Here is a 57,671-nt window from a genome sequence, read left to right on the forward strand (position 1 = left end):
ATTTGCATATGATCCTGCGATCAATTTTCCTTCGGGGTTTTGAGCTGTAGCACGCACAGTCATCGTCCGTGTATTAAGTGCTATTTCCGGTTCTATAGCATAGATATTTCCCTGAAATGTCCTTGCGTTATTTGCTACGGTAAAATCTATTTTTGAATTGGTCTTCAGCTGGCTGGCATATTTTTCAGGCACTGAAAACGTGATCTTTATCTTATTATCCTTAACCAGATTTGTAATCAGTGTAGTCGGAGAAATAATAGCACCCGGAGAGATATTGCGTAACCCGATCGTACCGCTGAAGGGTGCCCGTATTGTTGTTTTAAAAATCTGCGCTTCTATCAACTGTGTTTGCGAAAGAGAAGTTTTGTATGCAGCACTGGCTATATCATATTCCTCCTGACTGATTGCTCCTTTAGCCAGAAGCAATTTTGCTCTTCTTTCATTTTCGGACGTCAACTGATTATTCGTCTGCATCTGCTTGAGTTGTGCCTGCAGTTCAATATCATTAATTTTGACTAAAACCTGTCCCTGAGCGATGCGTTGTCCTTCATTGAAAAAGATTTTATCTACTCTGCCACTTACTTCACTTCTTACTTCCAGTTTTTCGTCGGCGTCGATTGTTCCAGATAAGGATAATACATTGTCAAATTCGGTTGGACTGACGATCAAACCTTCTGCAGTGAGGAGTGTGGATTTGGGTTTATTTCCGTTTTCAGAAGCATTGGTCTTATCTTTTCTGAAAAACAATGCATATGCGATTGCGCAGATACCTACAATTAGGATAAGGTAGATGAGCGTCTTTTTTTTCATATCGGCTTTAGATCAGTGTTATGTGAGCGAATTGATTAGTGGAGATTGAGCTGGTACTTTACTTAAAAAATGTTAAATCATTGTACATTCCGGTGGTCTCCAATATTCTGATTCCAAGTCAAATATATTGATAAGAATTTGTAATTTTTTATTGTCAAAAGCATGTTACAACGTTTTTTTTGGACATCTGAATGATTCTTGGATGTTTTTAAACACTGCTTTCATAGCTTGGGAATTGTCATAGAATTTCTAAACTGCATAAAACTTAGGCATTTCTTTTGTTATAATCCCTATATTAGATATTTATTGAAATACCTTAAATCTATCGATAATGATGAAACAATCGGTTTTACCCATATCAATACTGCTGTCAGGCTTGTTCTTAACAAGCTGTGTGAGCAGTGGAAAGTTCAAAAGTTTACAGACAGACTACGATAAACTGCAAACAGAGCATCGCGATCTGGCGCAGAAGTATCAGCAAGGCCAGCTTGACCTGACAGAAGGTCGTACACGTATCAAGAGTCTCGAGGAGCAGTTAGCGTATGAAAAGGCTAATAATGCTCAACTGAAAGAAGCGTATGCTAATCTGCAAAAGACATTGGATAACAGTATCAATCAGAATTCTCAGGGAAATGTTAATATTTCCAAACTGGTGGATGAGATCAATGCTTCCAATAAGTATATACAGCACCTGGTGAATACGAAAAACAAGAGTGATTCACTTAACATGGTATTGACTAACAATCTGACCCGCTCATTGAGCAGAGAAGAAATGAAAGATGTAGATGTTCAGGTTCTTAAAGGGGTAGTTTATATATCCTTATCAGATAATATGCTTTACAAATCAGGAAGTTATGAAATTTCTGACAAAGCAGGGGAGACATTGAGTAAGATTGCGAAAATTATTCAGGATTACAAAGACTATGAAGTGTTGATCGAAGGTAATACAGATACGGATCCTATCTCTAAAACGAATATCCGTAACAACTGGGATCTGAGTACACTACGTGCCTCTTCAGTCGTACAGGCGCTTCAAAACACCTATGGAGTAGACCCTAAACGTCTGACTGCAGGCGGACGCGGACAATACAACCCTATCGCAGATAACAGTACGGCGGCAGGTAAAATGAAAAACAGAAGAACACAGATTATTATTACACCTAAGCTGGATCAGTTTATGGAGCTGATCGACAAAGCTCCGGAAACGGAAAACAGCAGTGTGACCGAAGGTCTGTAAAATTATAAAGTATGAGGAAGGCTCTGATTTATCAGGGCCTTTTTTATGTTATAAAAGTTGGTTGCAGTGCTAATTTCTTCAATAACGCATATATTGCACAAAGGAATGCTAAAAAAAATAAATTTTTTCACGCTGATTATGAGATTGTTAGATATGTGTTAAAAGTACAATCGTTTGCATTTTAGCGTAATAAAGTTCTAATTTTACGCTCAAATTTAAAACTTTTATGGCTACAGAAAAATTAGTCAAACTTGATTTAGCTTACCTTAATATTAACAATAATAATGAGGTAAATTATCAACTGGATGTCTCTACTTTAGTGGAACAAGCAATTAAAAATTCGGAAGGCACCTTGTCTGATACAGGTGCGCTGAATGCAAGGACAGGAAAATTCACAGGCCGATCGCCCAAAGACCGGTATATCGTGAAAGATCAGAAAACAGCAAATCATGTTTGGTGGGGTGATATTAATCAGCCTATTTCGGAAGAAGCCTTTGAAAAGTTACGTGTCAAAGTTGCTGAGCATTTGAGTGCTGCTCCACGGATCTATGTCCGGGATGCTGTTGCCGGTGCAGATCCTGCCTATGCTATTTCGCTCCGTGTGATTACAGAGACAGCTTATCAAAGTATTTTTGCTAACAATCTGTTTATCCGTCCTGATGTGTCAGATGCTTCAGTAGCTCCCCAATGGACTATTCTGGCAGCACCTTCTCTGGATATGGAGTCCATTGAAGGATATGAGATCCGCAACAAGAACTTTGTAATTATTGATTTCACCCGTAAGATGGTACTGATCGCCGGTACAGGATATACAGGAGAGATCAAGAAGAGCATTTTCTCCATATTAAATTTTATCCTTCCATTAGAACATGATGTATTATCTATGCATTGTTCGGCCAACAAAAGCAAAGAAGGGGAGACCTCTCTGTTCTTTGGTTTGTCCGGCACAGGAAAAACTACTTTATCTGCAGATAGAAATCGTCTGCTGATAGGAGATGATGAGCATGGCTGGTCGGCAGATGGCGTCTTTAATTTTGAAGGCGGCTGTTATGCCAAATGTATAGGTCTTACAGCTGATAAGGAGCCGGAGATTTTCAATGCTATCCAATTCGGAGCTTTACTGGAGAATGTGGTCTATGAGCCAGGCAGTCGCACGCCTGATTATGAAAATATTTCAATTACGGAAAATATCCGCGTTTCTTACCCTATTTCGTATATGGAAGGAGCTGATCTGTCTGGAAAAGGTAATACACCAAAGCATATTTTCTTCCTCACAGCAGATGCATTCGGCGTACTTCCTCCGATCTCTTTGCTCAATAACGAGCAGGCGATGTATCATTTTATTTCAGGATATACAGCAAAAGTTGCCGGTACAGAAGTCGGAGTTGTAGAACCTACAGCTACGTTCTCTGCTTGTTTCGGGCAGGCATTTCTTCCCTTACACCCGGAGCAATATGCAGCGCTTCTGAAAGCTAAGCTCCTATCCGATCCGTCTATCCGGGTGTGGCTGGTCAATACAGGCTGGATAAAAGGACCATACGGAGTAGGACACCGGATCAAACTCAGTTATACCCGAAATCTGATCCGGGCAGCTATGAGCGGCGAATTACAGGATTCAGATTTCAATAAGCATGAGCTATTTGGCTTACGCTACCCGGTAAGCTGTTATGGTATACCGGATGATATCCTTAATGCTAAAAAACTGTGGAAAAATGATGAAGCTTATGACCTTCAGGCAGCTAAACTGGCCACTTTGTTCATGAGCAATATGAATAAATATGGGGTATCAGAGGATATTTTAAAAGGAGGTCCTCAGGTTGCTGTTCAGAAAGAAGAAGTATAAACAAAATGTAACCTCAAATTATGAAGCAGCCTGTTTAGGAATCTAAGCAGGCTGTATTTGTTTACTCCACCTTATACGCCATCCCTCTGGATGCAGGCAATGTGTCTTTAAAACCAAATTTTTCGTACAGAAATGATGCATCTCCGTCAGCGATCAGACTGACGTAACAGGAGGAAGGAAGATTAGTATGGATAAAATCCATCAGATTCCGGATAATCATTTTTCCGACACCCTGTCCCTGATATTCCGGAAGCACTGCAATATCTACTACCTGACAAAAACAACCTGCATCGCCTATGATTCTGCCCATCCCGATAATCTGATTCTCATGCTGAATCATGACCGAATGTATAGAATTTCTAAGTCCTTTTTTGGCGGCTTCCTGGGTTTTAGGTGATAATCCTGTAGCCACTCTGAGATTTCTGTATATGTCAACCGGGATTGTGCTTTCTACGACTTTCATGTATGCTGTTTGATTGTAAGTTGTTTTCTTCTTCTGTTAGACTGCAGTTGTGACTGATTTTTGTTTTTTTATCTTTCTTATTTTCAGATATAATAGCAATACAGATAATAAGAAACAGATAAGCATAATGATGGTTAGTGCGATCATAGGTTTGTGAATAAGATAAGCCGGAGCTTGTTCTATAAACAATAACCTGAAAATCTGAAGGTAATGGGTAAGGGGAATGACATCCGATAATACCTGCACCCAATGTGGCATCTGACTTAGCGGCCATGTAAAACCACTGAGGATAAAGCTGGGGGTTGCAATTACCATTAAGATCTCTGTCGCTTTTAGCTGATTGGGAATAGCGATGCTGACCAGAATACCAATAAAGCTGGCCGCTAATATAAATAAAGTAGTGGACAAGAGAAATGGCCAGATCTCCACCTGTATTGGCATCTTATAGAAAACAGAGAATCCATAGTAGAGGGCCATGACTCCGATAGACATCAGAAAGTAAGGGAATACCTTTACAAATATCAATGTAAACGGATTAGAAGTTTTAGAAAGCAATTGGGAAAAAGTATTATTTTCAAATTCTGAAGCAAAAGACAGAGCAAGGCCTAACAACAGAATCTGCTGGAATACCGTCATCAGTACACCAGGAAGCATAAAATACAAATAGTTGCCACTTCTGATATTCTGTTTGATAATAGTCGTTTTAAACGGTTCATATTGCTGACTGGCAATATAGCCCGGTACTCCTTTTTTCTTTTGAGTTTCGATCTGTATCCCTGCTTTCATTGTAGCAGCACATACATTGACAGCGAGCATCGCATAGTTAGACGTCAGCGTATTGGAAGCATCGACAAATACAGCGACTTCCGTCTGTCTGTTCTGACTGACAGAAGCCATGAATCCTTTTGGAATCTGTACGACAACAGTTGCTTCACGCTCCAGTGCCAACTGGCGGGAGTTGAAATTGTCGTTCAGTATATCGGATACATAGATAACCTCACTCTCATTGAACATATCAATCAGTTTGCTGCTCATTGGTGAACGATCTTCATCTACGACTATGATCGGGAGATTGGTTACTTTCCCTTTTTTATATACATTCCCGATAAGCACTCCGTAAAGAATCGGAGCTCCTATAAACAGAATGCGTAAGACTTTGTTGTTATTAAATAACCTGAATTCACGCTTGATTAATTCCCATATCATTTTCATGCCCGTCTCCTTTACTTAGTCGCCATACTGCTGATATCTAATGTCGCATTGCTTTTGGTAAGCAGTTCACGCGCTGCATTTTTATCTGTTGGCACTACCTTAATTTCAAACAGGGATTCCTGTTGGTCAAAATCCGGGTAGGCCGTAGCAATATTAGCATACGAATTCAATGCTTTAATATAGGAAACAGATCCTTTGACTACCTGATTGTCTTTATATGGAATGTGGACGTTTACTTCTGCACCCTGGCGTAATGCCGCCATCTTTTTTTCTGTCAGTGTAAAACGGAAATAAGTAGTCTCATCAAGATATCCGTTTACAATAGCGTAGCCGGCGAGCGCAAGTTCTCCTACCTTCAGGTTTATACTTTCTACCGTCATATCCTGTGGAGCAATCAGAAAGCGTTCTTTAGCGGCAATACTTACTTCATTGACAGCGCCCAAAGCCCGCTCTTTCTGTCCCAAAGCCATGCGCTGCTGTTCTACACGCGCTCCATTACGTACATCACTGAGTTCTGCCTGAGCAGCAATATATTGATTTTTTGCACCCTGATATTTAGCGTAGACCTCATCATATTTTTGCTGAGGTACCAGGCTGTCCCGTAGCAGGTTGGAAAGTCTGTTCAATGATTTTTCGGCAAAGTCCAGCTGTTCCTTAAGTCCGGCCACCTTGGCATTCAATTGTTTAAGCTGTCCGTCAGTAGCACCTTTTCTGGCCATCTCATATTGCGCTTCAGCTGCATCCAGAGCGCCTTTAGCCTGTTCCTCTTTGGCTGTGACTTCGGGTATTTCCAGCATAATCAGCGTGTCACCTTTCCGGACGTGCTGTCCCTCACTTACCAATATCTTTTCAATCTTGCCGGGCACTTTCGTTACTATACTCAGTTGATCCCGCTCTATTTTGCCTTCAATGATATGATCCGAATTCTTGTTTTCATTTTTACAAGCTCCAAAAGCAAGTACCAATACTAAAGAAGGTAAAAAACCAATATATCTTTTCATGTTATTTTAATATGCTGTTAAGTAAATCACCAGTGGTATGTAAAACTTCAAGAGCAGACTTACGTTGTTGCAAAATCTGCGAATAATAGCCCAGGCTAGATTTATAATAATCATTTTCGGAAGCCAGTAGCTCGGTAACATCTATCAATCCTTCCTGATATTGTTTGGAAGAAAGATTAAGGTTGTTTTTTGCCACCTGTACCTGCTGATCGTTGACTTTTAGTTTTTGATTAGCCGTATTATATTCGACTTTGTTTTTCTTGAGTAAAAGTTCCAGTTTTTCCGAAACATCATCCTTTTTATTTTGGTTGATATCCAGATCCAGCTTTGCCTGTTTTAATTTATTTTTATGCTCTCCACCTTTAAAAATTTCCCATTTGGCACCTACCCCTACAATAAAAGTAGGGAAGAGCTGTAACTGATCTGAACGCAGGTGCATATCTCCCAACAGGCCGACATCCTGCAGCGTCAGCTTAGACTTGAATACATTGCTGTAAGATGCAGATCCGAACGCAAATACCTGCGGAAGACCGGATCCTTTTTCTTTTTTATACACATATTCATATGCACGTTGTGAAGCATCCAGAGCTTTAAGCTCATAGCGGTTCTCTATGCTGTTTTCCTCCTTATTAATCACGATTCCTTTTAGTTCGTAATTAATATGCTGTAGCTGATCTGCAGGTAGATGAGTATCCTGTTCAAGTTTCTGCAGAAGCAATTCTTTCGATCCTTCCAGTTCTACCTTTTTAGCCTCGAGCTCGAGCATTGCCAGTTTTATTTTATCCCGGTCATAAGGAATCGCCATACCGTTCTCTATAGCTTTTACAACCTTCAGATGTTCCTTATTTAAGCGCTTCTCCGAATCCACAATCAGTTTTTCTACTTCTTTCAGTAGCATCAACTGATCAAATGTGCTTATGATATCTTTTGCAATAGTTTCCTTATCAGCTTCCAGCAGATAATTCTGAGCCTGAAGTTTTTCCCTTAACGCTTTTTGCCCGTTACTGATCTGCAGTCCACTAAAGATCACCTGAGTAGCTGTGACACCTACTAATCCTAGCTGACCCTGCAAACGGAAGTCCTGTGCACCCTCAAAGAGACTTATAGGCGTATTGCCAATCGGAACAGTAGGCAGATCAAGCTTACCTCCTGAATTGAAATAGGAGTAAAAACCTGCAGCGGAAACACTGGGCAGCCGTTTGTTGCCAACCATATCACCTTCAATTTTGGTCTTCTGATTTTCCATGTCTTTTCCGGCCAGCTCTCTGTTTGTACGGATAGCACTGCGGATAGGATCTTTTAATTGCTCATCCACGATATGTTGTGCATGTGCAGCTGAAAGGGCAAAGATTAGGAATAATGTGGTTGTAGTTATTTTTATCATCGTCAAAATACTCTAATTAAAGTACAATCAAGCGAATAAAAGGTTTGCGCAAATTAAATTTCAGTAGATTGCTGTTAAGTTAATAATTCACTCAAAATAACAAAATTTAAACTATTTAATGTTGTTTATGCAACTAAAATTTTGAATAAAAGTCAAGCCTGCTTTTTGAAGAGGGCAGGCTTGACGGGTATACTGCTTGAATAGCAGGAGGATGATTTCCTGCTGAGCAGTCAAAAATTATGCGCCTAACTGAACACGTTTGAAAGCGGAAACAGTCAATCCTTTAGCTACTGAGTCTAAGAATTGAGCGATATTTTTTGAAGAATCTTTTACGAACTCCTGGTTCAATAAAGTAGACTCTTTGTAGAATTTATTCAATTTACCTTGTGCAATTTTTTCTACCATTTCTTCTGGTTTTCCTTCTGCACGGATTTGCTCTTTAGCGATTTCTAATTCGCGTTCGATAGTTTTAGTATCAACACCATCTTTATCGATAGCAACCGGGTTCATCGCAGCGATTTGCATTGCTACGTCTTTACCAGCTTCTTCTACACCTTCACCAGCAGCAGAAAGACCTACCAATACACCTAGACGGTAGTTACCGTGGATGTAAGCGATCACTTCTTCAGCCTGAACAGCTTCGTATTTAGAAACTTCGATTTTCTCACCGATTTTACCAGTTTGCTCGATCAAAAGTTCAGCGATAGGGCGACCGTCAATTTCTAAAGCTTTAAGTGCGTCAAGAGAAGCAGGTTGGTTAGCGATAGCAACGTCAGCGATTGACTCAGCAAATGCTATGAAATCAGCATTTTTAGCTACGAAGTCAGTTTCACAGTTTACTTCAACTACAATACCGCTTTTCTTATCGGCAGAAGCTTTTGCAATGATTACTCCTTCGTTAGACTCGCGATCCTGACGGCTGGCAGCTACTTTAGCTCCTTTTTTACGCAGGTAATCGATAGCAGCTTCGAAATCACCATTTGCTTCTACTAATGCTTTTTTACAGTCCATCATACCAGCGCCTGTTTGTTGACGCAGTTTGTTTACATCTGATGCAGAAATTTGTACTGACATGTTATTTTTTATTTTTTATAAAATTACATTTTGAAAAGATCACAACTTCTTTTTTTGTGTTAAGCAATTGTGAATTGTTAAACCTTATTTCCGGGTTTTAACAAGAAAACCGGACAGATATGCGCCGTCTAAGGAAATCATGATCTCCACAAACTAACACAGGTCTATCCGGTTTAATATAGAAAATATTATTCTCCGTCTTTCGCTTTGCGAGGGCGTTTAGCACCAGCGTTAGCTTCTTGAGCTTCACCACCGTTGTCCACTTGCGCTTTAGCAGCTGCAGCTTCTTTTTCAGCTTCGTCCTCTTTGTCGCGTTTACGCTCATCTAATCCTTCTTGGATCGCCTTGCTGATAATACCTGCGATAAGGCTGATGGATTTAGTCGCATCATCATTTGCAGGGATAGGGAAGTCGATATTAGTAGGGTCAGAGTTTGTATCTACCATTGCAAAAGTAGGGATGTTCAATTTGATTGCTTCAGAAACAGCGATGTGTTCTTTTTTTACATCGATGATGAATAAAGCAGCCGGTAAACGGTTCAAGTCAGCGATACCGCCCAAAAGGCTTTCTAACTTAATACGTTCACGTTGAATCATCAATTTCTCTTTCTTAGACAATACGTCATAAGTACCATCTTTTTGCATTTTGTCGATGTTCGACATTTTTTTGATAGACTTACGTACTGTTGCGAAGTTTGTAAGCATACCACCTAACCATCTTTCAGTTACGAAAGGCATGTTTACTTCTTTCGCTTGTTGTGCGATGATTTCTTTTGCTTGTTTTTTCGTAGCTACGAATAAAACTTTACGACCTGATTTTACGATTTGTTTGATAGCTGAAGCAGCTTCTTCTAATTTCGTAAGAGTTTTGTTCAAGTCAATGATGTGGATACCGTTGCGTTCCATGAAAATGTACTTAGCCATTTTCGGATCCCATTTACGTGTAAGGTGACCAAAGTGCACACCTGCATCCAATAAGTCTTGATAAGTTGTTCTTGCCATTTTTTGATCCTCCTTTGATTAACGTTTACTGAATTGGAATCTTCTACGTGCTTTACGGCGTCCTGGTTTTTTACGCTCAACCATACGGTCATCACGCGTTACTAAACCTTTTGCACGTAATGCAGGTTTTACTGTAGCATCAAGCTCAATAAGTGCTTTTGCAATCGCAAGACGCACAGCCTCAGCCTGACCTTTTACACCTCCACCATTCACGTTAACATTGACATCATAATTTCCGGCAGCACCCGCTACTTCAGTAGACTGAGTAACGATGTATTGCAATGGCAATGTTGGGAAATATGTTTTGTAATCTTTACCATTTACGGTAATGTTTCCGCTACCAGCAGTTAAGTAAATGCGGGCAACAGCAGTTTTTCTTCTTCCTGAAGTGTTAGTTGTTGACATGTCGATTCTCCTTAAAATTTAACTGGTTTTGGATTTTGCGCATCATGTTTGTGCTCAGTACCAGCATAAACATAAAGGTTTTTAAACAATTGACGTCCTAAACGGTTTTTAGGAAGCATACCACGAACAGCTTTCTCAATGATGCGCTCAGGGTGTTTAGCCAATAATTCCTTAGGAGTGATGAAACGCTGACCACCTGGGTATCCAGTGTAGCGAACGTAAACTTTGTCACCTAATTTATCACCTGTCAATCTAATTTTGTCTGCATTGATAACAATAACGTTATCTCCGCAGTCTACGTGAGGGGTAAATGTTGGCTTGTGTTTTCCACGGATCACTTTCGCAATCTCGCTTGCCAAGCGCCCCAAAATCTCGCCTTCAGCATCAACAACAATCCACTCTTTGTTGACAGTGTTCTTGTTGGCAGAGACAGTTTTGTAACTTAACGTATTCACTTGCTTTTGATTAATTAATTAATAAAATGTTATTATCTTCTTTTCCTTTATCACAAAGGTCTGCAAAGGTACGTCAAATCTTTTTAATATAAAAGGTATTTCTTGTTTATTTTGCTGTAACTCAAACTTTCACATTTATTAACGCTTGCCCTATTAAACTTTTGCGTTCATTTGTCATCTTTTTACTAGCTATTGAGTACTTTAGTATATTATTCATACGAATGCGGTAATTCTTTAAAATAACATTATAATACATGGTGATAAAAACAAATCGTGCTTGCCGATACTTATTTGTTGTGCTGATGCTGGTTCTTCAGACAGGAGTTTATTCCAGTGCGGAAGCACAACAGAATGAAAAAAAACCTTATCAGGATCAACTGGTACTTATTGAAGCCAAACTCAGAAACGGCGAGTTTCAGGATGCATTCCGGATCATGGATGAAATCACCGCTAAATACCCCAACGCTGATGAAGTGTACTACGGAAAAGCATTGTTGTACGGACAATTTCGTAATTATGATGCCGCAGTATCCAATATTCAACAGGCTATAACACTTAATAAAGATCTTCGCTATTATAATTTTCTGATCGACGTATACAAGTCCAGACAGGATTATGATAATGCCCTTAGCGTACTGGATCAGGTGATCGCTGAAAAGCCCGATGTTCCGCAGGCGTACAGAGAGAAGATTATGCTGCTTCATATGCGGAAAAGATCGGATGAAGCCCTGACTTTCTATGAAAGTACAAAGAAAAAATTCGGCGTATCGGATACATTAGACCTGTTGAAAGCAGAGATTTTAATGAGTCAGAATAAAAATGAGGAAGCAAAGCAGATTCTCAAATCCTGGGAACAGAAAAGCAGCCCGCTTCGTCAGGTATACAGCACATTGTCCTATTTATATATACGGGATAAAGATGCCAAACAGGCAATAGCTACAGTTGAAAAAGGTATCGGTATTACGCATGATGATCTGCTGTATCTGGATATGGCTGATGCCTATTCTGCTGCGAAAAACCAAAAGCAGGCGTATGCTTACCTGAAAAAAGCGTTCGAATCGGACAAAATTGATTTTCAGGAAAAAAATCGCGTTGTACACGCTTTGCTGATCAGAGAGAATGGATTCACACTGGATCAGTTACAGGATCTGACAAATGTGCTGGTCTTGAAACATCCCCGTATGGCGGAAAGTCATATGGCCAAAGGGGATGTTATGTGGAGACGTAAAGATCCACAGGGTGCCCGTTCTTTATTTCTGGTAGCGGTAGGGATCAATCCGGCAAATATTGACGGATGGCGTATGCTTATTAATACAGATATGGCACTTCGGGAAGTAGATGTAGCTATTGTACACGGTATGGAGGGATTGCGGGCTAATCCGAATAATCCTACGCTGTTATATTTTACTGGACTTGCCTATCTCATGAAAGATGATAAGGATAATGCTCGTGAGCTATTGGAACAGGCATTGAATAACAGTGAGAATGAGAATAAATTTGTACAATCCAATATTTATGCAGCATTAGGAGATGTGTATCATCAGTTGAAAATGGAGTCAGCTTCTGATGTGGCTTACGAAGAAGCGATCAAGCTGGACAGTACCAATGTTACTGCAATGAATAATCTGGCCTATTATTTATCACTTCGTAAAAAGGACCTGGAGAAAGCAGCTACGTACTCCAAGTTGTCAAATGAACTGGAGCCTACCTCTGCGACATTTCAGGATACATATGCATGGGTCTTATTTCAACAGGAAAAATACAGTGAAGCATTAGTATGGATTGAACGCTCCATTAAGAATTCGGCTCAGGCTTCTGCAACCTTACTCGATCATTACGGAGATATTCTGTTTCACGTCGGAAGAGAAAAAGATGCAGTAAAGCAATGGGAGAAAGCATTGGTTCTGGCAGATTCTGAAGATATAGATAAAGAAAAACTTTCAATTAAAATAAAAAACAGAAAATATGTGGAGTAAATGGAGCATAGGATTGATGGTGATGGTACTGACATTATATTCCTGTAAGAGTAAAAAGAATATCCCGGGTAAGGAACAGCCGAAAGTCGTGTCACCTATAAATTCAACTGCCGATGCGATCAAAACATTTGAGTTGAGTAATCTGGACTTTCACACATTCTCCGGAAAAGCAAAAAGTACAATTGCGCTGGGAGATAAGTCGTATGATGCCACGGCGAATGTGCGAATAGAGCGGAATAAGGCGATATGGATATCGGTTACCTCTTTTCTTTCGATTGAAGTCGCACGTATCCTGATCACACCGGATAGTATCAAGATATTGAATAAACTGCAGGGAGAGTATATCTCCAAACCTTTCAGCTATGTATATCAGTATACAAACCGGGCTGTTACATTTTCTAATCTTCAGGATATTCTGATAGGCAATGTATCTTCCTCATTACTTAATACGGACAACCTGCAGATGGCCAGCAGTTCACAGGATACACAAATGGTCGGTATTAAAGATGGTATGAGATTTCATTATATTATCAATACGGATAATCGTCCTGTTACCTTTCGCTTGTCAGAAGACGGACGTAATCAAAAGCTTGAAGCTATATATGGTCAACATTCTGTGGTGTCGGGATACAATTTTCCACAAAAATTACGTTTGAATCTGATAGGAGAGAACGCCAAGGTGACTGCAGATATGGTCTTTAATAAGGTTACTTTTAATGAAATTCTGGAATTACCATTTAATGTGCCTTCAAAATATAAGGTAATAAATTAGTGAATATTAGTGTATAATGCGTTAGTTTTATTACTTTCGCAAACTGTAGTTCTTTATCTTTATGTGTTTCATATGGAGGTAAAGGGAGTAATGAAAATCAGTTCATGGGTTTTAAAAAAGTATTATTAAGCATATTAGCACTGTTTTTTGTAGTGACTGCGAGTAAGGCACAGAGTAGTGCTTTATTACAGAAGCAAAGAGAGCAATTGACCAAAGAGATTGCCGAATTACAAAAAGTATTGCAAAATACCACTAAAGAGAGAAAACTTTCCCAGCAGGAGGTCAATGCACTGAGTAAGCAATTGAATCTTCGTGAGGAGAAAATTTCTACTATCAATGCTGAAGTACGGTTGATCGATAATCAAATCTCCAGTAATAATAAAGCTGTAGATGCGCTGAAAGCTGAGCTCGAAAAGCTGCGAAAGGATTATGAGAAAATGATCATGTTCGCATTCCGGAATAAAAATGCCTATAGTAAGATGATGTTTATCTTTGCATCTAAAGATTTTAATCAGGCTTACCGTCGTGTAAAATATCTTCAGCAATTTAACGATTCCAGAAAAATAAAGGCAGACGAAATAGAGGCAACTCAAAACAAGATCAAACAAAAAATTGCACAGCTTCAGGCCGACAAAAATAAAAAGAATGTCCTGCTGAAAGATCAGCAAAATGAACGCTCTGTAATCGCTAAAGATAAGGCTGAGCATTCGAAAGTGCTGAATGAGCTCGCATCTCAGGAGCGTAATGTGAAATCGCAACTGAGTAAAAAGCAACAGCAGGAACGTAAGCTGGCCGCACAAATTAAGGCTGCCATCGCACGTGAGATCGCGGAAGAAAGAAGAAGAGCAGAAGCTGAGCGCAAGCGTCTTGCCGAAGCTGAAGCCCGTAAAACGGGTAAAACAGTAGCCGAAGTAGAGAAAAACACCAAACGCAAATCAGACGGAGAAGTGTTAAAATCTACACCGGAGGCAGCTCGTTTATCTGCTGATTTCAAATCAAACAGAGGAAGGCTCCCTTGGCCGGTAGGACAGGGTAATATCATCCGCAAGTTTGGTATGGGGTCTTACGGAAGAAATGTAACGGTGTACAATCCGGATATCGTTATCCGTACAGGTGAAAATGCGACGATTAAAGCAGTATTCCCGGGTACGGTGGTGCAGGCCTTTACATCGGCAGGTTCCGGTAACGTTATTATAAACCATGGAGAGTATTTTACCGTATATAGTGATATGAAAGGATTATCTGTTTCCAAGGGACAAAAAGTTTCTGCAGGACAGGCTATAGGTACAGCAGGAGAGGATACAGAGGAAGGTATTTCACTTGTCAAATTCTCTATCTTCCAAGGAATGACGGAGTTAAATCCGGAATCTTGGCTGGCAAGATAACAGAAATAAAAAATTAAATGTTTACCTTTGGAAGATTTACCGGGGGTGATTAAAGCAATAGGGCATAAAAAATAAACACAAAAATAGATTATGTTAACATCAGGGCTATTATTTATAGGAACGCAAGAGATTATTATCATTGTAATCTTGGTTCTGTTATTATTTGGGGGTAAAAAGATTCCTGAATTAATGCGTGGATTGGGACGTGGAGTGAAAGAGTTTAAGGATGGTCAGCGGGAAGAGCCTACTGAGTCCGGTAACAATACGAATAACAAAGAAAATTCAAATAACGCCCACTAATGGACGTCCAGAACAAAAGATTCCAATGTGATCAGATCTCAAAGGAATCTTTTGTTTTTTCAACCGTTTTCAAAAGCTGAAAAGGGATATCCAGCCTTTGAAAAGACCGAAATTATAAACATGCATGGAAGTACAGCTTATGTTTCAAAAAACACAGGCTATTATAGAATAAGGGTTCAATCTTATTTTATGCATTAAATTGATCTTATGGTTAAAATGAAAGTGACGACCCTGTCTTTATTTGGCTTTTTGTGCATCGCACAGGCTAATGTTCAAGGTCAATCCTCTTCATCTTTTAAAGATGATCTACAAACTACACTTCTGCAAAATCTGGCAGATGAAAACACACAGATCTTAAAGGAACTTGACAGTATTAAATTTGTCAACGCCGGAGAAAAAAACGTCGATAATGTCGTTTTTGATATTCAGGATGTGGGAATGGTCCGTAAATTACTCTCTCTCCAGCGGGAAGTACCGTTAAATTACAATGCTCAGGTACGTAATTATATAGAACTGTACAGTTCTAAAAATTATAAACCGCATATGAGTAAGATGCTGGGACTGGGGCAGTATTATTTCCCGATCTATGAAAAGATATTCAAAGAGATGAATGTTCCGGATGAGATCAAATACCTGTCTATTGTTGAATCAGCACTCAATCCTCACAGTGTATCACGCGTAGGAGCGACCGGACCGTGGCAGTTTATGTACGGGACAGCCAAATCTTATAATCTGATCATGGATAATTATCTGGATGAGCGGAAAGATCCTTATGCTTCATGCTATGCTGCCGCCAAATACATGCAGGATTCTTATCAGGAATTCGGAGACTGGCTCGTGGCTATCGCATCGTATAATTGTGGAAAAGGAAATATCAAACGTGCAATAGCTAAATCAGGAAAGACGAATCCCAACTTCTGGGAATTATCCGCCTATCTTCCAAGAGAAACCCGTAATTATGTGCCTGCATTTATTGCTATGACATATATGATGGGATATGCAGCTGAAAATAATATTGAAGCTGCTACAACAGATTATCATTTGGCAACAGATATGATGATGGTTGACAAATCTCTTAATCTGAACAGCATTGCTCAGGCGCTTAACCTGTCAGAAGAGGCTTTAAAAAGGCTCAATCCCGGGTATAAGAAAGGAATTGTGAATGGTACCGCAGAGATGCCACGCAGGCTTGTTATACCTAAATTGGCAGGTATGGATGAAGAGAAGCTTTATACGGCTCTTAATTCGCCTGTAGAGTCTATGGCTGCAGTTGTAGAAGCCGCTAATGATGATCTGCGTGTATCTCCTAATGCGATGACCAGACACCGTGTGAGAAAGGGTGAGACGCTGCAGAGTATTTCCAGAAAGTTTGGGGTCAGTGTACAAAACCTGAAAGCATGGAATGATATTTCCTCCAGTCGTGCTCCGGTAGGACGTACACTTATCGTGTCCAGTCCGGGAGTTAACGAACGCTTAGCGAGCCGTGTCAGTAAGAATAAGGCCAGTGCCAGTAAAAAATCTACCAGCAGCTATCTGAGCTATACAGTAAAGAGAGGGGATACGTTGTCGGATATCGCCAACAAGTATAAAGGTGCTACCGTAAGCAATATTAAGGCAGACAATGGACTGAGTAGCAGTAAACTCAAACCCGGAATGAAATTGAAAATCAAGAAATAGAAAAACGAACGTTTTTCATATAAGAATACAAGGATGCGGTCCGGTTATACTAACCAGGCCGCATCTTCTGTTTTATCATATTCTTCCAAAGTCACTTCGACGTGTTCCTTTAGGATAGTCGAAAGCTTCAGACCGTAATAATCACTGAAAATAGGGAACTTGTGATGACTTCTGTCAATCAGTACGGCAGTTCTCATCTTCTTCAACGGAACGTCCAGAAAGATGCCTAAGCCATACGCTAAAGCTCTTCCGCTGTTCAGTACATCATCGACAAGGATTACCACTTTATCTTTCGCTGTAGAGGCTGCTACGTCTGTAGAACCAACTAGGCTTCGGCTGGTCTTGTTGATCGTTACTTTGATCAGCTCGATTGACTTTTCAGGCGCTAACGTAACCAGAATTTTCTGAAGACGCTGAGCGAAGATATAACCTCTGTCCGCAATGCCCACAATGACGATTGCCTTTTCCTCAAAATTATCTTCAAGTATCTGATAGGCAATACGGATTGACTTTTGTTTGATTTGCTCTTTATTTAGAATAAGGGTTTTTTTTGAAGACATACGGCTCAAATTTTACTGAGGTAAAAATAAGAAATCTTTTAAACAAAAAAGTCCGATTGCAAGAACAATCGGACTTTTGAATACTGTTTTATTGATTAATTGACAGTTGCTTTTCTTTCTTTAAGAAGATCTGCAGTCAATACTCTTCCAATTTCTTCTGAATTTTCAATCGGCATACGTCCGCCGTTGTAGTAGTAACGCTTCCAGTAAGCTTCATTCAGATTACTGATCATAACACCTTTACTGGATGAAGCGTGTGCAAATTTGTCATCTCCAAGGTATACACCTATGTGTGTGATGCTTTTGCTTCTGATTTTAAAGAAAACCAAATCTCCCGCTTTTAGTTCACTTTTACCGATAGGATCTACCTGTGTGTAGATATTGCGGCTATTGTAACCGATAGAAGTGTTAAAAACCTTATCGTATAGTTCGTATGCAAACTTCGAGCAGTCAATACCTCTTTTGGAATCGCCTCCTAGACGGTAAGGAGTACCGATCCAGTCGTATACAAATTGATAAAGTTTGGTATTTGTAGTTGCTGAAACAGCTACACCCATGATTTGCGAGAAATAATCTTTTGCTAAGTTATCAGGATCGGCTGATTCTGATTTGGATTGGGTTTTGGTTGATTGTGCCTGCGACACTAGACATAAGCCTATAAATAGCACTAAAGCTACTATTTTCTTTGTTTTCATTCAATCGCTTTATTAATACAACTTTAAACTTTTACATGTGCACTGTATATTTTATTCTACAGCACTGTCGCAAAACTAAGTCATTCTACTTAGCAATCCAAACTTTTTGACGCAGATTTAACAATTCTTTAACCTTTTTTAACAATTCAGAACCTGAGCTTTCTGAGCTGTATAAAACTATATTTCATTAAAAAATCAACGAAACATAGCTTTAAAGGCGAATTTGATAAAAAAGATAAAATATTTTTGAATATTTCGAAATTAATATCCTACCTTTAGCACAAGCAAAAAACAGAAATGAATTTTAACACTATTACTACATCGATTATTATTACCACCGGGGGCATATACGCGGAGGAAGTAGTTTCTATGTATTAAAAAGTGTACATAATATTGATGAAAACGCCTTCCTCCGCAAAGAGGAAGGCGTTTTTTGTTTTAATCAGTCAACTAAACAGTATAATTAAATATGAAAGTTCTAAAATTCGGTGGTACATCAGTAGGCTCAGCAGACAGCATCCGGTCTGTGCTCGCCATTGTAACAGCAGCTTATCAGGCGGGGGAGAAACCATTAGTCGTATTATCTGCTATGTCAGGTATTACCAATCTGCTAACGCAAATGGCAGAAGAGGCAGCTGAGGGCAAACCATTTGAGTCCGGTATAAAAGTTCTCGAAGAGAAACACTTTGAAGTGGTTCGAAAACTGATCGCTGTAAAATTCCAGAATCCTGTTTTTACTAAATTGAAACTGTTCTTCAATGAAATAGAAGACCTGCTTCAGGGAATCTATGCTCTCCGTGAGCTAAGTAATCAAAGTCGCGATCTGGTGGTGAGTTATGGTGAGCGCTGTTCGACTTTTCTGGTGTCAAAAATAGCGGAGCAACATCTGGAGGAAGCCTTGTTTGTAGATGCGTCACATTATATCAAGACAAATTCAAATTTTGGACATGCCAGTGTCAATGACGAAATCACCGACCAGCTGATCAAGGCACTTGCCAATACCAATGCTGATAAGCTTATGTTTGTAACCGGATTTATCGGTTCTAACGAAAACGGGCGTATTACCACTTTAGGTCGCGGAGGGTCGGATTATACAGCTGCTATATTCGGATCCGTACTCAATGCTTCAGCTATAGAGATATGGACGGATGTAAACGGAATGCTGACTGCAGATCCGCGTATTGTGAAGAAAGCATTTTCTTTACCGGTTCTCTCTTATACAGAAGCAATGGAACTTTCTTACTTTGGTGCCAAGGTGATTTATCCGCCGACCATGATTCCTGCATTCCTGAAGAAAATACCGATTATTATCCGCAATACATTCCAGCCGGAATTTGAAGGAACAGTTATTCAGTTTGACAGTGGAAAGACCAGCTATCCGATAAAAGGTATTTCTTCTATCAGCGATATTTCTGTGATTAATCTGAGCGGTTCAGGTATGATCGGCAAATCCGGTTTTAGTGGTCGTCTGTTCACCTTACTTGCCAGAGAGCAGATCAATGTCGTATTGATTACGCAGTCTTCTTCCGAGCACAGTATTACCTTTGCCGTACATCCGGATGATGCACGTAAAGCTTTACACCTTATCGAAGCAGAGTTTGAGCTGGAACTGGAAGCCAATAAACTGGTGCGACCGGAAATTGAAAATGATCTTTCTGTCTTAGCTATTGTGGGTGAGAATATGAAGAAAACTCCTGGAATGTCAGGTAAACTGTTTGCCGCACTGGGAAGAAACGGTATTAATGTACGTGCAATCGCTCAGGGATCTTCTGAATTTAATATTTCGGTAATTATCTCCAAGATAGATCTGGCAAAAGCATTGAATGCTGTTCATGATGCTTTCTTTGCAGAGTTAAAGAAGACATTACATGTCTTTAATCTGGGAACAGGAAATATCGGATCTACATTATTCAAACAACTGGAGAATCAACATGATTTCCTTTCTGATAAAAACGATATTGATATCAAGGTAGTGGGAATATCAAATAGCCGGAAGATGATTTTCAGTGAATCAGGAATTAATCTGGGTAACTGGGAAGCGGATCTGAACGAAAATGGTATAGATGCTGATTTGCCGCTGTTTGTAGAAAAGATGAAAGCAATGAATCTGCCCAACTGTGTTTTTATAGATAATACAGCTAGCAAAGTCCCTTCTTCCTATTATGAAGATATCTTCAGATCCAATATCTCTATTGTCACCTGCAATAAAATTGCGAATTCAGGTAAATATGAGCAGTATAAGTCTCTGCACGATACAGCACGTAAATATGGCGTAGATTTCTTCTATGAAACAAATGTAGGTGCGGGATTACCGATTGTACGCGTCCTTAAAGATTTAATGATGAGCGGCGACCGTATTATCAAAATAGAAGCGATTCTCTCGGGTACCATATCCTATATTTTCAATAACTTTAAAGATAATGCTTCATTCTATGATGTGGTAATGAAAGCTCAGGAACTGGGATATACAGAGCCGGATCCGCGTGATGACCTTGGTGGAGTGGATTTTATGCGTAAGATGCTGATTCTGGCTCGTGATGCAAGTCATGTTATTGAATCTGAAGATGTAGATCTGGGTGCCATTTTGCCGGAAGCCTGTCTGCAGGCAGATAGTGTTGCTTCTTTTTATGAAGAACTGAAAAAAGAAGATGCGTATTTCGAAGCATTAAAAGCAAAAGCTAAGGCTGAAAATAAAGTAATCCGTTATATTGGTAAACTGGAAAATGGAAAAGTTGCCATTTCCGTACAGTTGGTAGATGAGACACACCCGTTCTATTCACTTTCGGGAAGTGACAATATTATCTCCTTTACAACCGAACGGTATAAGGAACGTCCCCTTGTTGTCAAGGGGCCGGGAGCGGGTGCTGAGGTGACAGCTGCAGGTGTATTTGCGGACCTGGTAAACGTCGGCGCTTAATCCTGATAACTGAAATACAATTACTGAATATTAATTACTAAACATAGACAATGGAACTATCGCAGCTGAAAAAGGATATCGATCTGGAAAAGATGTTGGAGGAAATACGAGTATTTGCCCCGGCAACTGTTGCCAATATGATCTGCGGATTTGATATTCTGGGTTTTGCACTGGACGAGCCTGGTGATGAGGTCATCATGAAAAAGTCTTCGAAACCCGGAGTAGTGATTACCGAGATAACAGGAGATGACGGTCGTTTGCCCTTAGATCCTGAAAAAAATACAGTATCGGCATGTGTACAATTTCTGCTGCAGAATCTGGGCTTGCAGCATGAGGTCGGTGTCGAAATCAAATTACACAAACATATGCCTATAGGTTCCGGATTGGGTTCCAGTGCAGCCAGTACTGTTGCGGGGCTGTTTGCCATCAATGCTTTGTTGGGAAGTCCGCTTTCCAGGAAGGAGCTTCTTCCGTACTGTGTAGAAGGCGAACGACTGGCCTGTGGTACAGGTCATGCCGACAATGTGGCACCAGCTCTATTTGGGGGTATTACTCTGATTCGCAGCACCGAACCTCTGGATGTTATATCCTTGCCTACTCCAAAAGAGTTATTTGCAGCAGTTGTATTTCCACAGGTGGATGTACCGACAAGAGACGCACGTCAACTGATTAAAGAAAAAGTATTACTGAAAGATGCTGTGACACAATGGGGAAATATTGCAGGTCTGGTAGCTGGCTTGTTTAAGGAAGATTATGCCCTGATCGCAAGGAGTATGCACGATGTACTGATCGAACCTACACGTGCTATTCTGATACCGCAATTTTATGAAATGAAGCAAATTGCGCTGGAAGAAGGTGCATTGAGCTTTGGGATATCGGGCTCAGGTCCTTCTGTAGTAGCAGTGACAAGAGACAGAACCATAGCTGAAAATATCAAAGCACGTATACAGCATCACCTGAATGAATCCGAAATAGAAAGTTTCGGATATGTATCATCCGTCAATGTAGAAGGACCTAAAGTTTTAAACTAACAGAAAATGAAATTATACAGTACTCAAAATAAAGACCTGCGTGTATCCTTCAAAGATGCCGTATTCAATTCACTGCCCGCAGACAAGGGCCTTTATATGCCAGAAGTTATTCCCCAGCTGGACCCTATGTTTATCCGTAACATTCAGCAATACTCTTTAGAAGAGATTGCGTTTACGGTTGCCCATGCTTTGATCGGGCAGGATATCCCGGCTGATGATCTTAAAAAGATCATTAAAGATGCCATTAATTTTGATGCGCCTGTCCGGTTTTTGAGTAAGGACACAGCAGTGTTGGAATTGTTTCACGGTCCGTCTTATGCTTTTAAAGATTTCGGAGCTCGCTTTATGAGTCGTGTTATGGGATATTTCTCTCAATCTGATGATAAGTTGTTAGATGTACTGGTCGCTACATCCGGTGATACCGGAGGTGCTGTAGCATTAGGCTTTTTAGGCGTAGAAGGGACAAGGGTAACGATTCTGTATCCAAAAGGAAAAGTTTCCGAAGTACAGGAGCAGCAACTTACCACAAATGGTCAGAATATACGGGCACTGGAAGTGGACGGTACATTTGATGATTGTCAGGCACTGGTGAAGAGGGCATTTAATGATGCCGGACTGAATGCAGAATTGCGACTGACATCAGCCAATTCTATTAATATAGCTCGTCTGATTCCTCAGACCTTTTATTATTTCTATGCCTATGCGCAATTAAAGGCACAGGGAATCAATCAGGTTGTGTTCAGTGTACCGAGCGGTAATTTTGGAAATATAGGTGCTGGATTGCTGGCTTATAAGATGGGACTTCCTGTTGAAAAGTTTGTGGCCGCAACCAATGTCAATGATACAGTTCCGAGGTTCCTGTCTTCCGGACAGTATCAGCCTAAACCTTCAGTACAGACACTGGCCAATGCTATGGATGTAGGTGATCCGAGCAACTGGGTACGTATACTGGATCTGTTTGATCAGGATCTGGAGGCTTTAAAGGAAGTTGTTACATCTTATACTTACGATGATGAGGCAACTAAAGCTGCGATGAAACAACTTTATCTGGCTTATGAATATGTCGCTTGTCCGCATACCGCTATTGCCTGGTTAGCTTCACAAGCTTATCTGGGTGAGCATCCGGGACAGTATGCTTCAGTGTTTCTTTCTACAGCACATCCCTGCAAATTTCCGGATGCAATCGACGCCGATGTATATGAAAAAGTTGAACTTCCGGAAGGAGCCGAAACGCTTGCAGGAAAGGAAAAACTGGCAAAAGAATTACCGGTTGATTATGACTTGTTCAAAGCATATTTGTTAGAAAATAACTAAACAATAAATGGCTTCTCAAAGAAGTCATTTATTGTTTTACCAAAATCATATACTTGTTACGAAGTGCTGTCTCCTTTTTTTAATATTTGCTTACCTTTGCGACGATGAAATCAGTCATACTCAATAAAGGCAAGGATAAAGCTGCCTGGCAATTGCACCCGTGGGTGTTTTCCGGAGCAGTAAACAATGTCTCCGGCAATGTAGAAAACGGAGAAGTCGTTTCTGTATTCAACAGCGATCGTGAATTTATTGCTTATGGAATCTACCATAACCAGTCGCGTGTGGCTGTTCGTTTGCTGGAATGGCATCCGGATGTAACTATTGATGAAAATTGGTGGCGCAATCGCATCCGTAAGGCTGTGGAAGCCCGTCAACACCTGTTGACTGCTGATACCAATACAATCCGTCTGATTTTTGCAGAAGCTGATTTTATACCGGGACTTATTGCAGATAAGTATGCCGATTACATTTCGATTCAGGTGCATGCTGCAGGTACGGAGAATGTAAAAGCGGTGATCATAGATGAACTTACCCGGTTACTTCAACCCAAAGGAATATACGAACGTAGTGATCTGAAGTCACGTGAGCACGAAGGTCTTCCCAATACGAACGGTCTCCTGTCCGGCGAATTACCTCCGGAGTTTGTGGATGTTGTGGAAAATGGCATCCGCTATAAGGTGAATATTATAGATGGACAAAAATCCGGTTTCTATTGCGATCAGCGTGAAAACAGATTTCTGACTGCACAATATGTGAAAAACAAAAGAGTACTGGACTGTTTTTGTTATTCAGGAGGCTTTACCTTGAATAGCATACAGCAAGGAGCAGCTAGTGTTACTGCTGTGGACAGCTCGGCTCTGGCGATCGAGACATTAGAACGCAATATGGTTGTCAACGGATTTGATACTTCCGGTCATCAGTTTATCTTATCGGATGTGAATAAGCAGTTGCGTACTTTTATTGAAGAGGAGGCTAAATTTGATGTGGTAATCCTGGATCCACCCAAATATGCGCCCTCAAGATCTTCATTGGAAAAAGCATCCAGAGCATATAAAGATCTTAACAGAAGAGGGATGATGCTGTTGGAAAGCGGAGGATTGCTGGCTACTTTCTCCTGTTCAGGTGCCATGGATATCAGCACATTCAAACAGGTCATTGCCTGGGCCGCACTCGATGCAGGGAAGGAAATTCAGTTTATAAGACAATTTCATCAACCTGAAGATCATCCCGTCCGGGCTTCCTTCCCCGAAGGTGAATACCTCAAGGGTTTATTGGTACGAATACTTTAACAATATTTAGGAAGGCTGTAGAGGAACAGCCTTTTTGTTTTTAATTTATATTTTATTATGGTTGCTAATTTTAAAGATAACAAACCTGTTTTTTCAATTCTTTTTGCCGTAAGTTTTATTCACCTGCTCAATGACTTTGTTCAGGGCATTATTCCTTCCGTGTATCCTTTGCTGAAGGACGAACATCATCTGACTTTCTCCCAGATCGGGATGATTACCTTTGTTTATCAGATGGCAGCATCTATCTTTCAACCTGTAGTAGGATCTTTTACAGATAAGCGACCTCAGCCGTATTCTCAGATTATTGGAATGGCATTTTCATTAGTAGGACTTATCCTGTTTTCGTATGCACATAGTTATGAGATTATTCTGATTTCTGTGTTTCTGGTAGGTGTCGGATCTTCTATTTTTCACCCCGAGTCGTCCAGGGTAGCATACATGGCTTCCGGAGGCAAGAGAAGTCTTGCTCAATCTATCTTCCAGATCGGAGGTAATGCCGGAACAGCGCTTGCACCTATTCTGGTTGCATTTTTTATTCTTCCCAAAGGACAGCAAGCTATTGTCTGGTTTGCCATTGTTCCTATTTTAGGTAAGGTAGTTGCACTGTATATCGGTAAATGGTACAGCCGTAAATTAGAGCATCGTACCACCGTCAAGAATAAGACAATCAGCGTACCGGATCTTTCTAACAAGAAGATCACTTTGTCTGTCGTAGTCCTGCTTCTGTTGATCATCTCTAAATATTTTTATATTGCCAGTATTACCAACTACTTTCAGTTCTTCACAATGGAAAAGTTTGGTATCTCTGAAGTACAGGCACAGGTATTCTTATTTTACTTTCTGATAGCAGTGGCTGTAGGAACTTTGTTGGGGGGTATATTTGGAGACCGTTTTGGCCGTAAATATGTGATCTGGTTTTCTGTACTTGGAGTAGCACCCTTTTCGTTAGCTCTTCCGTACGTTGACTTTACAACGACCGGTATTCTTATCGTGATTATAGGATTGATCCTGTCGTCTGCATTTCCGTCAATTATTGTATATGCACAGGAGCTGCTTCCACGCAAGTTAGGAATGGTGTCAGGATTGTTTTATGGATTTGCTTTTGGTATGGGCGGGTTAGGATCTGCATTGTTAGGCTGGTACGCTGACCATACATCTATTACCTTTATCTACCATATCTGTTCGTATTTACCATTGATTGGTATTGTAGCCTATTATCTTCCGGATCTGCAAAAAACTACATACAGAGACGTAGAACTTTAATAATCTGTAGTTCATAACTCTGTTTAAAAATGAAATGACCTCGTTAGCTGCTCTTGTTAACGAGGTCATTTTAGTATAAGTAAGGCGAATACACGCCGGCATTTCCGGTATACAGGATTATTTAATGGTATTTAACCAGGATTCTGCCATTAATGTTGCTCCTGCAAGACTGGTGTGTACGCCATCCGTAGTCCAGTAATTGCCCGGAGCCTCAGCGAGTGCCTTGTCAAAAATAGTCTGATAAGGGATCAGGATAGCTTTAAATTCTTTTGCAACATCACGTGCCGCCTGTTGATAGCCTTCAAAAGCAGGATACCATGCATCAGTTACATGTTTTACCCCTTTCAGACCGAAAGGTTCCCCGATAATAAGCTGTACGTTGGGTAATTGTTTCAATGTGTCATCCAGAAGTTTCTGATATTGCTCTTTATACTGTTGTGCCGTATTGCTGGCACCGCTATCCATTGTCCTCCAGAAATCATTAACGCCGATCAGGATGCTCAGGATAGTAGGTTTGATATCAAAAGTATCTCTTTGCCAGCGTTTCTGCAGATCCGGCACCCGGTTACCGCTGATCCCCTTATTAAAAATCTTGATATTTTTGGAAGCATGTTCAGACAAGAGACTGCCCGCCGCTAATAATGCATAGCCACTGCCGAATGCGGAAGTTTCATTCGGATTGGGATTATCTTTCTGACGCCCCGCATCTGTAATGGAGTCTCCCTGAAAAAGGATAATATCGTTTTTCTTAATGCTGATCTGATTACCTTTTGCCGGTAAGGACAAATTGTTTTCACGACCTTGTAGTAATGAGGTGCCGGCTACAGCTGCACCTACGGTGAGCAGACTTTTGCTGATAAAAGATCTTCTGTTTGTGTTCATGATAGAGGTTTATGCTTATCTAAGATAAGCATTGATTGTTGTAATCATAGTTTTAAAATGGGATTTATTTGGTAATAAGATTGTTATAGAATACTGAAGGGTAGTATTGTTGTAGATTCTTAAACTCATGTTTCTTACCTTGCAGGCTTAAAACAATTTTTTAGACCGAATATATCATCCAACGATTCAAAATCATGAAAAAACCAATTTGGGTATTGCTTCTGTGCAGTCTGGTCAGCACTGCTGCTCATGCGCAGGGGAGAGGAAATGCCTTACCTGTCAGGAATACGTATGCTATCGAAAAAACAGACAGAGATGCAGACAAAATATTAAAAGCAGCACATGTCGTCCCGACGGCCAATCAATATCAGGCACTCGGACATGAATTTATTGCTTTTATTCATTTTGGTCCAAATACATTTACCCGAATGGAGTGGGGAAACGGGATGGAAGATCCGTCGATATTTGATCTCAAAAATCTGGATACAGATCAATGGTGTGCATCCATGAAAGCGGCAGGTATGAAAATGGTTATTCTGACGGTCAAACACCATGATGGCTTTGTCCTGTGGCAAAGCCGGTATACTGCGCACGGAATCATGTCTACTTCTTTCAGAGATGGAAAAGGCGATATATTAAAGGATCTGTCCGCTTCATGCCGCAAATACGGACTAAAGCTGGGTGTATATCTTTCGCCGGCAGATCTTTTTCAGATAGAAAATCCGGAGGGTTTATACGGCAATCAGAGTACCTACAGCAAACGTACTATTCCGCATGATGTTCCGGGACGTCCGTTCAGGAATAAAACAAAATTTCAGTTTGAGGTTGATGATTATAATGAGTATTTCCTCAATCAGTTATTTGAATTGTTAACAGAATACGGCCCCATTCATGAAGTCTGGTTTGACGGAGCACATCCCAAGACCAAAGGGGGACAAAAATATAACTATGCTGCCTGGCGTGAGCTGATAAAAAAGCTGGCTCCTGAGGCTGTGATTTTTGGTAAAGAAGATATCCGCTGGTGTGGCAATGAGTCCGGAAATACCCGGAGTACAGAATGGAATGTTATTCCCTATGAAAGTGATCCTGCCGGATTGAGTAATTTTCCGGATCTGACAAAGGAAGATCTCGGTAGCAGAGCGCAACTATTGAAAAGCAATTTTTTACATTATCAGCAGGCTGAAACCAATACTTCTATACGTGAGGGCTGGTTCTACAGAGATGATACCCACCAAAAAGTTCGGAATGCAGATGATGTCTTTGATATTTATGAACGCTCAGTAGGAGGTAATTCTACATTTTTGTTAAATATTCCTCCGAATAGAGAAGGTAAGTTTTCTGCAGAAGATGTATCTGTATTGCAGGAAGTGGGGCAGCGTATCCGGGATACATACGGCGCCAACCTGCTGAAAAATGCTAAGGGTCCTAAAGAAACGCTGGATGGAGATTCCAAAACTTTCACACTGTTAAAAGAGAATACAGGAGAACTGATCTTTACGACCCCGAATCCGATTACAGTAAATCGTTTCGTGATTCAGGAAGCGGTAAGTACAAATGGTGAACGGATAGAAAGTCATGCACTTGATATATGGTCTGAGGGACAATGGAAAGAGATTGCGAAGGCAACAAATGTGGGATATAAACGTATTCTTCGTTTTCCTGAGGTACAATCCGACCGGTTCAGACTAAGGATACTCGAGAGTCGTTACCTGCCTGCAGTAAGCAATATAGGAGCCTATTACTCGCCATCACGTCCTCCTCAGCTGATGTTTGCCAGAGATATTAACGGTATGATCACCATCAAGCCCCTGGAGCATGAATTCGGATGGAAACCACATGGCGAGGATGTACTCAAAAATCTGAATATGGATTATGTGATTCACTATACATTAGACGGAAGTACACCTACTCTTCAATCACCAGTTTACGATCAACCTTTTCTGATGAAACCCGGTACAATCAAAGCGATAGCTGTAGATAATAATAAAGCGATCGGGGCAGTGGCGGATCAGACCTTCGGAATTTCAAAAGCAGAATGGAAGATCATATCCCTGAGCAGTGAAACAGAGAAAAAAACAGGAAAGATGGCTATAGATGCTGATGTTAAAAGCTATTGGCAAACACAAAATACAGGACAAAACCAGTATATAGCAGTAGATCTGGGAAAAGCATATCAGCTTTCTTCTTTTTCCTATACTCCGCAGCGTGCACATGCTAAAGGAATGATGGCTAAAGGAGTTATAAAAGTTAGTAACGACGGGCAGAACTGGACTCTTGCAGAGCAGTTTGAATTTGGAAACCTGATCAATGATCCTACTATGCGGACCTATAGATTCAAACAAAAGATACAGGCACGTTATATCCGGATAGAATCTACTGAAATAGCCGGTGCTGATCAGTCATTAGCTATAGCAGAGCTGGATTTTTACGAATAAAATATCCGCTGGAAAATATGGAATAAATAAGGGAACATCTGAAATGTTCCCTTATTTGTCTATACTAAGCGTATTTTTCTACTCCTGCCAGAATTAGGGTACAGGCTTCTCGGATCTGATCCGTAGTGATCGTCAGCGGAGGAGCTACTCTCAGTGCAGTCTCACAGTGCAGATACCAGTCTATCATCACACCGTGTTCAGCGCAGTACTTGCTAACCTGGTAGACCTGATCAAAATTTTCCAGTTGCAGACACATCATCAGACCTAATCCGCGTATTTCTTTAATTTTCGGATGCTGAAGCAACTGACGGAAAAGCTGTGCTTTTTCCTCTACCTGTTCGATCAGTTTTTCATCTTTTATGACCTGTAAGGATGCTCTTGCTGCGGCACAACTTACAGGATGTCCTCCGAATGTGGTGATATGTCCTAACATGGGATTGTCTTTGATCACATCCATGATCTGTTTAGGAGCAACAAATGCTCCCAGAGGCATTCCTCCTCCTATACCTTTCGCCAGCATAAGAATGTCCGGAACGATGCCGAAATGTTCGAAAGCAAAGAGTTTTCCGGTACGTCCGAATCCGGTTTGTATCTCATCAAAGATTAACAGTGTTCCGGTTTCATCACAGCGCTTGCGCACAGCCTGCATATAAGGTATGTCGGGGACACGTACACCAGCCTCACCCTGAATAGCTTCTAAGATGACAGCTGCGGTCTTATCAGTGATCGCAGACAGATCTGAAAGATCATTGAAGGTAATAAAGTCTATCTCCGGTAGCAAAGGCGCATATGCGGTTTGATAATCTTCATTGCCGATAAGGCTAAGTGCTCCCTGTGTACTTCCGTGGTATGCTTTTTTTGCAGCTATAATCTGTCTTCTTCCTGTGAAGCGTTTTGCAATTTTCATGGATCCTTCTACAGCTTCCGCTCCGCTGTTTGTCAGATATACCGATTCAAAAGAGGAGGGTAGCACAGCCAGCAGATCTGTTGCAAACTGTACCTGTGGTGCCTGCACAAACTCACCATATACAGTGACATGGAGATATTTGTCCAGTTGCTCCCGTATTGCCTCCAGTACCTTAGGATGTCTGTGACCTATATTGCTCACATTAAAACCCGATACCAGATCCATATATTGTTGTCCCTGCGGACCATATAAATAAATTCCTTCTGCTTTTTCTACTTCTACCAGACGGGGAGAGTTTGATGTCTGGGCTGTATTCATCAGGAATAATTCACGATTACTTAACATGTTGATTTTGATTTAAATAAAAAGAAGAAGTCTTTTGGACTTCTTCCTGTATTATCTTCGGCCGGTACCGTTTTTTCGGCTTTGCCATTCTTTATAGAGAAGTTCTATGAAATTTTGCTCGATCTCAAAAAATTGTGAAGCCCGTGAATTGCCTATGATACGGGCGAATTTTGCACGGTATTCTTTCTTGATTTCCAGTTCTTTGGCGTCATATGCGATTACATCCCTGGATCCGCCTTGTCTGAAGCCATTGCTTCTGCCCGGCGTACTCTGTTTGGGACCAATTTTTTCATTACGTATAGCCCACATTTCTTGTGAATACTCATTGTAGAGCGGGAAGAACTGTTGCGCCTCTGAATTGCTCAGATTGAGCTCTTTGGTAATATAGGCAATTTTCTCGTTCTCTATAGCTTTGAAACGCTCATTATCGCGCTGTGCATGAGCAGATAAAGTCAATAGAAATACAAAACAACATGCTGCTAATATCTTTTTCAACTGTAACATCACTTATAATGAATATTTTAAGTACTCTTCAATATCTTCGTTATCAATCTGACTTCCTACGCCAGCCGACTCCTCAGGTTCATAAATATATTGTGTGAAATAGACCATATTATCGCCGCTGTTCGTGGCAGCAAGATAGTTTATAATTTCAGCATCAGATACATTTGCCAGTTCTGAATGTAGATCAGTTGTAGCTGTTTCTTCTTGTTGAATACCGAAATAAGCACCCAATCCCAGTATCAGGGTAACCGAGGCCGCAGCTGCATATCGCATCCAGTTACGACGTTTCAGACCTCCGATAGGGACAATTTTTGGTTGTTCTTTTTCAAATGCTTTAGCCTGTATGTCTGCAGACAACTGATCAAAGTAATTTGAAGGAACAGTATAACCGTCTTCTTTTACTTCTGTTTTCAATCGATCTGTAGCAATACCTGCAAAAATGGAATCTTCTAATGTATTGAAGTAATCTTCCGGTACGGCAAAACCTTCTTCTTTTATCTGATCTTTCCATCGGTCTGCAGTGATATTTGCAGTGATCTGTTGTTGAAGCTGATCAAAATAGTTAGAAGGAACTGTAAATCCGTTTTCTTCTGTATTGGTTTTCAGCTGATCCATTTTTACCGCTGTCATCAGGCGGGATTGAAGATCATTGAAATAATTTTCAGGAGGACTAAAGGATTCTTCTTCGGAGGGAGCGGTATTCAAAAGTCTGATCTGTGAGCAAAGACCGGATTCGAGATTTTCAAAATAATCTTTAGGTACGGCAAAAGGGTTTACACGCAATGATTCCGGAAGATTATTATCTTCATTATGATCATGATATGTGTTATTTTCCTTCATAGTAAGTAGTATAGAATACACTAAGCATAAAAGGTTTAATCGTGCGTGTGAAAAAAGTGCTCAATTTTTTTCACAGCCAGGTGATAAGAGGCTTTTAATGCTCCTACACTTGTCCCCAATACATCTGATATCTCTTCATACTTCATATCATCGAAGTATTTCATGTTGAATACCAGTTTTTGCTTTTCCGGTAGTGTTAACAGTGCCTGTTGCAACTTCAACTGAGCTTTATCTCCGTTAAAATAGCTGCCGTCCGAAAGGGATTCGGCCAGATAGGCAGATGTGTCGTCATCCAACGACACATTCTGCTTCTGTTTTTTCTTATTCAGAAAGGTAATACATTCATTCGTAGCGATACGATATAGCCAGGTATACAACTGAGAGTCTTCACGGAAGTTTCCCAGATTGCGCCATACTTTGATAAAGATATCCTGTACCACATCATCGGCATCGTCATGATCGATTACCATCCTTCTCACATGCCAATAAATTTTTTGCTGATATTTCTTCAACAATAATCCGAATGCTTCCTCGCGCGTGGCTTCGTCCGCAAATTTCGAAATTATTAAAGTATCTTCCATATATTGACGTTGTGGTCTTTATTATTTTCTCTTAATTACTTTCTGAGCTGCAGCAACGATTGCTTCTGCATTCAAACCGTATTTCTCCATTAACTGAGCCGGAGTTCCGGATTCACCGAAACTGTCGTTTACAGCAACATACTCTTGTGGAGTAGGCAAATGTTTTGCCAAAACCTGTGCCACACTGTCGCCCAGACCACCCAGACGGTTGTGTTCTTCAGCTGTAACTACACATTTTGTTTTACCAACAGATTTCAATACAGCTTCTTCATCCAGAGGTTTAATTGTATGAATGTTGATGATTTCTGCACTGATACCTAGTTCTGCCAGTTTTTCTCCGGCCTGGATTGCTTCCCATACCAGGTGACCTGTAGCGATGATCGTTACGTCAGTACCCTCGTTCAACAGGATAGCTTTACCGATGACGAACTCCTGATCTGCAGGAGTAAAGTTAGGTACTACAGGACGTCCGAAACGTAAGTATACAGGACCGTGGTGTTTGGCAACAGCAATAGTAGCTGCTTTGGTCTGGTTGAAATCACATGGGTTGATTACTGTCATTCCAGGTAACATTTTCATCAGACCGATATCTTCCAGGATCTGGTGCGTAGCACCGTCTTCTCCCAAAGTAAGACCTGCGTGCGATGCAGCAATCTTTACATTTTTGTCCGAATAGGCGATAGATTGACGTATCTGGTCATAAACACGGCCTGTAGAGAAATTGGCAAATGTACCTGTGAATGGAACTTTACCGCCTATTGTCAGACCCGCTGCGATACCCATCATGTTTGCTTCTGCAATACCAATCTGGAAAAAACGCTCCGGAAATTCTTTTATGAAATCGTTCATTTTCAATGAACCGATCAAGTCAGCACATAAGGCCACGACATTTTCGTCCTGCTTACCAGCTTCCAGTAATCCAGCTCCGAAACCCGAACGTGTATCTTTTGATTCTGTGTATGTATATTTTTTCATTCTTTTAGTATGGAGTAGTTGGTATTTAGTCTTCAGATTTTTTCTAAATACAAATTACTAAAATCTAATATCTGATTAATAATCTCCTAAAGTTTGTTGTAACTGACCTAATGCAGATGTTAACTGGTCATCATTCGGTGCTACACCATGCCATTTGTGAGATCCCATCATAAAGTCAACACCATTACCCATTTCTGTATGCATCAGGATAACAACCGGTTTTCCTTTTCCGGTATGTGATTTTGCTTCTTCAAGACCTGCTACAACAGCAGTCATATCGTTACCTTTTGCAATTTCAAGTACATCCCATCCGAAAGCTTCCCATTTAGCACGGAGATCTCCCAGTGAAAGTACCTGATCTGTAGAACCGTCAATCTGTGCTTTGTTGTAGTCAACGGTTGCAATCAGATTGTCTATTTTGTTATGAGGTGCATACATCGCAGCTTCCCACACCTGTCCTTCCTGAAGCTCACCGTCGCCCATCAGGACGTACACCAGATTATTGTCTTTGTTTAATTTTTTTGCTTGTGCAGCACCGATCGCTACAGAAAGTCCCTGACCCAAAGATCCGGAAGCAATACGGATTCCCGGAAGACCTTCGTGTGTCGTCGGGTGTCCCTGCAGACGGGAGTTGATCTTTCTGAAAGTAGCTAATTCACTTACTTCAAAATAACCCGCTCTTGCCAGTGTACTGTAGAAAACAGGAGAAATGTGACCATTTGACAAGAAGAAGAGATCTTCTCCGATTCCGTCCATATGGAATGACGGATTGCGTTTCATAGCGTTGAAATAAAGCGCCACAAAATAATCGGTACAACCTAATGATCCTCCAGGGTGTCCTGACTGACAGGCGTGTACCATGCGTACGATGTCACGTCTTACTTGCGATGCGATTTGTTCTAGTTTGTTTATATCTGCACTCATTTTAATATTTGGTTTTCACAACTCCCGCAAAGTTAGTTATTTTTCATAGAGTAGCCCGATAAAAAGTTATTTTAATGTCTGAATTAAATTATTGACTGATAAGATGTTTACAGACGATTCTGTTCCTCTGTTTTCCTTATAGTTTTATTGTTTCTGATCGTCTGATTTCCAAAGTTAAAGCGCAATGTTGCACTTATTTTCCGGGTGTCCTGATAATCCAGGAAATAATTGTTCTGATTCGCATAGTTGGTTGCAACTTTCACTTTTTCTGATTTGAAAATATCCAGAAAATAGAGACTCAGTTCTAATTTTTTATGTATAAACTTACGATTCATAACAAAGTAGGTGGATGAAAATCCGGAAATTCTGAACGGTCCCTGTATAGAAGGGGAGTAATAAGAATTGCCAACTTCTACATTCCAGTCGGTTTTTTTATTAAGGATAAAACTGGTACTGAGTGTTGTATTTAGTTGGTACACATCATTTTTATGAATCAGTTTATCTACTCCTTCAAAATAATTCTCATTGTACATCGCCGAAAGCATTCCATTTACAGACCACCAGGGTTTGATATCCAGATTCTTGCTTATATCTATTCCTGCGCCTTGTCCCTTTTCGATATTAGTGTAGTGATAGATCAGGTTGTGAGTGGCGTCATCCTGATAGGAAATTTCCATTGAAGGCCATTTCTCATAACGGTAGAACAAATCAATATTCCAGTTATTTCGGGTATAAGTCAGGTTCAGGTTATGTACAATGGTTGCGCGAAGACGTGCATCTCCCTGAAAATAGGAGAAGAGGTTGTAATAGGATTTGGTCGGATTGAGCCAGGAGTAAGAAGGTCTGCTGATACGTTTACCATAGGAAAAACCGATCTGTGACTTATCATTCGTCTCATATTGTGCATAGAAAGTAGGAAACAGTGTCAGGTAATCGGTTTTGTTGATATCGGATGGTTGCGATACGGTTCCGGTTAAGTTTGTGTATTCAGCACGCAGGCCGGCTTTGAGACTCCACTTTTTCCATTGATAGGATGCTGATCCATATCCGGCGACATTATGTTCCTGATAATCAAAATCACTGCTTTTTTCCGGTCTGAAAGCTAATTCCCCATTTTCATTGTCTGCAAATATCAGTTTACTGAATGTGCTTACGTAGCTGTATTTTCCTCCAAATTCCAGTTCCAATTGCTTTCCTTTGTGGCTGAAATCTACTTGTGTGGAAAAAAGCCTGGTCTTATTGTCGTTGTCACTGGTAAAATGTGAAGTGGACGGAGCCTGATCTTTAAAATTAAGCTCTGTAAGGATGTCCTGATAATTAACCCTGTTATTCGTGGTGTAATAAGTAGCCCAGTCTAAGGTATTAGCGGTAGAGAATTTTTTGACCAGTTGCAGAAACAGGTTGTTGTTTTTTGTGCTTCTGTAATGATCATTGGTTGTCAGATAGTTGGATTCTACCTGCTGCTGCTGATTATAGATAAGTGTAGGTACACGGTATATTCCTTCTGAATTGGGACTGTAAAATCCATTCCAGCCAAAAGATAGTGTTAATGTACTATCCGGATTATAATCTGCTGTAAACACGTAGGTTTGTTGATTTTTATTTTCATCGATACGGTCCATTTTGCTGATCCAAGTCGTATTATCACTTGCATATTGCACATAATCGGTGCCGTAGCGAGCATAAGTTCCTCTTCCGAAATTGTAGATTCCTTTGAAATTGAACTTTTCCGTTTTGAAGTAGTTGGTAAGTCCGAAAATTTGTTTGCCGTAGTTACTTTGCTCTACCTTCGCTAATAGTACACCTCTGTAGCCATACAGTTGATTCTGTTTCATTTTGATATTAATAATAGCCGTTCCGGAAGCTTCATATTTGGCAGGAGGATTCGTAATGACTTCCACGGCCTGTACATCAGTTCCCGAACTGTTCTCTAACAGGTTTTTCAATTCCTCTCCGGTAAGAGTGACCGGTTTATCATTGATCATGACCATTATATTGCGACTTCCTTTGATACTGATGTCCGAACCGAGGACTTTGACCAGTGGCGTACGTTTCAGTATCTCCCAGCTGCTCAGGGCAGAGATATTACTGTTTTGTACATTAAATTCAAGACGATCTACTTTTCGGGTTACACGAGGACGTTTGCCTTCTATAGTCACCTCTTCCAATTGATTTGTCTTTGCTGTCAGACGAATCAGGAACTGATTTTGTATGGTGTCGGGCTGAATAAATTCTTCGTAGGTCTGATAATTAAGATCCTTAGCACTGATATAGTAATTGGTTTTGTGGTCAAGGGAGAGCGTAAATTTTCCGGATGCATCTGTCTGTGTTTCATAGATTGTCTTGTATAAGCTGTCCATGAGCACTACCGTAACATTTGCCAGTGTTTCATTTTTATCGTTGATTACTTTACCTTGCATCTGTTTTTGCTGCGCCCATAAAAGAGACGGAAAAAGAAAAAGTATTAGAATGTGTTTCATATTTGAAGATCGTATCTGATAGGGCAAAAGTGTCTATTCAGTTTTACAGACTCGGTTAATGAAGCGTTAATGATGGGTTAAGGTCTGTTTAAGATCGGATCTACTGATTATATTTGTTTTATGAATGGAAAGCTTTCAAGGTTAATTCTTACATTTTCAATACTCTTTATTGTGCTGATCGGGATACAGGTTTATTTTATCTCTAATTCGTATCAGCTCAAACGCAGAGAGATTATCGAAGGGGTGAAACAGAGTCTGTCTTCACTGGAGGATGATGTAGATATCTTTGACGCTAATCTGATGAAGGATGATGAAGCGCAGGAGTCTTTCTGGAAAGTTGAGAAAAAACAGTGGACAGAAAATGATTTACGTGGTTTATATGCCCGTAAGGCTAAATCTGTAGAAGGGAAACTGACCCGATATGTGGATAGTACTTTTGCAGAGAAGGGGTATAAGGTCGGGGTGATGAAAGAATTTGTGACCGTGATTTCACGCAGTACCAATCAGCCCCTTATTCAGCAGCCTCTTCTGCTCTACAGGACCAGTACACCGGTTTCAAAAAAATATCTGCTGACATCTGGTAAATGGGAAACCAGTTATAACTCTACGACAACTACTGACGATAAAAAGGCAAAGATATCATCTCAAAGAAAATACAGCTATCATGTGGTACGTAAGACGTATTTTGAGATCAATAATCTGCAATGGATTGTTTTTAAAGACTTGTTGTTTTTGATTATCACATCAGTATTGATTCTGATAGCAGTATTGATTTTATTCTATCTGACCTACAAAAATCTGTTGCGTCAGCGAAAGCAGATAGACGTTCTCCATGATATGATGGACAATATTTCTCATGAACTCAAAACGCCTATTGCCACCCTCAAGATCGCATCAAAAACACTGGAGCACAATACCGACCCGGAAGTTGTAAAGGTTATCGGACGTCAGGTTGATCGTCTTGAAAACATGTTGCAGCCGATTATGCAGCAGGAGAGGAGGGATGAATTGACGTATTGGACAAGTGCTGATGCGAAGGCTTTTCTGAGTGATTTTCAGTTGGCACATCCGATGATTACATTAGAGGTAGAGCAACTTTTTGATCATGATCTTAAGTTGGATAAATATGATATCGAAACTATTCTCACTAATCTTTTGAATAACAGTATAAAATATGGAGCGAAGTCTGTGTCTTTATCTTTTGAGCTGAACGAAGGACTGGTCCGGATTATTGTAAAAGATGATGGAGTGGGGATTGACAAAGTGGAGCAGCCTTATATTTTTGAGAAATTTTACCGTATCCAGAAAGATAATATACATGATACCAAAGGGTTGGGGCTGGGGCTGTATATTGTAAAGCAGATTGTCAGTAAGTATAAAGGAGAGGTGACCGTCTTCAGTGAACTTAGCAAAGGTGCGGCATTCCGTATATCATTACCTTATGAAGTATAATATTTTATTAGTCGAGGACGATGAGGACTTTGGCTTTATGCTGAAGCAGTATCTGGAACTTTCCGGTCTGGAAGTAAGGCTCATTGCTCATCCACAGGAAGCGGAGGCTTTGCTGGATCAGGATTTTACCTTTCATCTGGCTATTCTGGATGTCATGATGCCTTATATGAGCGGCTTTACACTCGCACAAAAGATTCTTAGCCGTTATCCCGGATTTCCGTTTATCTTTCTCACCGCCAAGGATCAGAAGATAGATAAACTTACAGGACTTAAAATCGGAGCCGATGATTATATTACCAAGCCCTGCGATCCGGAGGAGCTTGTGCTGCGTATTCAGAATATTGTCCGTCGCAGCCAGCCGGTATTGCCTGTTGCGGAAATAAAAATCGGAACCTACATATTTGACCGGTCTAATTTTCTGTTGATTCATCCGCAGGAAACTTTCCGGCTAACCGAACGCGAAGTGAATCTGCTCCTGTATCTATGGAGCCAAAACAAACAATTAGTGACGCGGGATCAGATACTGGAACAGGTATGGGGGACTACGGATTTTTTTACAGGGAGAAGTATGGATGTATTTATCAGCCGCCTGCGTAAATATCTGAGCCATGATCCCGGATTACAGATTAACTCCGTGCGGGGAATTGGCTTCGATGTGAGGTTATAAACGGTATAATCAGTCCTCTTTATCCAGATTTTGCCAGTAAGCCAATACCTTATCTTTGACGGAGTCTGGTAACTGCTCAAAATTAGCTGAAAAATAATCCTTTTTATAACTGTCTGTCGCTTTTGCTTCTATTGTATAGAACTGTTTTTTATGGAAGAGTAGCAGAATGACAGCATGTTGCTGATCTATATCGCTTGCTGCATTTTTGGAAAAGATAAACAGGCTTTCAGGATAATGATCTTTATCGCTGTCAAAGAATGCTTTCCGGTTGGACCAGGTCATCAGGATTTCATTGGGGAAGCAAAAGTCCTTCTTGCTTTGAAGGATCCATTTATCATTCTCTTTCAGAAATTCTTCTGCATACAAAGAGTCTGTATCCGTTCCTTTTTCATTTTTTGAAAAAATATACATGCGGGTAGGGCCGTTTGTTTCTACAGCATCTGCCATCATAATACGCGTTCCGCTATATGGAATTCTGTTTCGTTCTATATTGTCTTTGTTTACCGTGATAAGGCTCACCTGGGCCTGAAGCAGCGATCCGGTAAACAGAAATAATAGAATTATCAGGTACTTTTTCATAATGTCAAGCTGTTATTTGCACAGAGGTTATCTAAAGATAGCACAAAAAAACGGGAGTATTGTGTTATACTCCCGTTTTCTATATTTACGATATACGTGTTATTACATAGCTTCAGCAACCACTTCTTCTACTTCCGGAACCATTCTTTTCAGAAGGCCTTCAATACCAGATTTCAGTGTGATAGTAGAAGACGGGCAGCCACTGCAGGATCCGCGCAATTCTACGGTTACAATTCCGTTATCAAACGATTTGTAGTGAATAGCTCCACCATCCTGTTCCACTGCAGGACGTACATAGTCGTGCAATACCTGCTGGATCTTGACTTCTACTTCTGTTCCTTCAAAATTAGTGTCCTCGTCGTGATGAACTTCTTTTACGGCAAGTTCGGATTCTACTGCTCCTTTTACAAAATCTTTAAGAATAGCTTCAATATCACTCCATTCCACATCGTCCGATTTGGTGATAGTCACGAAGTTGCTTGCAAAAAATACTCCGGTTACGAAGTTGAACTTGAAGAGTTCAAATGCAAATGGAGATTCCTGCGCTTTCTCCTTGTTCGGATAATCCAGACTGCCGTTGATCAATAATTTATTGACCAAAAACTTCATAGTTGCTGGATTAGGAGTACTTTCTGTATATACGTTTATGGTTGCCATAGTTTTCTCTCTAGTTATATGATGACAAATATAGGAGTTTTACTTATGCCTGCTCGTCATCAAAGCGTCAAAGGTTACAGTTCTACTCCGGTATAGTTAGATGGCGAAATTGCTTTTAACTCTGCTTTTACAGCTTCACTGACATTCAGGTTCTCCACAAATACAGCAATAGTGTCTTGTGTGACATGTGTATTTGTACGGGTCAGATCCTTCAGTGCTTCGTATGGCTGCGGATATCCTTCACGGCGCAGTACAGTCTGTATCGCTTCGGCTACTACAGCCCAGTTGTTGTTAAGGTCGTCCTGTAATGCTTTCTCATTTAAGATAAGTTTACGTAAACCTCTCAATGTAGATTTGATTGCGATAAGAGTATGTGCAAACGGAACTCCGATATTACGTAATACCGTAGAATCTGTCAGGTCGCGTTGCAGACGTGAAACAGGAAGTTTCGCCGCCAGATGTTCAAAAATGGCATTAGCCATACCCAGATTACCTTCTGCATTTTCAAAGTCAATAGGATTTACCTTATGAGGCATAGCCGATGAACCAATCTGTCCTGCAGTAATCTTTTGTTTGAAATATTCCATCGAAATATATGTCCAGATATCTCTGCATAGATCGATGATAATATTATTGATGCGTTTCAAGGCATCACAACTTGCCGCAAAATTGTCATAATGCTCAATCTGTGTAGTGGTTTGTGAACGGTCTAATCCTAAGATATTGTTTACAAAATTATTTCCGAAGTCCACCCAGTTTTGGTTAGGATAAGCAATCTGGTGCGCGTTGAAATTACCGGTAGCACCTCCGAATTTAGCCGAATATGGCACCGCATTTAATAACTGAAGTTGTTTTTCTATACGCTCTACGAATACTTTGATCTCTTTTCCCAATTTGGTTGGAGAGGCCGGTTGTCCGTGTGTACGTGCCAGCATCGGAATAGCTGTCCATTCTTTCGATAGAGCTGTCAGTTCATTTACCAATTCCTGAATAGCAGGAGTATAGCTTTTCTCGATTGCTTCTTTCCAAGAATATGGAATGGCGGTATTATTAATATCCTGAGAAGTCAGCCCAAAGTGAATAAACTCAAGAGAATCGTGCAGACCGAACTGCTCAAATTTGTCTTTAATAAAGTATTCTACAGCTTTGACGTCATGGTTAGTGATCTTTTCTTTATCCTTGATCCACTGCGCATCTTCCGGCGTGAAGTTGAGGTACAACGCTCTTAATTTTTCATTTAATGATCCGTCAAAATGTTGTAATTGTGGAATGCCGGAACCCGTCAATGCAATAAAGTATTCGATTTCTACCAGTACACGGTATTTGATCAGTGCAAATTCAGAAAAATATGCAGATAGTTCGTTGGTAGCATTATAGTAACGGCCGTCTACAGGAGACACCGCTGTTAGAGAAGATAAAGCCATGTTTGTCAATTTATTTTGACAAAAATAGCAAAACGAGCACGTATTCCCAATTTAGAGTGGTAAAAACAAAAAGACCGGTACAAATTTGTACCGGTCTTTAATGAGTTTTTTATGCTCTCAATCGGAGATTAGTGAGCAGCTTTTACTGAATCAGCGATAGAATCACCTTTAGCTTTTACTGAATCAGCTACGTTGTTCAATGAATCAGCGATAGAGTCAGTAGTAGCTTGGATTGAATCACCTAATGAATCTGCAGTTTCAGCAGTTTTAGTAGATGAGTTACCACATGAAGCGAAAGCTAAAGTTAAAGCTAAACCTAAAAATCCGAATTTGAATAAGTTTTTCATTTTTAATTTTCTATTTTAATTGAAACAAATTTGTTTATTTATCTTTAATACCCGTAACCTAAAAAGGTAACCCCGAATATTTTATTTTTTTTAATTTTTTATTTAAACTGCTGTTTTTCTGTGTTTTAAAGTTTTAAAAAATATTATTTTTTATTTTTAAAGCGATTTGAAAAACAAATAATCGTTTAAATATGGCGCAAAGATGGGATATTAATATGACGTTGTCAAGACTTTTATTTTAATTAATGTGTGTTTTTTTATTGTATTTTTTTAATTCACTTATAATCAGTTATTTATATTTTATAACAAAGAATATGAAGTTGGCGGGGATGCCAACTAACGGATCTTTTAATTAGCTGATTTGCTTTGTTTTAAAAGAATTGGTGGGGACACCAATTGACGCGTCACCTTCTATTTACCTTATTCTTCTTAGACAGTAAAAGATAGGTGTGCTATACAGTTGGTGGGGATGCCAACTAACGGATCTTTTAATTGGCTGATTTACTTTGTTTTAAAAGAATTGGTGGGGACACCAATTGACGCGTCATCTTCTATTTACCTTATTCTTCTTAGTCAGTAAAAGGTGGGTATGCTATACAGTTGGCAAGGATGTGAACTGATGTACTTTTTAATTGACTGATTTACTTTGTTTTAAAAGAATTGGTGGGGACAGCAATTGACGCATCATCTTCTATTTACCTTATTCTTCTTAGTCAGTAAAAAGTGTTTATACTGTACGGTTAGCAAGGACGTGAACTGATGCGTTTTTTAATTGATTGATTTACTTTGTTTTAAAAGGATTGGTGGGGACAGCAATTGACGCATCGTCTTCTATTTACCATATTCTTCTTAGTCAGTAAAAGGTGGGTATGCTATACAGTTGGCAAGGACGTGAACTCACGTATCTTTTAATTGCTTGATTTACTTTGTTTTAAAAGAATTGGTGGGGACACCAATTGACGCGTCACCTTCTATTTACCTTATTCTTCTTAGACAGTAAAAGATAGGTGTGCTATACGATTAGCAAGGACGTGAACTGATGTACTTGATATTGTGTGGCAGCTACTTCTCAGGTGACTGTGAAAAGTAGTCCTATTATTTTTCAATAATAAAAACTAAATTAAAAGGCTCTTTGTTGTTAAAGAGGTTTAAACCGATACAGTTATGTTTGATAAAATAAAAAATATGATGGGCCTGATGAAGTCTATCGATCTGGAACAAATTGAAAAAATATCAAAGAAGATAGATCTGAAACAGGTTATGGAGGCTATCTCTAAAATGGATGATAAGCAATTGCAGGCTGTAACCAAAATGCTGACCGGAGGAGGTAAGAAGAAGGAGCTTCCGCCGATCAATGGGGACTTTTATGATATTGATGCCAAATTAGGCCCTGAGGATCGTGCACTTCAGCTGAAAGTGCGTTCTTTTATGGAGACGGAGATCAAGCCAATCGTCAACAATTACTGGTTAAGAGATGAATTTCCTTTTGAGATCATTCCCAAGTTTGCCGCTCTAAATATCGCCGGATATACATATGAAGGATATGGCTGTGCGGGAGGAACTTCCCTTATGGAAGGTGTTGTTGCAGCTGAGATCGCGCGGGTAGATGCTTCTATCGCTACTTTTTTCGGGGTACAGAGTGGTCTGGCAATGGGATCAATTTATATCTGTGGTTCAGAGGAACAGAAACAGGAATGGCTTCCGAAGATGCAGAAGATGGAGGTGATTGGTGCTTTTGGCCTGACGGAACCGGAAGTAGGGTCGGGAGCTGCGGGTGGTCTGACTACAACCTGCCAGAAGACAGAACAGGGCTGGGTACTCAACGGGCAGAAGAAGTGGATCGGTAATTCCACCTTTTCGGATATTACGATTGTATGGGCCCGTGATCTGGATGACGGAGAAGTCAAAGGATTTATTATACGTAAGGATACACCCGGATTTGAAGTAGAGAAGATAAAGGGTAAAATGGCTCTGCGTATCGTTCAGAATGGCTTGATTACAATGACGAACTGTGTGGTGGCAGAAGCTGACCGTTTGCAGAATGCCAACTCTTTTAAAGATACAGCCAAGGTGTTGCAAATGACACGTGCCGGTGTGGCCTGGATGGCTGTAGGTTGTGCGCGTGGTGCATATGAAAATGCGCTGGACTATACCCGTCAGCGTAAACAGTTTGGTAAACCTATTGCCGCATTTCAGCTTATTCAGAATCATCTGGTGGAAATGCTGTCCAATCTCACCGCGATGCAGACCCTTGTATTTCGGTTGTCTGAATTACAGGATGCCGGACAGCTAAAAGATGAACATGCTTCTCTGGCAAAAGTCTTCTGTTCGCTGCGGACGCGCGATATCGTATCCAAAGCCCGGGAAGTCATGGGAGGAAATGGTATTTTATTAGAATATAATGTGGCACGTTTTCTGGCTGATGCTGAGGCTATTTATTCGTATGAGGGTACCAAAGAGATCAATTCTCTGATCGTCGGAAGAAGTATTACAGGGTTCAGTGCATTTGTTTAGCACGATAATTGTAACGAAAAAGTGATAATCTGAAATGCTGTACGGCATTTCAATGAATAGTTACTTTATTATATTAGTTATGATCAAAAAGATTTTATTAACCTCTTGTGCTGTGGCCTTGTTGTCATCAGTAAGTTATGGACAGTTTAAGCTGAATTCAAAGACCGTTGGTTCTGCGACTAAAGCGGTCAAAGCAGTGACCCTGAGCAATGAAGATGTAGTAAAATATACGAAAGAGTATATCAAATGGATGGATGAGAACAATCCGGTCGCTCCGGATAATGATGAACTGGCTATCCGTTTGAAAAAACTGACTTCGGGTTTGAGTAACTATGACGGACTTGACCTGAATTTTAAAGTTTATCTGGTACGTGATGTGAATGCATTTGCCTGTGCTGATGGCAGCGTCAGAGTATGTGCCGGATTGATGCAGGCGATGACTGATGAGGAAGTATTAGGCGTTATCGGGCATGAGATTGGTCACGTGAAGAATGAAGATTCTAAAGATGCTTTCCGCACAGCTTTGCTAACTTCGGCATTGAAAGACGGTGTATCTTCACAGGGAGGTACTGCAGCAGCTCTTTCTGATTCACAACTTGGGGCTTTGAGTGAGCAGATCGCAAACTCAAGTTTTTCCCGCAAACAGGAATCACTTGCCGATGATTATGGATACGAGTTCCTGAAAAAACAGAAATCCAATCCATGGTATATGGCTAAAGCTTTCGAAAAACTGAATGAAATGTCAGGAGGGGAGAAGCAAAGTGCAACTCAAAAACTGATGTCTTCTCATCCGGATACACCTAAGCGTGTAGAGACTATGTCTAAAAAGGCGGAAAAGGAAGGCTTCAAAAAGCCTGAATAACAGAAATTATCCGTTATAAATAAAAAAGTGGCGGTTTCCATTTGGAAACCGCCACTTTTTTATGATCAGAACCGAGGTTCTATTTTTTGTTTTTCTGAGCCTGTTGTTGTCTCATCATTTCCTCCATTTTAGATTGGAAGGATGATTTTTTCTTTTCAGACTCCGGTCTTTTTTTATTCTGTTCGATCTTCGCCAGAATTTTGTCATCATCTACGAATGAACGAATCAATAATTGCGTCAGGAATGTAAATACCGCACCTAAGAAGTAGTAATAGTTAAGACCTGCCGGGAAACTGTTCAGGACAAAGAAGAAAATCAACGGCATAAAGTATCCGATATATTTCATCTGTCCGGTCGCTCCGGATGTTGCATTATTATACCAGGTGGTCAGTAGAGTTGTCAATGTCATGAGCACACACATTAAAGAGATGTGATCGATACCGAAGATTGCCGGGAATGTGATTGGCGAATCGTAGGTTGACAAATCTTTTACCCACAGGAAGCTTTCTCCTCTTAATTCGAACAGGTTCGGGAAGAAGTAGAAAAAGGCGATGGTAAACGGCATCTGCAGTACCAGCGGGAGACATCCTCCCAATGGATTTACACCGGCCTGTTTATATAATTTCATCTGCTCCTGTTGTAGCAATACCGCATTATCTTCACCTACTTTAGCTTTTATTTCATCCAGTTGAGGCTTCAACACGCGCATTTTGGCCATAGACTGGTACGACTTGTAGGTCAGCGGGAATAAGACACCTTTTAACAAGATCGTCAGAATCAGGATCACAATACCATAGCTCATGTGGAATCCGTCCAGGAAGTTGAATACCGGAACCGTGATCCACTGGTTGATCCAGCGCATCGGACCCCAGCCCATATTGATGATACTGTTTGAACCGTCGTTCTGTGCTTTCAGGATATTGTATTTGTTCGGGCCAAAGAAGAAATTAAAAGAATACTGGTTGTCTTTCTGGTTTGAAAAATCAAGTTTTGCTTTGGCACTGTATAATTTTACGATATCTGCTTCAGCAGCGGTCTTCACATCCAAATCAGCAGAAGCAAAACCTGTCTTGCTGGTCAGAATACTTGAAAAATAATGTTGCTTGAATGCGATCCATGTTAATCTTTTGTCCAGCTGATCATCATCATCACCGGATTCTTTTAAGTGATCTACATTGTTTTCTGCAGTTTTGTAATAGATAGAGGACTTATCACGCTCTCCTTTTACATTTTTCTCTTTCTGATACAATACAGCTCCCCAATCCAGAAGGATTGTCTTTTGATCCTGAGGGATCAGGTTCTGTAAACCTACTGCATTGACATCCAGTCCCAGATTGTAATCATCGCCTTTCAATGTATAGGTGTACTCGATATATTGCGCATCATTATAGCTCAGTCTGAATTTCACTGTCTTTGAATCTCCTTTGCTTACCGATACATCAGCATCTGTCGTCTGGAAATTAAGATTGTTGGTGGAGATATTCTGACCGGCAGCGTTGAACATCAGACCAAATCTGTTGTTATTCCCGTCAAATAGGATTAACGGAGATCCGTCGAAGTTCTTTTCGTTTTTCAGCTCAACAGATTTTACACGACCACCTTTAGAAGTGATCTTTGCAATGATCTTTTCGTTTTGCAGGGTGATGATTTTTTCTTCACCGTATTTTGCAGCTCCGAAAGGTTTTTTCAGTTCGGCTGAATCTACCTGATTGGTATTAACAGCAGTTTTCGCTGGTGTTTTTGTTGTGTCGGCTACCGGAGGTAAGCCTTCTTTGACTCTTTTCAGAGAGTCTTGTAGTCTTTGTTCTTGTTTAATCTCCGATTCTGAGGGTTTCATTAAATAAAATGATCCACCTAAGATGGCGAAGATTAGGATTAAACCAATTAGGGTATTTCTATCCATCTTTAATTATTAATTTCTATTCAATATTATCCGCAACCGCTTATTTTGTTGCTTTCGCTTTTTTGCCTGCCAAAGAAGCGGCTACAAAGCTAACAAAAAGTGGGTGAGGATTTGCAACAGTTGACTTTAATTCTGGATGAAATTGTCCGGCTACGAAAAATGGATGGTTTTTCAGCTCGACTATTTCTACAAGACCTGTCTTCGGATTAAAGCCTGACGCGATCATTCCGGCTTTTTCATATTGCTCCAGATACGCATTGTTGAATTCGTAACGGTGACGATGTCTTTCTGATATTTTTGCTTTTCCGTAGATACCGAATGCTTTTGTTCCTTTTTTGATTTCACAGTCATATGCACCTAATCTCATGGTTCCACCCATATTTTTGATATTTTTCTGTTCTTCCATCAGGTTGATCACCGGATAAGGCGTGCTTTCGTCCATTTCAAAGCTGTTTGCACCTTTCAGACCCAATACATTGCGTCCGAATTCAATTACTGAGCATTGCATACCCAGACAGATTCCGAAGAAAGGAATGTTATTTTCTCTCACATACTGAATCGTTGTCAGCTTACCTTCCAGTCCTCGTTCTCCGAATCCCGGAGCAACTAATACGCCATCCATAGCTTTTAGTTTGTCCTTCACATTTTCAGGAGCGACACTTTCAGCAGCGATATAGTGTACTTTTACTTTGCATTCATTGCTTGCACCGGCATGGATAAAGGCTTCCGAAATGGATTTATATGCGTCCGGCAATTCAATATATTTACCTACCAGCGCAATATTCACTTCGTTTGTAGGATTTTTCAGTTTACCAAGGAATGTTTTCCAGTTCGTCAGATCCGGATCATTTTTGGTAGAAAGTTTCAATTTCGTCAATACAGTTTTGTCCAGCTGTTCTTTCAGCATCAACAACGGTACATCATAGATTGTAGATGCGTCGATCGATTCGACTACCGCATTGATATTTACATTACAGAACAGGGCCAGTTTCTTACGGATGTCCTGTGAAAGAGTATGTTCTGTACGGCATACCAGAATATCAGGTTGTACCCCATATTCCAATAATGTTTTTACCGAGTGTTGTGTTGGTTTTGTTTTAAGCTCACCTGCTGCAGCAAGGTAAGGTACCAGTGTCAGGTGGATGACGAGAGAATCGTTATTGCCCAATTCCCATCTTAACTGACGTACAGCTTCAATAAACGGAAGCGATTCGATATCACCTACAGTTCCGCCCAGCTCTGTGATCACGATATCGTATTCACCGGTTTCACCCAGCAGTTGCATACGGCGTTTGATCTCATCGGTGATATGCGGGATTACCTGTACGGTTTTACCCAGATAGGCGCCTTCACGTTCTTTTTGAATGACATGCTGATATATTCTACCAGTCGTGACGTTGTTAGCCTGAGAAGTTGCTACATTCAGAAAACGCTCGTAGTGTCCGAGGTCAAGATCTGTTTCTGCACCGTCTTCGGTAACATAACATTCCCCATGTTCGTACGGATTCAATGTTCCCGGATCGATGTTAATGTAAGGATCAAATTTCTGGATGGTAACCTTATAGCCACGTGCCTGGAGAAGCTTGGCAAGAGAAGCTGCAATAATGCCTTTCCCTAACGACGAAGTAACGCCGCCCGTAACAAAAATATATTTAGTCATAGCAATTTTGGATTTCGAACTAAAAAATATGGGGGGATTGGTCCCCATTCATCAGCTTTATGTACGGGATACAAAGATAGAAATTTTTTCTGGATGTCGTGTTTTTTCCGGCCTGAAAAAGTAAAATGTTTCTGCAATCTCCGGAAAATAAAAAATGGCTATTAAACCTGTAGGATATATCTCCTTCTGCCGATGAGATTAGCCTACAGGTTTTTAATGGATATATATTACCCGAATTTTATTTTTTTAATGGCTCTGAGTACGTCGGCATTAATTTCGGATTCACCGAATAAGGATACTCCTGCGGCACCGTTTTCTTTCGCCAGCTGAATAGCGGTTTCCAGTTCGTGTACATCTTTGAAATCCGGTAAATAGAGACCTGCATACAGCGGAAACTTTTTATGCAGCGTATGGACACCTTCCGATACTGCTTCGCCGATCCAGGATACTGGCTCCCGGTAAAATCCGTGATAGATCATCGGAAAGACAGCTGACAGATTCCAGTTGGTCCAGTCCTGACGCACGATGCGTTTGGCCAGGTCCGGAGTAGGGAATACGGCAGCAGTCAGGGGTTTATGGTATTCCTTAGCGACTTCAGCGATACGGTTTACGACATTATTGATCTGTCGGTAACGAAAGCTGCGCCAGGAGAGACTTTGTGCCGGATATTCCAGTTTATCGATGTCAATTCCTGTTTCTTTTTTGAAAGCATCTTTGCTGAATTTACTGTAACAGAAGTCATAGTCCGGCAGTTCGCTGCTTTGATCCAGTTTATAGTTCTGCCAGAGGTTGACCGGCAGTACCACATCCGGATAGCGGATATAGTCCAGGTGCAGACCGTCTATATCTTTTTTCTCCAGTTGCTCTCTGGCCTTGTCTTCCAGATATTTGGGAACATCCGGATGGGAGGGGCAGAGGAAGCGGTAGTAATTGACATAAGCAGGGTCTGTAGCACATGATTTTCCTGATCTGGAAACTGCGTACCACTCAGGATGAGCCTGCAGTAATTCTTTCTCCCCTCTGTTCATGGTCCACATCCAGCGGTGGGTCTGCAGTCCCTGCTCTTTTGCTATTGCAAAATGTTTTTCTGAATAATTCTCGAAAAGCAGTCCGACTACTCCTGCATCTTTCCATGACTTGTATCTTTCTTTTAATATGGCAGAGGTATCTTTTTCATTGGGTCTTACCCAGAACCAATAATCAAAATTGAAAGAATGCTGTGGCGATATTCCGGCTATCACATCTGCAGGTTTGAGACTTAGCGCTGCAACACTTCCGGCAGCCAGTTTTAAAAAATTTCTTCTGTTACTCATGAGGTTTATGGATTAGTATCAAAATTTCCCTTGCTGTCTACTGTAGCAGTCTGTCTGGGATTGGACTTGCTGCGCAGGAGCAGGCTATAATAGTTTTTTTGCGAATTCGTCAACAGTTCAACGTCATAGGTTTTCAGATACGGCTGAATATGTGTCGTAAAGGAAGGCAGATGACTTAGTTTGGACGTATAGACCTTATTCTTGTCAAAATACAGTTTTTGTAAATAATGGATGTTCCAGCTCAGTTTGGATATCGCATAATAAGGAGGTAGTTCCGGTACGGTATCCTGCTGTTCGGTTACAAACTGGATATAGCCCCAGCGTTCCGGATAATGCATATTGATGACTCCTATCGGAGACCATACCCAGTTGTCTTCTTCTATGCGTTTATTGTTTTTTAATTTTCTGCTGTATTTTCCGTTCTGGATTTCATGTTGCCACTGCACACGTGAAAAATTGATCTGCCAGTAATCTTTTGGCTTAGGGGCATTGCCCGGCCCGTAAGCCCGTAAGGATTCAAACGGAATAGCCATTTCTACGGCCCAGTACTTGTCTGTATCATCCGGATTATTGACTGTTCCTTCGTTGTGGACAGCCGAACGCAATCCTTTAACATCCCAGTGTACGAGTGCATTTCCGCCAAAACGGTAGGGCTTCGATAGCAACAGGTCAAAGATGGTATTGAGTACATTGACCTCTATTTCATAATATTCACTTTGGTGGATATTAGGTTTGATAAAGATCTCAAAGTCATTGTTGTGGTATATAATCTCGTCATGTTTCTCGAGATTACCCCATATGTGCGGCTCTTCCATTTGCGCATATACATACAGGTATTCTTCATCCCATAGCATTTTGACCTGTGTTTTATAGGCCGGATCCGGAAGCTGTTTTCCCTGTATATCGACAAAAAGATTTGTCCAGGCTGTATTCTGCCAGTCTTGTTCGCTGGCTTTTCCGTCAATTTCTACCGGTTTTTCCGTTTTTACTACAGCATAGGTCTGAGGTATGCTTTGCAAGGCCTCGAACTGGGCTGTATTTTGTTGGCCGGAACAGGGGGAAACCAATAACAGTGTACAAATAGTCGATAGCAGAATGTTTTTCATGTATAGGGCTAATATAAATGTTGAAGTTAAAGTAAATTGTTTTAGCAACGAAATTCTGGCCATTCTGTAAAAGAAATGTTGCAACGAAATTTTAGAACTCTTTTTCCCAAATATCAGTCTGAAAGTATAACTTTAGTACATATATAAATTAGATAGTTTTTATGGAATATAGAAGAATGGGAAAGACGGGGCTCCAATTGAGTGTGCTTTCCTTCGGATCCTGGGTGACTTTTGCCCGTCAGACGGATGATCAGCAGAATGATCGCCTTATGTCTGTGGCTTATGATGCCGGGATCAATTTTTTTGATAATGCAGAGGTTTATTCCAACGGCTTGTCGGAGGAGATGATGGGACGTATCCTGAAGCAGAAGGATTGGGACCGTTCATCTTATGTCGTATCCAGCAAGGCTTTTTTTGGCTGGAAGGGTGCGGATAAAAAACCTAATCAGCATGGATTGAGCCGTAAGCATCTTACGGAGGCCTGCCATGAGGCGCTGACACGCCTGCAGGTGGAGTATCTGGATTTGTATTATTGCCATCGTCCGGATAAGAATGTGCCGATTGAAGAGGTGGTGCGTACGATGAATACGCTGATTCAGCAGGGGAAGATTCTGTATTGGGGTACGAGTGAATGGTCTGCAGCGGAGATTGTGGAAGCGCATGCTGTAGCAAGTAGACTAGGACTGGAAGCTCCTGCTGTCGAACAACCGGAGTATAACTTGTTTAACCGCCAGAAGATGGAAGCGGATTACCTGACTATCTTTAAGAATCTGGGTATGGGGACGACGATCTGGAGTCCGCTGGCTTCGGGTTTGCTAACCGGAAAGTATAATAACGGTATACCTGAAGATTCGCGTCTGGCACTGGAAGGCTATGGTTGGCTTAAAGACAGAGCGCTTGCGCAGGATAAACTGAACAGGGTAGAGGAGTTGGGTAAACTGGCGGTGCAGCTGGGTGTGTCGTTGCCTACACTGGCGATTGCCTGGTGTGTACGCAATCCAAATGTCACTACAGCTATCTTAGGTGCGACCAAGGAGAGTCAGTTGCTGGAAAATCTGAAAGCTCTGGAGGTATTGCCGTTACTGACACCGGAGGTGTTAACGCAGATCGACGATATTATGCAGACCAAGCCATTTGTATCTGAATATTAATCCGGGTACAGCAAAGTAAACATAAAAAAGGCTTTGAAGTATCTTCAAAGCCTTTTTTATGTTCGTTGAGTAAATAATTATACTCGTCTTGTTTTGATACGAGCAGCTTTACCAGTACGATCGCGTAAATAAAATAATTTCGCACGACGAACTTTACCGTAGCTATTTACTACAATTTGGTCAATGTTAGGGGAATTTACAGGGAAAATACGCTCAACACCAATACCGTTAGAGATTTTACGTACGGTGAAAGTTGCATTAGTACCTTCGCTGTTTAATTGGATCACCACACCTTGGTACACTTGCACACGCTCTTTGTTTCCTTCGCGAATTTTATAATGAACGCTGATGGTATCTCCTGCTTTGAAAGCGGGAATTTCGTTTTTCGTAACCGCTTGTTCTTCTACAAATTTTACTAAATCCATGATTTCGAGTAATTAATAACGATTTTGTCCTGTAAAAATCGGAATGCAATATTACAGCTTTTTTTTCAATTTCAAAAATACTTTTTTCAAAAAGTTGAGTTCTTGTATTTCGGATGCAAAAGTACACAATTTTGCGGGTATTATATAAGATGTAAATAATATTTAATAAAGTTCGTTATGAGTGGGTTACAGATATATTTGGCAGAGAAGTCAAAAAATATTTGACAAAATGGTTTTTCGCCGTATATTTGTGCCACAGAAAATAAAGGTGATACCTTTTCGGGGTGTAGCGTAGCCCGGTATCGCGCCACATTTGGGATGTGGAGGTCGTAGGTTCGAATCCTGCCACCCCGACTAAAAAGAGTTCTAACGAAAGTTAGGACTCTTTTTTCGTTTATGGGTGTGGCTTGGGTGAGAACCTAGGTTCGATTCAAAGAAGGCTCAGGGATAGTGTTTGGGGATTGTGTGGCTGAGCCAATCCTGCTACCCCGACAAAAGCCACTGATATTCAGTGGCTTTTTCTTTTTTCGGACATATTTCGGACGTTTTAATCATAAATAGATATATTAATAACTTAAAAATTTATTTTCTTTTTTTGAGGAATGCTTCGTAACTATCTTTAGTTGAATATATAAAATGTTCATGCGTATCTCTAGTGTTTTTTCCTGATATATCATCCACGATAATCTTTGAACGATAAGGGTGTACAATTACACCTGGAACGTTATGCATGACAAACTTAAGCTCCTCTATTACATTTGATTCTACAGACTCTTTTTTTGAAAGAATGATATAGAAATAGAATGAATTTATTGCTATACAACGAATAATGAAGTGTTCGAGCTTTCTCCCGGTGTCAATTGATGCGCATCTGGCTGAATGTGGGGGGAGTATTATCCCTTCTTCATTAGAAGGAATAACAAGGTCAAGTTTGATTATTATATCTTCTCTTTGTACCCCTCCATCTAGGATGACTTTACGATACTTTGCAAATGGATTGTTCTCTTTGATTATCGTTCGTGAAGAATTATAGGTGATTTTAAGTAGACAACGCATCAACATATCATAATCATATTCAAACTCAAAATTATTTGATATTTCTTGGAACTGATGAAAGTAGCGATCGAAAAGTAGACATAAGTGAGCATCGAGATCAGATAGTTTCTTGTTGTTGCACTCTGCACATACATCGGCTATAACCAATTCACCACTTATATATTTATTTTGGCTGCCTACATATCTTGATGTAAGGTCAGGCATCCTTTCAATGATGCATTTTGGCCAAATGTGTTCTCTTGTCATAGGGCCTTCTTTGTCGCAATAGGCGCAGGTTTTTAATTTTGACATTTGTAGTTTTTAGCAATTTAATATATTTTATGGTAATTGAGTGGTTTGATAAAAATGAATTGAGGTGTTCATAAGACTATAATTTGTATCTTTGCAGCTTTATAAGAACAATTTTTGTATATTTAATGCTAAAATGCTTACAACTTTATGAATCAAGATCTAATGCTTCGGTTATTTCGTTCCATAGAAGGAGAACCTAATGATGATATCTTTAAGGTAGCAGATGCTATTATTGATTCTGAGCGTAAAAAAGGCCATAGTAAATTGGCCGATAGATTGACAGGTATATTAAAACGCAATGTACAATCTAATCAATCATTAAGAGGCGAGCTTAAAAATATTTTTGGTTCTACAATCGCTATCCCAACCGATAATCGTAAAAACATACCTTTAGCTGTCGAAATCCCTAGAGAAGAGTTGCGACATGATATGGTATTAACTGTTGTTGTTGAAGAAAAAATAAAACGTATAGAAAAGGAATACGTAGCTCGTGAACGCTTGGCGTTGTTTGGATTGAAACCCAAAAGAAGAGTATTATTACACGGAGCTCCGGGTTGTGGAAAAAGCATGAGTGCCGAGCGGATTGCTTGGAATACAGGTTTACCGTTTTTAAAGGTTCGTTTCGAAGCTATTATCTCTTCTTATCTTGGGGAGTCTGCAACCAACCTAACCAAACTTTTTGAAGCGATTGCGTCATACCCATGTGTACTACTGCTGGACGAGTTTGATTTTATAGCAAAGGCTAGGGGGGACAAACAAGATGTTGGAGAGATGCATCGTGTCGTAAATATCTTATTGAATGTTCTAGAAGATTATGATGGGCCGGGAATAATAGTTGCCACGACCAATCTTCAAGGATCTATCGACCCTGCATTATTTAGACGCTTTGATGATATTATTGAATTACCTAAACCCGGTAAGCGAGAAATCACAAGAATATTAAAGAATACTTTAGGAGCTATTAAAGTTTCTAAAGACATGGATTGGAATGGTATTGCGGACGATTTACTTGATTACTCTGCTGCACTCATAGTGAAGATTGCTTTAGACGGAGCTAAGATAGCTGTGCTTAGTGGAAAGCTAGAAGTAGATATGCTTCATTTACAACAATCTATTCAAGAAAATAAAAACTATAAAACCTAATATGTAAAATGTAGTTACAGCCTTTAATTAACCAACTAGTTTATGAGCCAATTCCCACATCTTACCTTTAAAGATTCTTTTAAGGGTGATTTTCGATTTAAAACAGGTTACCGCAAACCAAATCCCAAAACAATAGAGAATCGTAGAAATAGCAGAAGTCATGGTATTTTTATAGGAAATAATGCCAACTCTGTAAAGGAACGGTATAAAAATGAACTTGCTAGAAGAGCACAAGAAGGATTACCTCATCTAGATGAAAACATGATTCCAGTGTTTCTGCAAGTGGACCCTGATGGGTTCGATATTGAAGCATTGAAAGGGTTTGGTATAGAGATTATTTCCGAAGAAGAAGAAGGATTTATTATTGGGGCGAGTATAGATGGGTTTAGCTCTCTTGAAAGAAAAATCAAGCAATTTATTGAAGAAGATAAAGCGGTAAATACTGCTCAGCTTTGGGATATAGTGTTGGGCGAGAACTGGCGTGTGGAACAGATTCTTTCAGAAGAGTTACAACGTCGATGGAGCCAGATAGAAGATGAAGATATATTGGTAGTAGACGTGTCGATTGCTTGCTATTTGAAAGCGCCAGACTATCCTTTAAGGGATAAGGAAGATTCAGATGAAAAATATGAACAGCGAATTGAAAGATGGAGAGATCGCTATCAAAAATATGAGATAGAAAAGGACGATTTTGAATTCGCTAGGCACGAAGATGTACAACGCTTTCTTGAAAACTATGGTGCGGAAATCATAAGTGGTTTCATCTCCGAGAGAGATAGCTTTAGTTTTAGCGTTCGTCTTCGAGGAAAAATATTAAAGGATTTTGTGTTTAATTACCCTTATGTATTTGAAGTAATTGAAAAAGCAGTTATTGATTCACCTGTCGGGTTCGAGGGAGATGGAGAGGAATGGGATATGGATATTTTACCTCCATCAATTGATGCTCCGAAAGTTTGTGTCATTGATAGCGGAGTTATGGAGGGGCATAAATTGTTACTACCAGCCATACTTTCCAAAGAGTCAATGAGTTTTGTTCCCAATTCTGCTCATACTGTTGCAGACGAGGTCGTAAATGGCGGACACGGTACCCGAGTTGCGGGTGCAGTATTGTTTGGTAATAATATACCAAGAGAAGGCAAGTATCAAGCGCCTTGTTATATCTACAATGCAAGAGTATTGGATGGAGATAATCAACTATCCTCATTGCTATTTCCTCCAGAACTGATGGAGAATGTTTGTTTGAATTTTGGAGATGCGCATATTTTTAATTTATCTATAAACAATAGGGTAGCTTGTCGTACCACACATATGTCTCAGTGGGCAGCTTCTTTAGACCGAATGAGTCATGAAGATGCACATCTATTTGTGGTGTCGGCCGGAAATTTATCTACTGAAAAGGTACAGCCTAATAATCCAGGCATTAAAGATCATCGATCTGCAGGCAGGAATTACCCAGTATATTTATTAGAAAATGCATCGCGAGTCGCGGATCCTGCACAGAGCCTATTTTCTATTACAGTTGGTTCTATTTGTATAGATCATTATGAAGATGAAGATTTAAAATCATTTGGACAAAGAGATCATGTTTCCTCTTTCTCTAGAAGTGGTTTGGGGATTTGGAATTCCATCAAACCGGAGCTTGTAGAATACGGAGGAGATTGGGTTACAGAAAAAATGGGCAATAATTTGATCATCAAAGAAACAACTTGTCCAGAGACAGTAGTTTCCAGAGGACTAGGTGTAGCTAGAGATACAGTCGGCACATCCTTTGCCGCACCAAAAGTATCGCATATCTTGGCGAAGTTGGTAGCGCAGTTTCCATTTGAAGGTGCGCTCTTTCATAAGGCATTATTGCTTCAGTCTGCGCGTTTACCCGAACATGTCCGTCATAATCCTGATTTGAACGCTATGCGACATTACGGCTATGGGATTCCAGATAGTGTACGAGCTGTAGAAAATTCAGCTAGACGGATTACGTTTACTACCTCAGATGGTGTATCGCCTGGTCAAGCAAATCTATATACCGTTCAAATTCCAGATGAACTTAGGCGTCAGGGCCAAGATTTTGATATCTTGATAGAGGTATCACTTTGTTATACAGCCAAAAGTAGACGTACACGCAGACGCATTAATTCATATCTGTCATCCTGGCTTTCCTGGCAATCGGCTCTATTGGGGCAGGGA

Annotated in this window: 49 protein-coding genes and 1 tRNA gene (2 of these 50 only partly in view); 21 read left to right on the top strand and 29 right to left on the bottom strand. The window is 40.4% G+C overall.

Annotated features, from left to right (window positions below; genetic code table 11):
- On the bottom strand, window positions 1-810 hold the 5' portion of the coding sequence (locus tag B4B65_RS07600) for an efflux RND transporter periplasmic adaptor subunit (RefSeq protein ID WP_201680272.1). It extends 252 nt beyond the left edge of the window; only the first 810 of its 1,062 coding nucleotides appear in the window; its start codon is at window positions 808-810; the stop codon falls past the left edge of the window.
- A 331-nt stretch (window positions 811-1,141) separates the two neighbouring features.
- Between B4B65_RS07600 and B4B65_RS07605 the strand changes: the two genes are divergently transcribed.
- Window positions 1,142-2,047, top strand: coding sequence for an OmpA family protein (locus tag B4B65_RS07605; RefSeq protein WP_003011950.1), 906 nt, complete (start codon window positions 1,142-1,144; stop codon window positions 2,045-2,047).
- A gap of 226 nt (window positions 2,048-2,273) precedes the next feature.
- Complete coding sequence (gene pckA / locus B4B65_RS07610; protein WP_293914805.1) at window positions 2,274-3,890, top strand: phosphoenolpyruvate carboxykinase (ATP); 1,617 nt, start codon at window positions 2,274-2,276, stop codon at window positions 3,888-3,890.
- Between the two features lie 61 nt (window positions 3,891-3,951).
- On the opposite strand, the gene B4B65_RS07615 is transcribed toward pckA, so the two are convergent.
- From B4B65_RS07615 to rplM, 8 genes are all read right to left on the bottom strand, one after another.
- Window positions 3,952-4,353, bottom strand: a complete 402-nt coding sequence (locus tag B4B65_RS07615) for a GNAT family N-acetyltransferase (RefSeq protein ID WP_293914807.1) — start codon at window positions 4,351-4,353, stop codon at window positions 3,952-3,954.
- Between the two features lie 36 nt (window positions 4,354-4,389).
- Complete coding sequence (locus tag B4B65_RS07620) at window positions 4,390-5,565, bottom strand: ABC transporter permease (RefSeq protein WP_201680269.1); 1,176 nt, start codon at window positions 5,563-5,565, stop codon at window positions 4,390-4,392.
- 11 nt (window positions 5,566-5,576) lie between these two features.
- Window positions 5,577-6,566 (bottom strand): HlyD family secretion protein, encoded by a 990-nt coding sequence (locus tag B4B65_RS07625; RefSeq protein ID WP_293914809.1) that lies wholly within the window; start codon window positions 6,564-6,566, stop codon window positions 5,577-5,579.
- 1 nt (window position 6,567) lies between these two features.
- Window positions 6,568-7,950: a TolC family protein gene (locus B4B65_RS07630; protein ID WP_293914811.1), complete on the bottom strand. Its 1,383-nt coding sequence runs from the start codon at window positions 7,948-7,950 to the stop codon at window positions 6,568-6,570.
- A 237-nt stretch (window positions 7,951-8,187) separates the two neighbouring features.
- On the bottom strand, window positions 8,188-9,024 hold the full coding sequence (gene tsf, locus B4B65_RS07635) for a translation elongation factor Ts (RefSeq protein WP_293914813.1): 837 nt from the start codon (window positions 9,022-9,024) through the stop codon (window positions 8,188-8,190).
- A gap of 188 nt (window positions 9,025-9,212) precedes the next feature.
- The gene (gene rpsB, locus B4B65_RS07640; protein WP_002993088.1) at window positions 9,213-10,025 is read right to left on the bottom strand and encodes a 30S ribosomal protein S2; all 813 of its coding nucleotides are present in this window, start codon (window positions 10,023-10,025) and stop codon (window positions 9,213-9,215) included.
- Between the two features lie 18 nt (window positions 10,026-10,043).
- Window positions 10,044-10,430 (bottom strand): 30S ribosomal protein S9, encoded by a 387-nt coding sequence (rpsI, locus tag B4B65_RS07645; protein ID WP_002993089.1) that lies wholly within the window; start codon window positions 10,428-10,430, stop codon window positions 10,044-10,046.
- 11 nt (window positions 10,431-10,441) lie between these two features.
- Window positions 10,442-10,885 (bottom strand): 50S ribosomal protein L13, encoded by a 444-nt coding sequence (gene rplM / locus B4B65_RS07650; RefSeq protein ID WP_002993090.1) that lies wholly within the window; start codon window positions 10,883-10,885, stop codon window positions 10,442-10,444.
- Between the two features lie 254 nt (window positions 10,886-11,139).
- Here rplM and B4B65_RS07655 point away from each other — a divergent pair, with 254 nt between their 5' ends.
- From B4B65_RS07655 to B4B65_RS07675, 5 genes are all read left to right on the top strand, one after another.
- Entirely contained in the window at window positions 11,140-12,861 is a 1,722-nt protein-coding gene (locus B4B65_RS07655) for a tetratricopeptide repeat protein (RefSeq protein ID WP_293914818.1), read from the top strand.
- Entirely contained in the window at window positions 12,851-13,633 is a 783-nt protein-coding gene (locus B4B65_RS07660; protein ID WP_293914820.1) for a DUF4292 domain-containing protein, read from the top strand. The genes B4B65_RS07655 and B4B65_RS07660 overlap by 11 nt, the downstream gene beginning before the upstream one ends.
- Before the next feature lie 104 nt (window positions 13,634-13,737).
- Window positions 13,738-15,018 (top strand): murein hydrolase activator EnvC family protein, encoded by a 1,281-nt coding sequence (locus B4B65_RS07665; RefSeq protein ID WP_293914822.1) that lies wholly within the window; start codon window positions 13,738-13,740, stop codon window positions 15,016-15,018.
- 90 nt (window positions 15,019-15,108) lie between these two features.
- Window positions 15,109-15,318, top strand: a complete 210-nt coding sequence (locus tag B4B65_RS07670; protein WP_002993094.1) for a twin-arginine translocase TatA/TatE family subunit — start codon at window positions 15,109-15,111, stop codon at window positions 15,316-15,318.
- Window positions 15,319-15,525: 207 nt separating this feature from the next.
- Window positions 15,526-16,995 carry a lytic transglycosylase domain-containing protein gene (locus B4B65_RS07675; protein WP_293914824.1) on the top strand — a complete coding sequence of 490 codons (1,470 nt, stop codon included), beginning with the start codon at window positions 15,526-15,528 and terminating at the stop codon, window positions 16,993-16,995.
- Window positions 16,996-17,039: 44 nt separating this feature from the next.
- On the opposite strand, the gene B4B65_RS07680 is transcribed toward B4B65_RS07675, so the two are convergent.
- Together B4B65_RS07680 and B4B65_RS07685 are read right to left on the bottom strand one after the other, a co-directional pair.
- The gene (locus tag B4B65_RS07680; protein ID WP_293914826.1) at window positions 17,040-17,555 is read right to left on the bottom strand and encodes a phosphoribosyltransferase family protein; all 516 of its coding nucleotides are present in this window, start codon (window positions 17,553-17,555) and stop codon (window positions 17,040-17,042) included.
- 95 nt (window positions 17,556-17,650) lie between these two features.
- Window positions 17,651-18,250: a C40 family peptidase gene (locus B4B65_RS07685; protein ID WP_003011978.1), complete on the bottom strand. Its 600-nt coding sequence runs from the start codon at window positions 18,248-18,250 to the stop codon at window positions 17,651-17,653.
- Between the two features lie 469 nt (window positions 18,251-18,719).
- On the opposite strand from B4B65_RS07685, the gene thrA reads away from it, so the two are divergent.
- The 5 genes from thrA (at window position 18,720) to B4B65_RS07710 (ending at window position 26,064) form a co-directional block, all read left to right on the top strand.
- Window positions 18,720-21,167, top strand: a complete 2,448-nt coding sequence (gene thrA / locus B4B65_RS07690) for a bifunctional aspartate kinase/homoserine dehydrogenase I (RefSeq protein ID WP_293914829.1) — start codon at window positions 18,720-18,722, stop codon at window positions 21,165-21,167.
- A 50-nt stretch (window positions 21,168-21,217) separates the two neighbouring features.
- The gene (locus B4B65_RS07695; RefSeq protein ID WP_293914831.1) at window positions 21,218-22,198 is read left to right on the top strand and encodes a homoserine kinase; all 981 of its coding nucleotides are present in this window, start codon (window positions 21,218-21,220) and stop codon (window positions 22,196-22,198) included.
- Between the two features lie 6 nt (window positions 22,199-22,204).
- Window positions 22,205-23,512 carry a threonine synthase gene (gene thrC, locus B4B65_RS07700; RefSeq protein ID WP_293914833.1) on the top strand — a complete coding sequence of 436 codons (1,308 nt, stop codon included), beginning with the start codon at window positions 22,205-22,207 and terminating at the stop codon, window positions 23,510-23,512.
- Window positions 23,513-23,616: 104 nt separating this feature from the next.
- On the top strand, window positions 23,617-24,801 hold the full coding sequence (locus B4B65_RS07705; RefSeq protein WP_293914835.1) for a class I SAM-dependent rRNA methyltransferase: 1,185 nt from the start codon (window positions 23,617-23,619) through the stop codon (window positions 24,799-24,801).
- A gap of 57 nt (window positions 24,802-24,858) precedes the next feature.
- Complete coding sequence (locus tag B4B65_RS07710) at window positions 24,859-26,064, top strand: MFS transporter (RefSeq protein ID WP_201680257.1); 1,206 nt, start codon at window positions 24,859-24,861, stop codon at window positions 26,062-26,064.
- A gap of 117 nt (window positions 26,065-26,181) precedes the next feature.
- Here the strand turns inward: B4B65_RS07710 and B4B65_RS07715 are convergent, their stop codons facing one another.
- Window positions 26,182-26,946 (bottom strand): SGNH/GDSL hydrolase family protein, encoded by a 765-nt coding sequence (locus tag B4B65_RS07715; RefSeq protein ID WP_201680256.1) that lies wholly within the window; start codon window positions 26,944-26,946, stop codon window positions 26,182-26,184.
- 194 nt (window positions 26,947-27,140) lie between these two features.
- On the opposite strand from B4B65_RS07715, the gene B4B65_RS07720 reads away from it, so the two are divergent.
- Window positions 27,141-29,381 (top strand): alpha-L-fucosidase, encoded by a 2,241-nt coding sequence (locus B4B65_RS07720; RefSeq protein WP_293914839.1) that lies wholly within the window; start codon window positions 27,141-27,143, stop codon window positions 29,379-29,381.
- 64 nt (window positions 29,382-29,445) lie between these two features.
- Here B4B65_RS07720 and B4B65_RS07725 read toward each other — a convergent pair whose 3' ends face one another.
- The 7 genes from B4B65_RS07725 to B4B65_RS07755 all read right to left on the bottom strand — a co-directional run bounded on the left by B4B65_RS07725 (window position 29,446) and on the right by B4B65_RS07755 (window position 36,937).
- A complete protein-coding gene (locus tag B4B65_RS07725) occupies window positions 29,446-30,633 on the bottom strand; it encodes an aspartate aminotransferase family protein (protein WP_293914841.1) in 1,188 nt (395 codons plus the stop codon).
- 51 nt (window positions 30,634-30,684) lie between these two features.
- Window positions 30,685-31,137 (bottom strand): hypothetical protein, encoded by a 453-nt coding sequence (locus B4B65_RS07730; RefSeq protein ID WP_293914843.1) that lies wholly within the window; start codon window positions 31,135-31,137, stop codon window positions 30,685-30,687.
- 3 nt (window positions 31,138-31,140) lie between these two features.
- Window positions 31,141-31,977, bottom strand: coding sequence for a hypothetical protein (locus B4B65_RS07735; protein ID WP_293914845.1), 837 nt, complete (start codon window positions 31,975-31,977; stop codon window positions 31,141-31,143).
- A gap of 35 nt (window positions 31,978-32,012) precedes the next feature.
- Window positions 32,013-32,558, bottom strand: coding sequence for an RNA polymerase sigma factor (locus B4B65_RS07740; protein WP_201680251.1), 546 nt, complete (start codon window positions 32,556-32,558; stop codon window positions 32,013-32,015).
- Between the two features lie 21 nt (window positions 32,559-32,579).
- Window positions 32,580-33,533 carry a transketolase family protein gene (locus tag B4B65_RS07745; RefSeq protein WP_201680250.1) on the bottom strand — a complete coding sequence of 318 codons (954 nt, stop codon included), beginning with the start codon at window positions 33,531-33,533 and terminating at the stop codon, window positions 32,580-32,582.
- A gap of 75 nt (window positions 33,534-33,608) precedes the next feature.
- Window positions 33,609-34,457 (bottom strand): transketolase, encoded by an 849-nt coding sequence (locus B4B65_RS07750; RefSeq protein WP_201680249.1) that lies wholly within the window; start codon window positions 34,455-34,457, stop codon window positions 33,609-33,611.
- Between the two features lie 107 nt (window positions 34,458-34,564).
- Window positions 34,565-36,937 (bottom strand): outer membrane beta-barrel family protein, encoded by a 2,373-nt coding sequence (locus tag B4B65_RS07755; RefSeq protein ID WP_293914850.1) that lies wholly within the window; start codon window positions 36,935-36,937, stop codon window positions 34,565-34,567.
- Window positions 36,938-37,057: 120 nt separating this feature from the next.
- On the opposite strand from B4B65_RS07755, the gene B4B65_RS07760 reads away from it, so the two are divergent.
- Both B4B65_RS07760 and B4B65_RS07765 read left to right on the top strand, forming a co-directional pair.
- The gene (locus B4B65_RS07760; RefSeq protein WP_293914852.1) at window positions 37,058-38,389 is read left to right on the top strand and encodes a sensor histidine kinase; all 1,332 of its coding nucleotides are present in this window, start codon (window positions 37,058-37,060) and stop codon (window positions 38,387-38,389) included.
- Window positions 38,379-39,056, top strand: a complete 678-nt coding sequence (locus tag B4B65_RS07765) for a response regulator transcription factor (protein ID WP_293914854.1) — start codon at window positions 38,379-38,381, stop codon at window positions 39,054-39,056. The genes B4B65_RS07760 and B4B65_RS07765 overlap by 11 nt, the downstream gene beginning before the upstream one ends.
- 9 nt (window positions 39,057-39,065) lie before the next feature.
- On the opposite strand, the gene B4B65_RS07770 is transcribed toward B4B65_RS07765, so the two are convergent.
- From B4B65_RS07770 to B4B65_RS07785, 4 genes are all read right to left on the bottom strand, one after another.
- The gene (locus B4B65_RS07770; protein ID WP_293914856.1) at window positions 39,066-39,635 is read right to left on the bottom strand and encodes a hypothetical protein; all 570 of its coding nucleotides are present in this window, start codon (window positions 39,633-39,635) and stop codon (window positions 39,066-39,068) included.
- Window positions 39,636-39,737: 102 nt separating this feature from the next.
- A complete protein-coding gene (locus B4B65_RS07775; RefSeq protein WP_002993121.1) occupies window positions 39,738-40,292 on the bottom strand; it encodes a NifU family protein in 555 nt (184 codons plus the stop codon).
- Between the two features lie 74 nt (window positions 40,293-40,366).
- Window positions 40,367-41,716: an adenylosuccinate lyase gene (gene purB / locus B4B65_RS07780; protein WP_201680244.1), complete on the bottom strand. Its 1,350-nt coding sequence runs from the start codon at window positions 41,714-41,716 to the stop codon at window positions 40,367-40,369.
- 128 nt (window positions 41,717-41,844) lie between these two features.
- A complete protein-coding gene (locus B4B65_RS07785; protein ID WP_002993125.1) occupies window positions 41,845-42,063 on the bottom strand; it encodes a hypothetical protein in 219 nt (72 codons plus the stop codon).
- A 1,164-nt stretch (window positions 42,064-43,227) separates the two neighbouring features.
- On the opposite strand from B4B65_RS07785, the gene B4B65_RS07790 reads away from it, so the two are divergent.
- Both B4B65_RS07790 and B4B65_RS07795 read left to right on the top strand, forming a co-directional pair.
- On the top strand, window positions 43,228-44,577 hold the full coding sequence (locus B4B65_RS07790) for an acyl-CoA dehydrogenase family protein (protein ID WP_293914860.1): 1,350 nt from the start codon (window positions 43,228-43,230) through the stop codon (window positions 44,575-44,577).
- Window positions 44,578-44,656: 79 nt separating this feature from the next.
- A complete protein-coding gene (locus tag B4B65_RS07795; RefSeq protein WP_201680242.1) occupies window positions 44,657-45,439 on the top strand; it encodes a M48 family metallopeptidase in 783 nt (260 codons plus the stop codon).
- Window positions 45,440-45,518: 79 nt separating this feature from the next.
- Here the strand turns inward: B4B65_RS07795 and yidC are convergent, their stop codons facing one another.
- From yidC to B4B65_RS07815, 4 genes are all read right to left on the bottom strand, one after another.
- A complete protein-coding gene (yidC, locus tag B4B65_RS07800) occupies window positions 45,519-47,342 on the bottom strand; it encodes a membrane protein insertase YidC (RefSeq protein WP_201680241.1) in 1,824 nt (607 codons plus the stop codon).
- A gap of 40 nt (window positions 47,343-47,382) precedes the next feature.
- On the bottom strand, window positions 47,383-49,002 hold the full coding sequence (locus B4B65_RS07805; protein ID WP_201680240.1) for a CTP synthase: 1,620 nt from the start codon (window positions 49,000-49,002) through the stop codon (window positions 47,383-47,385).
- Window positions 49,003-49,229: 227 nt separating this feature from the next.
- Window positions 49,230-50,315 (bottom strand): family 10 glycosylhydrolase, encoded by a 1,086-nt coding sequence (locus tag B4B65_RS07810; RefSeq protein WP_293914864.1) that lies wholly within the window; start codon window positions 50,313-50,315, stop codon window positions 49,230-49,232.
- Window positions 50,316-50,320: 5 nt separating this feature from the next.
- Window positions 50,321-51,421: a carbohydrate-binding family 9-like protein gene (locus B4B65_RS07815; protein ID WP_293914866.1), complete on the bottom strand. Its 1,101-nt coding sequence runs from the start codon at window positions 51,419-51,421 to the stop codon at window positions 50,321-50,323.
- A gap of 161 nt (window positions 51,422-51,582) precedes the next feature.
- Between B4B65_RS07815 and B4B65_RS07820 the strand changes: the two genes are divergently transcribed.
- Window positions 51,583-52,572: a potassium channel beta subunit family protein gene (locus tag B4B65_RS07820; protein WP_293914868.1), complete on the top strand. Its 990-nt coding sequence runs from the start codon at window positions 51,583-51,585 to the stop codon at window positions 52,570-52,572.
- Window positions 52,573-52,649: 77 nt separating this feature from the next.
- Here B4B65_RS07820 and rplS read toward each other — a convergent pair whose 3' ends face one another.
- The gene (rplS, locus tag B4B65_RS07825) at window positions 52,650-52,997 is read right to left on the bottom strand and encodes a 50S ribosomal protein L19 (RefSeq protein WP_002993135.1); all 348 of its coding nucleotides are present in this window, start codon (window positions 52,995-52,997) and stop codon (window positions 52,650-52,652) included.
- 280 nt (window positions 52,998-53,277) lie between these two features.
- Between rplS and B4B65_RS07830 the strand changes: the two genes are divergently transcribed.
- Window positions 53,278-53,351: transfer RNA gene (locus B4B65_RS07830), tRNA-Pro, on the top strand.
- Window positions 53,352-53,579: 228 nt separating this feature from the next.
- Here B4B65_RS07830 and B4B65_RS07835 read toward each other — a convergent pair.
- Window positions 53,580-54,344 carry a hypothetical protein gene (locus B4B65_RS07835; protein ID WP_293914870.1) on the bottom strand — a complete coding sequence of 255 codons (765 nt, stop codon included), beginning with the start codon at window positions 54,342-54,344 and terminating at the stop codon, window positions 53,580-53,582.
- Window positions 54,345-54,491: 147 nt separating this feature from the next.
- Between B4B65_RS07835 and B4B65_RS07840 the strand changes: the two genes are divergently transcribed.
- Together B4B65_RS07840 and B4B65_RS07845 are read left to right on the top strand one after the other, a co-directional pair.
- Entirely contained in the window at window positions 54,492-55,487 is a 996-nt protein-coding gene (locus tag B4B65_RS07840; RefSeq protein WP_293914872.1) for an AAA family ATPase, read from the top strand.
- A 42-nt stretch (window positions 55,488-55,529) separates the two neighbouring features.
- Window positions 55,530-57,671, top strand: partial view of a S8 family peptidase gene (locus tag B4B65_RS07845; protein ID WP_293914874.1) — the 5' portion only. It continues 375 nt past the right edge of the window; the window shows 2,142 of its 2,517 coding nt (coding positions 1-2,142); the start codon lies at window positions 55,530-55,532; the stop codon falls past the right edge of the window.

This window comes from Sphingobacterium sp. UBA5789 (assembly GCF_002418355.1).
Classification (GTDB): Bacteria; Bacteroidota; Bacteroidia; order Sphingobacteriales; family Sphingobacteriaceae; genus Sphingobacterium.

Bases quoted from the DNA above. Each gene is read 5' to 3' on its own strand.
- B4B65_RS07605 (WP_003011950.1), top strand. From the start codon at position 1,142: ATGATGAAACAATCGGTTTTACCCATATCAATACTGCTGTCAGGCTTG.
- pckA (WP_293914805.1), top strand. From the start codon at position 2,274: ATGGCTACAGAAAAATTAGTCAAACTTGATTTAGCTTACCTTAATATT.
- B4B65_RS07615 (WP_293914807.1), bottom strand. From the start codon at position 4,353: ATGAAAGTCGTAGAAAGCACAATCCCGGTTGACATATACAGAAATCTC.
- B4B65_RS07620 (WP_201680269.1), bottom strand. From the start codon at position 5,565: ATGAAAATGATATGGGAATTAATCAAGCGTGAATTCAGGTTATTTAAT.
- B4B65_RS07625 (WP_293914809.1), bottom strand. From the start codon at position 6,566: ATGAAAAGATATATTGGTTTTTTACCTTCTTTAGTATTGGTACTTGCT.
- B4B65_RS07630 (WP_293914811.1), bottom strand. From the start codon at position 7,950: ATGATAAAAATAACTACAACCACATTATTCCTAATCTTTGCCCTTTCA.
- tsf (WP_293914813.1), bottom strand. From the start codon at position 9,024: ATGTCAGTACAAATTTCTGCATCAGATGTAAACAAACTGCGTCAACAA.
- rpsB (WP_002993088.1), bottom strand. From the start codon at position 10,025: ATGGCAAGAACAACTTATCAAGACTTATTGGATGCAGGTGTGCACTTT.
- rpsI (WP_002993089.1), bottom strand. From the start codon at position 10,430: ATGTCAACAACTAACACTTCAGGAAGAAGAAAAACTGCTGTTGCCCGC.
- B4B65_RS07655 (WP_293914818.1), top strand. From the start codon at position 11,140: ATGGTGATAAAAACAAATCGTGCTTGCCGATACTTATTTGTTGTGCTG.
- B4B65_RS07660 (WP_293914820.1), top strand. From the start codon at position 12,851: ATGTGGAGTAAATGGAGCATAGGATTGATGGTGATGGTACTGACATTA.
- B4B65_RS07665 (WP_293914822.1), top strand. From the start codon at position 13,738: ATGGGTTTTAAAAAAGTATTATTAAGCATATTAGCACTGTTTTTTGTA.
- B4B65_RS07670 (WP_002993094.1), top strand. From the start codon at position 15,109: ATGTTAACATCAGGGCTATTATTTATAGGAACGCAAGAGATTATTATC.
- B4B65_RS07675 (WP_293914824.1), top strand. From the start codon at position 15,526: ATGGTTAAAATGAAAGTGACGACCCTGTCTTTATTTGGCTTTTTGTGC.
- B4B65_RS07680 (WP_293914826.1), bottom strand. From the start codon at position 17,555: ATGTCTTCAAAAAAAACCCTTATTCTAAATAAAGAGCAAATCAAACAA.
- B4B65_RS07685 (WP_003011978.1), bottom strand. From the start codon at position 18,250: ATGAAAACAAAGAAAATAGTAGCTTTAGTGCTATTTATAGGCTTATGT.
- thrA (WP_293914829.1), top strand. From the start codon at position 18,720: ATGAAAGTTCTAAAATTCGGTGGTACATCAGTAGGCTCAGCAGACAGC.
- B4B65_RS07695 (WP_293914831.1), top strand. From the start codon at position 21,218: ATGGAACTATCGCAGCTGAAAAAGGATATCGATCTGGAAAAGATGTTG.
- thrC (WP_293914833.1), top strand. From the start codon at position 22,205: ATGAAATTATACAGTACTCAAAATAAAGACCTGCGTGTATCCTTCAAA.
- B4B65_RS07705 (WP_293914835.1), top strand. From the start codon at position 23,617: ATGAAATCAGTCATACTCAATAAAGGCAAGGATAAAGCTGCCTGGCAA.
- B4B65_RS07710 (WP_201680257.1), top strand. From the start codon at position 24,859: ATGGTTGCTAATTTTAAAGATAACAAACCTGTTTTTTCAATTCTTTTT.
- B4B65_RS07715 (WP_201680256.1), bottom strand. From the start codon at position 26,946: ATGAACACAAACAGAAGATCTTTTATCAGCAAAAGTCTGCTCACCGTA.
- B4B65_RS07720 (WP_293914839.1), top strand. From the start codon at position 27,141: ATGAAAAAACCAATTTGGGTATTGCTTCTGTGCAGTCTGGTCAGCACT.
- B4B65_RS07725 (WP_293914841.1), bottom strand. From the start codon at position 30,633: ATGTTAAGTAATCGTGAATTATTCCTGATGAATACAGCCCAGACATCA.
- B4B65_RS07730 (WP_293914843.1), bottom strand. From the start codon at position 31,137: ATGTTACAGTTGAAAAAGATATTAGCAGCATGTTGTTTTGTATTTCTA.
- B4B65_RS07735 (WP_293914845.1), bottom strand. From the start codon at position 31,977: ATGAAGGAAAATAACACATATCATGATCATAATGAAGATAATAATCTT.
- B4B65_RS07740 (WP_201680251.1), bottom strand. From the start codon at position 32,558: ATGGAAGATACTTTAATAATTTCGAAATTTGCGGACGAAGCCACGCGC.
- B4B65_RS07745 (WP_201680250.1), bottom strand. From the start codon at position 33,533: ATGAAAAAATATACATACACAGAATCAAAAGATACACGTTCGGGTTTC.
- B4B65_RS07750 (WP_201680249.1), bottom strand. From the start codon at position 34,457: ATGAGTGCAGATATAAACAAACTAGAACAAATCGCATCGCAAGTAAGA.
- B4B65_RS07755 (WP_293914850.1), bottom strand. From the start codon at position 36,937: ATGAAACACATTCTAATACTTTTTCTTTTTCCGTCTCTTTTATGGGCG.
- B4B65_RS07760 (WP_293914852.1), top strand. From the start codon at position 37,058: ATGAATGGAAAGCTTTCAAGGTTAATTCTTACATTTTCAATACTCTTT.
- B4B65_RS07765 (WP_293914854.1), top strand. From the start codon at position 38,379: ATGAAGTATAATATTTTATTAGTCGAGGACGATGAGGACTTTGGCTTT.
- B4B65_RS07770 (WP_293914856.1), bottom strand. From the start codon at position 39,635: ATGAAAAAGTACCTGATAATTCTATTATTTCTGTTTACCGGATCGCTG.
- B4B65_RS07775 (WP_002993121.1), bottom strand. From the start codon at position 40,292: ATGGCAACCATAAACGTATATACAGAAAGTACTCCTAATCCAGCAACT.
- purB (WP_201680244.1), bottom strand. From the start codon at position 41,716: ATGGCTTTATCTTCTCTAACAGCGGTGTCTCCTGTAGACGGCCGTTAC.
- B4B65_RS07785 (WP_002993125.1), bottom strand. From the start codon at position 42,063: ATGAAAAACTTATTCAAATTCGGATTTTTAGGTTTAGCTTTAACTTTA.
- B4B65_RS07790 (WP_293914860.1), top strand. From the start codon at position 43,228: ATGTTTGATAAAATAAAAAATATGATGGGCCTGATGAAGTCTATCGAT.
- B4B65_RS07795 (WP_201680242.1), top strand. From the start codon at position 44,657: ATGATCAAAAAGATTTTATTAACCTCTTGTGCTGTGGCCTTGTTGTCA.
- yidC (WP_201680241.1), bottom strand. From the start codon at position 47,342: ATGGATAGAAATACCCTAATTGGTTTAATCCTAATCTTCGCCATCTTA.
- B4B65_RS07805 (WP_201680240.1), bottom strand. From the start codon at position 49,002: ATGACTAAATATATTTTTGTTACGGGCGGCGTTACTTCGTCGTTAGGG.
- B4B65_RS07810 (WP_293914864.1), bottom strand. From the start codon at position 50,315: ATGAGTAACAGAAGAAATTTTTTAAAACTGGCTGCCGGAAGTGTTGCA.
- B4B65_RS07815 (WP_293914866.1), bottom strand. From the start codon at position 51,421: ATGAAAAACATTCTGCTATCGACTATTTGTACACTGTTATTGGTTTCC.
- B4B65_RS07820 (WP_293914868.1), top strand. From the start codon at position 51,583: ATGGAATATAGAAGAATGGGAAAGACGGGGCTCCAATTGAGTGTGCTT.
- rplS (WP_002993135.1), bottom strand. From the start codon at position 52,997: ATGGATTTAGTAAAATTTGTAGAAGAACAAGCGGTTACGAAAAACGAA.
- B4B65_RS07835 (WP_293914870.1), bottom strand. From the start codon at position 54,344: ATGTCAAAATTAAAAACCTGCGCCTATTGCGACAAAGAAGGCCCTATG.
- B4B65_RS07840 (WP_293914872.1), top strand. From the start codon at position 54,492: ATGAATCAAGATCTAATGCTTCGGTTATTTCGTTCCATAGAAGGAGAA.